The following is a 57671-nucleotide window of genomic DNA, read 5'->3' on the forward strand; positions in this document are numbered from 1 at the left end:
TTTGGCGGCGTGAGAGTGGCGAGAAGGTCAGCTTTTCAGGTACCATTTTGGAAGCGGCTGTTGGTGCTTGATGGATTGGTTAGGTTCTTGAAATCATAGCACTTTCAGCCGCTTTCTTTTATACCCTGTGAGAAATCCGGGTTAGCGCACGCTGCTCTTTGCGGTAATCGCTGCCCGGCCTTTGTGCCGGGCAGCGCTGTTTTGTGCGGCTGCTATCGGTCTTGGCAGCAGATTCCGTTACACTATGCCGCTTTTGGCGGCCTCGTTGGTCTGTTCTGGTTGGTTATGGCTTTTATTGATCGCTTTCTGTTTCTTCGAGGTGTCTTTTGTTCGACGCACTAAATGCCTGGTGGGCTCAACAGCTGGTGCTGTGTGATTGGGCTTTTATACCGCACCCACTGGCGGTGGATGCGGTCGCGGCGGAGCAACGCCTGCTAGAACTGGGTATGACAGATCGTGGCGCGTTGGCAGACCAGCTGTTTTTTGCACTCGGCGCACCGTCAGGCAGCGCCGATCAGCTGTTGGGCGCGCTGGAGTGGGCAGCACTCGCCGGGGCGGCGGGTTGGCTAAGCCAGGCTCAGGCGACGAACTGGGCACACCACTTAACACGGCGCATCACTTCTGACTACAGCGATCAGCGAGCGTGGCTGTCGGATCTACGTCGTGCGCTGGGGGGCAAAGGTTGGGAAACTGGCGCAGATGACCGTTTTATCGACGCCTGCCAAGCACTGGCAGATCTAGAGAGTGAAGGTGAAGGTATCACATGGCAAACCCTGGATACTGAGCTAGCGCAGCGCCCTGCACCGGCTTCGCTATGGCCGCAAGCGCCAGAAGCTCAGCCTTGGCGGTTGGGCGCGCTGTTTCGCCCAGTGGTGAGCTACCCGGCTAGCGCCGCCGACTGGCCCGATGCCAGCGAGTGGTTAGGGCACATCTGGCAAGTGTATGACCGCGAGCAACTATTAGAAGTGATGCTATGGCTAAGCGCCCAGGGTGAGCGCCAGCGCTGGGATATTGAAGCCCGCGAGCTGCTGACCATGGATCGCGCCCAGCGCCAAGAGTGGCAGCGGGGTGCGGTGAAGGATGCTCCCTACGCGCCCGTGCTCACTGCGTTCGTCAATCAGGGCGAGCCGTTGGAGTGGGCCGCCTGGGATTGGCTGCGGTTAGTAGAGCTCGCCTGGGCTGGTGCTTGCTGCGGCTGGCTAAGCCAGGCGGAAGCGGACGACCTAGCGGCCCATGCGGCTGACCTCGTCGGTCGTCGTTACCACGACTGGCACGCAGTACTGAAAGCCTACATGCGCGGGCAAAGCCTGTTCGAGGGCGTTGATCGCCGGGGGATGACACCCAGCGCCCGCCACAAGCTGTTAATGCACGCTGCCCATAGCCCCTGGAAGCACTCGCTGGGTGCGTTACTGGACGAGCCGACTCGCCAAGCCTCGCGTACGCGTATCAAAGCGTGGCGCAACACGCCGCACCATTGGCTGCTCGCCTTGGCTGGCGTACGCGAGCCGGATGTCATGCTGCGTCAGCTCAATCCCTCGGCCCCGATTGCCGAGCAGCGCCGCGCTGATGCCGCCGTCTACCTACAGGATTCACTTGGCCTGCATGCGGATGAAGGCCATCAAGTGCTGGCGCGCTATTGGCTACCCGCCCAGGCGCACCATCTCAACCAGCTGGCTGCGGATGCCGCCCATGGCGTATTGCCACCGTCGCAAACGCGCTTTGGCCAGCCGACGCCTGATGAGCTAAAACAGCGCAATGCGGTGAAAGGGGTGAGCCGCCACGCCGCCACGATTCACATGGCCGAGAAGTTTGCCTTCTACCTGCACATGGCCCTCGATAGCGGCCTATTCGAGCGTGAACCACTGATGCAGCACGCCAGCGCCCTACGGAGCTGCCTATGCCGTTTTTATGCCACGCCCAAGCGCCTGCTAGAAGCCTGGTTTGCCTGGGAGAGCTGCCTTCCGGAGCCAGAGCACGACTCGCTCATTAATGAAATTGCCTGGCATCTGGAAGACCACGGCAGCCTGTTTCACTGGTTAGATTGGCGGCCAGATGCGTGGTGCGAGCCTGGTGAGCGGCCGACGCTGAGCCACTTTACGGCGATGTCACTGGTGGGGCCGCTGAACAGTGCAGTGTGGAGCGAGCCGCAGTTGGAAAGTCCGCGCGAGTGCGCCGACATTCGCGAATGGGTCGAGAGCCACTACCACCTCACCAGCGCCGACGATATGCAAGAGTTTTTAACCTTCATGTTGGAGGCGGGAGATCGGCAGGAGTACCAGATCAACTACGCGCCCTACACGCTGAACCCGGAGCGGTTGGCGGCTGAGATCGCCATATTGGAGTCCGGCGACTGCGGTGAAGAGGAGCGTCACCACTTGTTGCGCCTGCGCCGTGTGAGTACCAATGAAGATGGTTGTAATGACGTGGACATGGCCGCTTGGGACATTGCCCAGCTCGTGGATCTTGCCATTGCGGCACGTCAGCTGGGTTGGCTCGACAAGTCAGCATTCGCGAACGTGCTCGACCGCGCCTATCAGTTGGCGGCGGATCATTACTCGGGTTGGCAGGAGTATGCGGCGGGCATGTACGCAGGGTTTTCGTTTTTCATGGGCGACACCCCGGAACGAGAGAGCTTCTTGGCCGGTTTTCGTCAAGCGCTGGTGGCTTGGTTATGCGGCGCGCCAGTGCTGGCCGGCCCCTGGGCAAGTCTGGATTTTCCGGGTAACAAGCCGCGGCATTTTGCGCCGTTGCATATCGACACGTTGCCGGGTGATCAACGAATCTTACATTAGACTCGCCAAGCATAGGATAACTAGCTTATAGTCCAGGGGTTGTAAAAAATGAGTTTTCTCATGCTTGGGTTTTTTCAATTTCCATTTTGTTACGAGGTTAATCGCATGGTTGCGTCGCCACACCCCGCTGTGACCGCTGTCCGTGTTGTAAGTGTTTGTGTCGTCGTTGCTTTGTTAGCTGGCTGTGCAGGCTCTGCCTCACGCCAGGACATGGAAGCCCCCGAGGATTATTTCTCGATGTCGCTTCCCGGCATGGAGGGAGTCACTCCCCAAATGTCGCCCGTTGATCCTATCAGTGCTCACCTGCGTAACCTGCAGACGCCCCCGCCAACGGTCGTTCGCCAAGCGCTGTTAGAGCAGCATCAGCGGTGGGCAGGAACGCCTTATCGGATTGGGGGGACGACGGATCGAGGGATCGACTGCTCTGCCTTGGTAAGAAACGTTTTCCGCGATACCTTTGACGTTGAGTTACCCCGTTCTACCCAAGATCAAGTGCATGAGGGACGCCCGATCGACCGCCAAGAGCTGCAGGCGGGCGATCTGGTCTTCTTCCGCCCACCCGGACGCTACAACCACGTGGGCATTTACGTCGGCAATGGCTATTTTCTCCATGCGTCCACGTCGAAAGGCGTGATTATTTCCAGCCTGGATAATAGCTACTGGCAGCGCTACTACTGGCAGTCGCGTCGTGCCCTAGAGCCGACCAATCTGGCCCAGCTCAGCAGTCGTTATACGCCGTAAGTGTCGGCCGTGCGCGTCGGTCAACATTGGAAAGGCCATCAATGATTCAAGCAAAAACGCGCGCCTGGTGGCGCGCGACGGCGGCCCTATGTTTAGGGTCGTTTTTGGTGTTTATTAACCTGTATGTGCCGCAACCGTTATTGCCGGGCCTGAAAGAGGCTTACGGGGTTTCCACCTTAGGCGTCAGCCTGCTGATGTCGGTATCTACGCTCTCTTTGGCCTTGGCGCTTCTGGTGTTTGGGCCGCTCTCCGATGCCATTGGCCGCGAAGGGATTATGCGTATCACGCTGCTCCTGGCGGGTGGTTTGTCGCTCGCTTTAGCTTTTGCGCCTACCTTCGAGAGTTTATTGTTTCTGCGCTTGCTGCAAGGCTTCGTGCTCGGCGGCTTGCCCGCCGTGGCGATTGCCTGGATGGGCGACGAGTTCGATAAAACCGCCTTGCTGAGTGCCGTGGGGCTTTATATTGGGGCCAATTCGTTAGGCGGTATTAGCGGGCGTATTGTTGGGGGCGGGGCGGCAGCCATCGGTGGGCCTAGCGCTGCGTTTCTCGCGGTGGGTGCCATGACCGTGGTGGGCTGTATCATTTTTTGGCGGCTACTGCCCAATAGCCAAGCCTTTACGCCTCAGCGCTTTCAATTACGCCAAGCGGTGGGGGACCTGCTCGGCCATTTACGCTCGCCGGTGCTGCTCGCTGCCTACTTCCTTGGCGGTATTAACTTTCTGATTTTTATTAATCAGTACAGCTATATTACTTTCCGTTTGGCGGATGCGCCATATCAACTGGCGGCCAGTGGCCTAGGGCTGATCTTTCTCACCTACCTAGGTGGCACCTTTGGCTCGACAGTGTCGGGCAAGTTGGCGGGGCGCTTTTCCCCCGCCCGCTGCATAAGTGCGGGCATTGTGATTCTCATGTTAGGCACCGCCATCACCCTGGCGGACTCGCTGGCGCTCATCATCCTCGGCTTAACCATTAACGCCTTCGGCTTCTTTATGGCGCACTCATTGGCGTCTAGCTGGGTGGGGCGCTACGCCCAAGGGGCACGGGGCAGCGCCTCGGCGCTCTACCTAGTGTTTTACTACCTCGGTGCCAGCATTGGCGGATTTTGGCTAGAGCCTTTTTGGCGCTGGACACAGTGGCAGGGTGTGGCGATAGGCTCGTGGCTGTTGCTGTGCGTGACGTTGGCCATTGGTGTTGGCTTATGGCGCTTTGAGCGCCGTGCTGCTAATACGTAAGCTGCCACCTGCCAGATGCCACTGTTGATGGCACAGCCGGTTGAGTAGTGCTGTGTCGTGACTAATCACGATGACGCCAAGCTGATGGTGTTCAGCGTGCGCTTTAAGCGCCTGCCACAGCGACAGCTGAGTGATGGGGTCCAGCATGGTGGAGATCTCATCGGCCACCACATAGCGGACGCCGGGGGCGAGGGCGCGCAGCACGCACACCCGTTGTAGCTCGCCGCCGGAGAGTGCGCTGGGAAAGCGCTTTAGCCATTCATCTTCAATGCCAAACGCCGCCATCAGCGTATCTGGCGGTGTCCACGCTTCCCTCAATATCTTTCCTACCCGCCAGCGCGGGTTCACCGCGAGCTCCGGCGACTGGGGCAGCCACTGCACTGGCCGCAGCCCGCGTGTGGGCAGCGGCGAACCATCTACCTGAACACTGCCTTGGGAAGGCGTTAGCTGGCCTGACAATAGCTTGCCAAGCGTTGATTTCCCCGATCCAGAGTCACCGCTGATTCCTAACCACTCACCGGGCGCAAGGCGTAGGGAGATATCCGCCAACAGCGGCGTGCCTGCCGCAAAGTGGAACGATAGCTGGTGGGTTTCAAGCAAGCGCTGGCTCCTGATGCGTCGGATGGAAGGGGTGTGTGCTGAACGCGTTATCCGGTAGCGCCTGCCACAAGTCTCGCGCATAGCAACTCATAAGCTGCTCGCCCTGGCCTTGGAAAGCCTGGGCCGGTGCGGTTTCCAGCGCTTGGCCCTGGCGAATCACGGAAACCCTGTCGGCAATGGTAAGAGCATGGCGCAGATCGTGGGTAATCAGCATCACCGCTTTGCCCTCTAGGGCGATAGCTTTTAGTGCTGCCAGCACACGGTCGCGCTGGTTGGGGTCAAGGCCTACGCTGGGCTCATCGGCAATCACCAGACGTGCGTTGCTCACCTGGGCCATAGCGATGAGCACCCGCCGCGCCATGCCGCCTGACAGCTCGTGAGGGTAGTGGGTAGACGCGTGGCTAAGCTGATAGCGGCTCAATAGCTCATCGGCGCGCTGATGGGCGGCTGAGCGACCAAATCCTGCCCGTTGGGCCGCCCAGCGTACCTGATGCTGGCTGCGGGCGAGCGGGTCAAGAGCATTCAACGATTGAGGAATGAGCGCCAACTGATGCCCCCTCAGCTGCCGCTGGCGCGCTGGTGTTAAGTCCTCCCCCTGGAAGCGCAGCTCTCCTGCGACCCGCGCCGCTTGGGGCAGTAGCCCCATAATGGCGTAGGCCAGCAGGCTTTTACCTGCGCCTGACGCACCCACCACAGCATGCACTTCGCCCGGCTGAAGGTGCAGCGAGAGCGACTCGATACAGGTGGTCCACTCCCGTCGCCACCAGCGGGGGTAGTAGGGGAGTTGCAGGGTTAGCCGGTCAATGGTCAGCATGGCAAGCTCCTTGTTAAACATCGCGATCTTTACAGCGCTTTGCGCAGCATCGAGGCGAAGCGTTCAATCGCCAGTACCATCAGCAGTAAACCCAGCCCAGGAAACACCCCTAGCCACCAGTAGCCGCCGGTAAGGTAGCGCATGGCGTCGGCCAGTAATACGCCGATGGCGGGCTGGGTAGGGTCTAAGCCAACGCCTAAAAAGGTCAGGGCCGCTTCATGCAAAATGGCGTGGGGAAACAGCAGCAGTGCGCCGACCAAGCAGTGAGGCAGCACATGGGGCAGCAAGTGGTACCAAACAATAAATCCTTGGCGTTTGCCAAACCCTTTCGAAATCGCCACATAAGGGGAGTTTCGCAAGCTGAGTAGTTCGGCTCTGAGCAAGCGGGCAAGGCTTGGCCAGTGGGTCAGCGCAACAGCGATAATGACAGCCTGGGTGCCGCCGCCCAGGGCAAAGGCGATCAGCAATAGTAAAATCAGGTGTGGCACGCTCAGCAGCGTATCAATCAGTAAGCTCACCAGCGCATCCAGTATGGGCGAGAGCATGGCGAGACTCGCCAAGCTTAAAGCAATCAGCGTGCCCAACAGTGCCGCGCTCAGCCCTACCCCAAAACTCAAGGCAAGCCCCGCCAGCGTGCGGGCCCAAAGCTCACGCCCTAGGGCATCGGTGCCCAGCCAGTGCTCGGCGCTGGGAGGCATGAGGCGGGCCTCGAACTGCATGTGCAGTGGGCTATCTCCCAGCCATAGAGAACTGCTGAGCAACAGTAATACCAGCAGGCCAAACACACCTGCATAGCCTGCTGCGACCAGGCGCGGCTGGCTATTCATTAGTGCGGTCCCGTGCGATACGTGGGTCGGCCCACTGGTAAAGGCCATCGGCGATGAGGTTGCCAACACTCACAAATAGCGCGGTAAATAGCGCTATGGCGAGCAGTAGCGGCACATCGCTTCGCAAGCCAGCGGCGACGGTCGCCTGCCCAAGTCCTGGGTAAGCAAAGACTTGCTCAACCAGAAGGGAGCCGCCAAATAGCTCGCCGAGAGAGGCAAACGCCAAAGTGACCGCTGGCAGGCTGGCGTGGCGCAGACCGTGGCGCCAGGCGATATCGAAACGGCTGGCGCCTTGGGCAAAGGCGTGCAACGCGGTATCCGAGCGCATAAACGCCGCCATCTTGGCCCGGGTATGTAGCGTGATGGTGGCAACGCCTAACAGGGCGAGGGTGAGAGTAGGTAAAAGAAGATGGTGCAGCTGCGTGAGCAGCGTTACTTCTTGGCTCAGCACGCCCGTGGGCCCTGCGCAGCAGGTGGGGGTCCAGCCCAAGGTGACGGAGAAAAGTAGCAACGCCAGCATGGCGAGCCAAAACGTGGGCGTCGAAGCAGTGATATAAGCATAGCCGCTGATCAAGCGGTCCAGCAGGGAGCCCTCTTTGCTTCCTGCGGCGATGCCGAGTACTACGCCAAGTATCAGCGAGAGCAGCCAAGCGCTCAACAGCAGAAAAAACGAGCGCTGGAAGCGCTGGTTAATGACGTCGCTCACCGGCTGGTTGTAGATATGGCTCCAGCCAAGCTCTCCGCTAAGCAACTGTTGCAGCCAGTGGTGAAACTGCACACTGGCCGGGGCGTTAAACCCCCAGCGTTCGGCAATCAGCGTGCGCTGCTCAGGGCTGACCTGGGCCATTTGCGGGCCAAGATAGGCATCCACCGGGTCGATGGGAGATAGCATCATTAGCCCAAAAGAGACCGCTGCGACACTCAGCAGTACCAGCAACAGCCGAAGTAGGCGGCTCGCTAGCCAAGCCGTTAATCGCACGTCCAGCGCCACTCAAGCAAGTTGGCGGTGACCGGCCAGCCGTGGCCGTGAGGGGCAACGCCCAGTTCGCCCAGGTCGAGGCAGCGGTTGGTGGCATACACGTGGGCAAGGTTGACCATCCAGGCCCAGCTGGTGTCTCCCTGTACCCCATAGCCGGTATCGCCGTCCCATTGGGCGGCTTGCCAATGCTGATTGGCTTCTTCGGTGTTAGCCGCCGCTTGGGCGGCATCCAGGTGTTGGTCGACCGCCTCGTTGGCGTAGTAACCACTGTTGTAAAAACCGAACCCAGCATGCTCGCTATGAAAGAGGTAGAACACTTCCTGCGGGCTATGGCTACCAAAACCAAACACAATGGCATCTTGATGGAGGGCTTCCCGCTGAATCTCGTCCCAGTGGCGGCCAGTGGGCTGCATCTCAATGCCGAGCGGCCGCACCATCTCGGCACTCACTTGGGCTAGCTGTTGGCGCGTGGCGTCGCTGGAGGGGTACGTGAGACGAAAGCGTGCGGGCTGGTCGCCTTTATAGCGCAGTCCGTCCTCCTCTTGGCGCTCCCAGCCTGCCTCCTTTAGAAGCGTATTCGCACGGGCTAAATTCGGCGCTGCCACTTTCTCGCCTTCTTGGCTCCACGGAAGGCCGTCCGCTGGCCCAAAGGCCGGGCGTCCAAAGCCGTTGAGTGCTACGTCCACCAACGTTTCTCGGTCTAAGGCTAGATTCACCGCTTGGCGAATAGCGAGATCAGCCGTGACGTTATTCCCGATGGGCGCGCCGTTGGCCGCTTGCTCGCCTTCATCAGGCTGCATGGGAAACAGAATGCCGCGGTTGTCCACACTGTTCATAATGACCCGCTGCATCTGCTCAGGGATGTTCTCTGCCAGCGCTGGTGGCACCGCAGCGAGATCCACCTGGCCTGCGTGAGCTGCACTTAGAGTGGCGGCTTCATCGGTAAACAGAAACACCAGACGCTCGAAGACCGGCGCGGGGCCGTAAAAGTAGGGGTTCCGCTCAACAATCAGCTGCTCACCCTCTTGCCACTCCACTAACCGGTAAGGGCCTGACCCCAGCGGCTGCCTGCCATACTCGTCGCCATAGCCGTTTTCTCGCTCGGCGTTGGGCACGATACCCAGTGTCATCAACTGGTCGATAAAAGTGATGCGCGGTGTTTTGAGGGTGAATTCGACGGTGTTGCCGTCGACCGCACGGGCACTCGCTAATGCGCTGAGATCCGCTCTACCGCCTGCCTCGGCGGCGGCGGTGAACGTAAAGGCAACGTCTTCTGCGGTTAGCGGGGTGTTGTCTGAAAAGCGCACGTCCGTGCGTAAGGTGAGAGTCCAGGTAAGGCGATCTTCAGAAAGGGACCATGCTGTGGCTAGGCCTGATTGCGGGGTTAAGTCCTGACCACGGGTAAGCAGCGTAGACTGAAATAGAGGGCTGCCGTACTGACCCCAGCCCAATAGCGGATCAAACCCTTGCTCCGGCTCACCACCAATGGCAAGCACTAGCTGGTCTTTGGCCAACGCTGGCGCGCTTAGCGCTACGCATGTGGCTGCGAGAGCCAGTCGACGCATGGGACACCTTTTTCAGTGCTATTAGTATGATGTTTTTACAATAACATCATACTATCGGCGCTGGAAGTTGCGGCAGAGCACTACACCGGATAGGCGAAGGAGAGAGTATGCAGCGGGTAACGGTAACGCTGGATGAGGAGCTGTTAAGCGAGGTCGATGCGCTGATGGCGCTGCGCGGCTATCAAAATCGCTCAGAGGCCATTCGTGACTTGACCCGCAACGGGTTAAAGCAGGTGAAAGAGGAGGTTGCGCCCAATGCGCCGTGTATGGGAGCGCTGGTGTATGTGTATGACCACGCGGCGCGAGATCTCTCTAAGCGCCTGACTCGTCACTCTCATGACCATCACGATTTAACGCTCTCAACGCTGCATGTGCATATCAATCACGATAGCTGCTTGGAAGTCGCACTCTTAAAGGGGCAGGGGAGTGCACTAAAGCAGTTTGCCGATGAGGTGACATCGTCGCGTAGCGTGCGTTATGGCCAACTTGTGTTGATTCCAGAAGAGTCAGCATCACATAGCGGCCATTAAAATAAAAAGGGCGGCCCATTGGAGGCCGTGTGAAAACAGCCTCCAATGGCCGCCCTTTGTGGCATGCAAGAGCTTAGTGCTCTACGCCGCCTTCGCCGTGAACGTGGCCGTGCTCGGCTTCTTCCTGGCTTGCTTCGCGTACGGTCGCAATTTCAACGTCAAAGTTGAGGTGCTGACCCGCCAGCGGGTGGTTGCCATCAACCACAACGGTGTCGCCTTCAACTTTCTTGACGGTAACCATGAGCGGGCCGCCTTGGGTTTGCGCTTGGAACTGCATACCTGGCTCAATGCTTTCAACACCTTGGAAGGCATCACGCGGTACTTCTTGCAGCAGCTGCTCTTGAACTTCGCCGTAACCCTCTTCAGGGGAAACTTTAACGTTCAGTTTGTCCCCAGCAACACGACCTTCAAGCTCTTTTTCCAGGCCCGGAATGATGTTGCCAGCGCCGTGGAGATACGTCAGCGGCTCGCGGCCTTCAGAACTGTCTAGCACCTCACCTGCATCGTTGGTCAGGGTGTAGTGGAACGCGACAACCGAGTTTTGCGCAATTTGCATTGAATAACCTTTCGGTGAGTGCATGTCCCAACATGGTAACGCGTGTGGGCCTGCTTGTCAGGGGGTAAGCGGGCTTTTTCCACCTCCACGCCTTTAGCGCTATTGCGCCGGGGGGTGTGCAGGGATACCCTACAGCAATTAATTTTTCTCTTGAAATAACACTCACCGGAGCCTGTTATGACTATCTTCTTAATTTGGGTTATCGCCTTTGTACTGATTGCTTATTTTGCTAATAAGCGTTGGGAAAGCGGCGTTAGCCAGGGGCTAGATAAAATGCTGCCAAGCGTGCTGAAAAGCCATGGCGACAACCGCTATTTGTGGGTGGTTGCGTTGGCCGTATTGGGTGCTACAACTTTGATTCGCCCTGTAGATGTGCTGCTGGTGGCGATTTTGCTCGCGGTGATTGCATTGGTAGTGATGAAACTTGCCAACTGGGCAAGCAGTAAAGTCGCTCACTAAACGCGATTTGTTGCTCCAAACACACAGCCGCCCGGCCAAATTGGCCGGGCGGCTGTGTGTTTGGCAACTGTCATAGTGTCAGCTGCGTAGATAGTGCTTTTACTTAACGAGCTAGACCTTAGTTGGTTGCGATTTAGTACGGCGCTACGCTCAGATTAGCACCACTACCAATTAGGCGAACCCGCTGACCTGCCTGGAACTGACGATCAGCACTTTGCACCACCACTACATCGGTACCATCATCACGACGGATTTCCATTTCCAATGCATTCACACGGTTAGCGCGATCTTCAGCAGCGGTACCCGCCACCGCGCCACCTAGCGCCCCTGCTACGGTGGCGAGCTGACGCCCTGAGCCGCCGCCGATTTGGTTACCTAGCAGGCCGCCAATCACGGCGCCGCCGCCACCACCCAGCAAATTGCCGGTGCGGCTATCGGCCTGAATTTGCACGGGGCGAACGGCCACGATAGTGCCATAGCTGACGCTCTGCCCCGTTTGCGCTTGGTTACCACGGTAGACATCGCCGGAGTAGGGCGCGGTATTGGCGCAGCCAGCCAGTGTCAAAATGCTCAATGCGGCAACGGGTAATAAACGTTTCATTAAAACCTCCAGTGGGTATCAGCATCTATGGCCGTGAATCGGCCGCAAGGCGTTGCGTACAATTTATTTTAGAACAGCGTTCGTTAAAAGATAACGGAATCGTACAGCTTTGACCAGCCATCCAGAAAAAAGGTCATAAAGTAAAGTGTAGGCAGGCATTAAGAAAGCAGTGTGCAAAAATTTTGCACGCGTTTGGGTTAATTGCAAAGTATTAAACGGAAGGCAAAAAAACAGGAGGCCGAAGCCTCCTGGAGGTATTGCGAGTAAGGTTGATTAACCGAACTGATTCATGGTGTTGTCTTTGCCGCCCGCTTTCAGCGCTGCGTCGCCATGGAAGAACTCTTTATGATCGTCACCGATGTTAGAACCTGCCATGTCCTGGTGCTTAACAGTGGCGATACCTTGGCGGATCTCTTGACGCTGCACACCTTCCACATAGGCCAGCATACCTTCGTCGCCAAAGTAGCCCTTAGCCAGGTTGTCGGTAGAGAGCGCTGCGGTGTGGTACGTGGGCAGTGTAATCAGGTGGTGGAAGATACCTGCTTCGCGAGAGCTATCGCGCTGGAAGTTACGCGTCCACTCGTCGGCCAATTGACCAAGTTCGGTGTTGTCATACTCCACGCTCATCAGCTTGTCGCGCTGGTAAGCCGAGACATCCTTGCCCTCTTTCTCCCAGGCATCGAAGACCTGCTGACGGAAGTTGAGCGTCCAGTTGAAGGAGGGCGAGTTGTTGTAGACCAGCTTGGCATCCGGCACCACCTCGCGGATACGGTTCACCATGCTAGCAATTTGGCCAACGTGGGGCTTTTCGGTCTCGATCCACAGCAGGTCGGCACCGTTTTGCAGGCTGGTGATGCAGTCCAGTACTACGCGATCTTCCCCCGTGCCCGGCTTGAACTGGTAGAGACCCGAGGCTAAACGCTTGGGCTTGACCAGCTTGCCGTTTTGCTTGATGACGACGTCACCGTTGTTGATGTCTGCCGCGTTCTCGATGACGTCCCCATCCAAGAAGCTGTTGTACTGGTCGCCCAGGTCGCCCGGCTCGTTGGTGACGGCGATCTTCTGGGTCAGGCCAGCGCCCAGAGAGTCGGTGCGGGCTACAATCACGCCATCTTCTACGCCCAGCTCCAAGAAGGCATAGCGCACGGCGTTGATCTTCGCCAGGAAGTCTTCGTGGGGAACGGTGACCTTGCCATCCTGGTGGCCGCACTGCTTCTCGTCGGAGACCTGGTTTTCGAGCTGGATACAGCAAGCGCCCGCTTGAATGAATTTTTTGGCCAGTAGGTAGGTGGCTTCGGCGTTACCGAAACCGGCGTCGATATCGGCAATAATCGGCACGATATGCGTTTCGTAGTTGTCGATCTTGCTGATCAGCTCTTGCTCTTTAGCGCTATCGCCTGCCGCCTTGGCGTCGTCCAGGGCGCGGAACAGGTGGTTGAGTTCCCAGGCATCCGCTTGCTTCAAGAAGGTATAGAGCTCTTCGATCAGGTGCGAGACCGAGGTTTTCTCGTGCATGGATTGGTCGGGAAGCGGGCCGAACTCGGAGCGCAGGGCTGCCACCATCCATCCAGAGAGGTAGAGGTAGCGGCGTTTGGTGGTGCCGAAGTGTTTCTTGATCGAGATGAGCTTTTGCTGACCGATGAAACCGTGCCAGCAGCCCAACGACTGAGTGTACTGGGAGGTGTCGGCATCGTAGGCGGCCATGTCGTCGCGCATGATCTTGGCCGTGTAGCGAGCGATGTCCAAACCGGTATGGAAACGGTTTTGAGCGCGCATACGGGCAGCATATTCAGGTTTGATGGCTGACCACTTGCCGCCTTGGGCTTCGCGAAGGTGGGCCATGGCTTTGATATCGTCGAGCAGTCCTGTCATGAGCTGATTCCTCCAGAGTTATCGTCGTTCGCACGTTAGCTTGTTCTTATGCTGCACCTGCGAGATAGATTCCAGCATTATTCAAATTCGCGACGCTGTCTCTACACCCATCGTCTCTTAATAAAACGTCGCGGTGTGGCGCTTTGCGTTTCACAGTGTCGGTGTCTCCAAAGAGGAGAGTCCTTAACGCTGCAGTGCAATAACTATCGACTAGGCAAGGAGATCCAACAATTGTCACTTGGGGGCATGCGGCGTTGTAGTCCGACGACAGCGACTACGCCAAACGCCCTGTTTGTGTAGTCGTTTTTCGTCATGGCTTTGACTACGAACACAAAAAAAGCGCCACACGGGGTGGCGCTTGGCGACATTGGCACTGAATCACTACAAAAACAGCGTCATCTCACGATGGGGAATGCCTGCATCCATAAACACGTCGCCGTGGGCAACAAACCCCAGGCGTTCATAGAAAGCGAGGGCATGTAACTGGGCGCTAAGCGCTGCATGAGGGTGGCCGGCCTCGCGGGCGGCTTTAATGGCCGCCTCCATTAGCTGGTAGCCAATGCCCGTGCCTCGGGCGCTGCTAAGTACCGCAACGCGGCCAATGTGGCCATCGGGCAGCAGTCGCGCGGTGCCTACCGGCTCGCCATTGAGAGTGGCTAAAAAGTGCAGGCACTCCGTATCGAGACCATCCCACTCCTCTTCTTGAGGAACTTGCTGCTCGTCGATAAAGACGATTCGGCGAATCAGCGAGGCTGGCTCACCCAGTAATGCCCAACTACCACTTTTTACCGTTACCGCTTCCACGTCTTACTCCTCGTCGTCTCCTTCGCCCATAAAACCAAGGCTGCCGCTGTTGATGAGCTGTGTAATCAGCGCTTTAGCGCCGTCAATTTCCAGCACCTCTTCGTACATCGGCGTTGGGTCAGCGAGGCGTTTTGCCAGAGTCTCTGAGCAGCTATGCCCGTCGCCATCGACAAATAGCGTGGTGCCTGACGCATCGCTACGCCATGCAAAGCGAGAACCCGGCATATGGAACAGTGGCTCACCGTCTTGTAGTTGAGCAACAAGGTCGGCTTCGCTCATCGGCTCTTCGAGGGGAACGACTTGATCGATATATTTGGGCTGGGTCATCACGCGGCCAAACCACTGAGCAACCTGTTCAGGATTATCCAGGGTGGAGAGAATAAACTGGCGCATGCGTTCGACGGCGGCATCGTCGAGCTCGCCTACCTCCTCGGCAGGGGCCATGCCCGCATCGCTATAACGCTGGGAGTCCGACATTTGTTCGCCGACATAATCGGCATACGAGGTGATGGCTTCGTCGGCCGAGGGCGCCCGGAAACCCACCGAAATCGTCATGCAGTCGTCGGTTTGGCTGACGCCGTGGTGTGCCCAGCCGGGGGGCAAATACAACATGTCGCCGGGTGCCAGGGTCCAGTCGGAATCTGCTTCAATCTCGAAAGACTGCAGAATGCGCAAGTCAATGCCCTGAATGATGGGAGCATTACCTGGCTGCTTGCCGCCAAGCTGCCAACGACGGTGGCCGCTTGCCTGCAGTAAAAACACATCATACTGGTCGATATGCGGGCCAACACTGCCGCCGGGCGGTGCATAGCTCACCATGATGTCGTCCAGCCGCCAGCGGGGTAGGAAATCAAACTCATCCATCAGCGCAGCGATAGAGGGCACATAGTGGTCGACCGCTTGTACTAGCAGGCTCCAGTGACCTTCCGACAGCCGCTCGAAAGTGGCGTCGTCGAACGGCCCGTGCGAGACCTGCCAGGGGCCGTCGGGGCCGTTCTCTTCGACCAGCCGCGCTTCGACGCCCGGTTCGCAGGCAAGACCTGCCAGCTCGTCGGGGTCGATGGGGCTGACGAAATCAGGGATAGCGCCACGAATCAGCAGTGGCTTCTGTTGCCAGTAGTTGGCCAAGAAGTCTGCGGGCGTTAAATCGCCCAGCAGGGTGAGTGGCTTATCGTGATGACTCATGGCGTTATCCTAGTTCAAGTGAGCGCTACGTTAGTGTCGCAGGGCGTCGTTTAGAGTGCAGCAAGCCGCTGGTTGAGTGCTTCGGCCTGGGCCTTCGCATTACCAATATAGCTGGCGGGCGAGAGCGCCTTCAGCTCATTTTTCACCGTCTCGGGCAGCTCAAGGGTATCAATAAAGGCCGCAAAGCCCGCTTGGTCAATACGCTTGCCGCGAGTAAGTTCTTTGAGCTTCTCGTAGGGCTTTTCAATGCCGTAGCGACGCATCACGGTTTGGATCGGCTCGGCCAGTACTTCCCAGCTGTTATCCAGGTCTTCTGCCAAGCGCGACGGGTTAGCTTCCAGCTTGCTGATGCCCTTAAGGCTAGCGTGGTAGCCAATCAGGCCATAGGCCAAGCCAACGCCTAGGTTACGCAGTACGGTGGAGTCGGTCAGGTCGCGCTGCCAGCGAGAAATCGGTAGTTTCTGTGCTAGGTGGCTCATCACCGCGTTGGCGAGGCCCAGGTTGCCTTCTGAGTTTTCAAAGTCAATCGGGTTGACCTTGTGCGGCATGGTGGAAGAGCCAATTTCGCCCTCTACGGTGCGCTGCTTGAAGTAGCCCAGGGAAATATAGCCCCATACGTCGCGGTCAAAGTCGATCAGGATCGTGTTGTAGCGGCAGATCGCATCGAACAGTTCGGCAATGTAGTCGTGGGGTTCGATTTGCGTGGTATAGGGGTTAAAGCTTAAGCCCAAGCCTTCAACAAAGGTGCGCGCGTTGGCTTCCCAGTCGATATCTGGGTAGGTGGTCAGGTGGGCGTTGTAGTTGCCGACCGCACCGTTGATTTTGCCCAGAATCTCCACGCTTTCGATCTGCTTGAGCTGGCGCTTGAGGCGATACGCCACGTTAGCCATCTCTTTACCTAGCGTGGTGGGGCTAGCCGTTTGGCCATGGGTGCGTGACAGCATCGGCTGGCCTGCATGGGCAATCGCCAGCTTGGCAATCTCATCGGCGACTTCGTGCATTGTCGGCAGCATAGCTTTTAGGCCATCTGCCAGCATCACGCCGTAAGAGAGGTTGTTGATGTCTTCACTGGTGCAGGCGAAGTGGATAAATTCGGTAACGGCGTTTAGCTCGGCTTGGCCTGCAATCTTCTCTTTTAGGAAGTACTCCACCGCTTTAACGTCGTGATTGGTGGTGCGCTCAATCTCTTTGATACGCTCCGCGTCATCGACTGAGAAGTCACGAATAAGCTGCTCTAGAAACGCGGTGGCTTCTGCGGAAAGCGGCGGGACTTCGACAATCTGGCCGTGCTCAGCAAGGCGCTGCAGCCAGCGCACTTCCACGATCACGCGCGCACGGATCAGGCCGAATTCGCTGAAGTGTTCACGTAGCGCGGCGGCTTTGGCGCCGTAGCGGCCGTCAACGGGAGAAAGGGCGGTCAGAGCAGAGAGTTGCATGGCTTGGTTTCCAGAGTGGTCAAAGTCGGAGGTCGAAAGTAAGGTATCTTGGCGGCTAGCTAAAGTTATCCAGCGCTCGGCGTAGCGCCTTGCGTTGAAACACCAGCTTCCAGCGGCGGCCGCCCTGCTGATGCCACAACAGCGCAAAGCGAATACCGGCCATTAAGCAAGCGCGTACTCGTTCCGGCATCATGCGGGTTTGCAGTAGCGAGGGGTCGCCCTGCACCACAATGCGCGTTTTAAACGTCGAAATGGTCTCTTGGTAAGTTTCACCAAGGCTGGCAATGACGTTTTCGTGAGTCGTTCCAAAGTGGTCTGCTTGCCCTTGAACATGGGTCAGCTTTTGGCCTAACACGTCCATCATCTGGCGGTCGGTGCGCAGCTTATTCATTAGCAGCAGCAGCGAAAATCCGTAGCGCAATACCACCGGGTTGGCCTGCTTACGGCCAACGAGTGCTTCCAGCGTATCCAGCCCGCGGCGCAGGTTGTTGGGGTGGCCGCCGTAGATGGCTTCAAAACTTTCCGGGTTGGTGTCTACCGTCGCGTTGATCAGCGTTTCCCACGCGCGTGTATCAACTTGTCCTGTACGGGCGAGTTCATCGACGAGGCTTGCTGCTTGAAAGACCCCCGCTAGCGCGAGGGCTTGACGGGCAGCGGGGGTATCGGGCGCGCGGTGAATAGGGGTTGCGCTCATGCAGCGGTCTCCGAGGCATTCCAGGTGGCGCGAATAACGCCGCCGCCTAAGCAGATGTCGTTATCGTAAAGCACCAGCGACTGGCCGGGCGTGACCGCCCACTGCGGGTCGTTAAAAATTACTTCAACGCTGCCATCAGCCTGGGCGACAATTTCGCAGGGGCAGTCGCTTTGGCGGTAGCGGGTTTTGGCGGTAAAGCGGCCTTGCTGAACCGGCGGCTTTCCGGCGACCCAGTCCATCGCCTCGGTGGCGAGTGCATTGGTGTAAAGCAGCGGATGATGCTTGCCTTGCACCACGATCAGCACGTTGCGCTCGAGATCTTTTGCCGCCACGTACCAGGGGTCTTCGGAGTAGTTGGCCAAACCGCCAATACCTAACCCTTGACGCTGCCCCAGGGTGTAGTACATCAAGCCCATGTGCTGGCCAATTTCATCGCCTTCAGGGGTCTCGATGGTGCCCGGCTGGGCGGGCAGGTACTGCTGCAGGAAGTCGCGGAAACGACGCTCACCGATAAAGCAGATACCAGTGGAGTCCTTTTTCTTCGCGGTGACGAGGTCGTGCTGCTCCGCCAGCGCGCGCACTTCAGGTTTTTCAAGCTCACCGACCGGGAACAGCGTGCGGGCAATCGCCGCTTCTGGCACCGCGTGCAGGAAGTAGCTTTGGTCTTTATTGCCATCCAGGCCTTTCAGCAGGCGCGGGTGACCGTCGCGGATGCCTTGGCGCACGTAGTGACCGGTGGCGATTTTATCGGCACCCAGCATCTCGGCATACTCCAAGAAGACCTTGAACTTGATCTCCCGGTTACAAAGGATGTCAGGATTAGGCGTACGGCCTGCTTTGTACTCTGCCAAGAAGTGCTCGAATACGTTGTCCCAATACTCGGCAGCGAAGTTAGCCGTGTGCAGCTTGATGCCCAGTTTGGCGCACACGGCTTCCGCATCGGCCAGATCCTCCTTCGCCGTGCAGTATTCGGTGCCGTCGTCTTCATCCCAGTTTTTCATAAACAGGCCCTCGACCTCGTACCCCTGTTGGAGCAGAAGGAGAGCAGAAACGGAGGAGTCGACGCCGCCGGACATGCCGACAATCACTTTGCCGGTGGCAGCGGTGTGGGTGTCTGACGCGTCCTGGGTGGCTGTGCCATCGGTGGATGTCATTGGCATCCTCAGTTGAAGTGGTGTGCAATTGGGCGGCGATTATACACGATGGGGGCTCGATGCTTCGAGTGCTTCACTCTTGGATCACCGAAAGCGGGAAGTGACGGTGGTTCAGGGCATCGTCAATGCGTTTCAGCACCAGCGGGCTTCTTAACCGCTGCGCGGCCGCGAGTGCGACGATCTCATCGCGTGTTAACCAATGGGTAGCCACAATGGCTGGGTCAATCGCCGTGGTGAGCGGCTGTTCAGGGACGCCGGTAAATCCGTGGCTATGAAACGTTTCTCCCTCTGGGGTGTGAAAAACGTACAGCCCTAAATAGCCGGTGAGCGTTACCTGCCACGCCGTTTCCTCTTGCACCTCGCGCTGTATGGCGGCTACCGGCCCTTCACCAAGTTCCACATGCCCGGCTGGCTGATTAAAGAGCGTGTGGGCACCACCTTTATCCTCTTCCACCATTAAAAAATGCTCGCCCTGCTGAATCACGCAGGCCACCGTGCTGCGAATGGTTGGCCGAACAGTAGGAGAAGGCGTATTCATTTTTTAGGGCCTCTGGATTTGGCGCTTCGTTTGGGAGCTGCTTTTGCGGCACGCGCTTTATTGGTATCTGAGCCTTTTGGTAAGGCGCTTTTCGGCTTGGCGTTTTTTGGCTTAGCCTTTTTTGGCACAGCGCGAGGCTGCTTGGCATTGTCGGGGCGCGGTGCGTGCAGGGTTTCTTTACGCCATTCTCCAGGTGCCAGGTCGCCCAGTTGCCAGGGGCCAATGGCCGCACGAATCAGGCGCAACGTGGGAAAACCCACGTGGGCAGTCATGCGGCGCACCTGGCGGTTGCGGCCTTCGCTAATAGTGAGTTCCAGCCAACTGGTAAGAGGGTGGCGCTTAGGGTCGATCGGCGGGTCACGTTCAGCGATAGCAGGCGGCGCTATACGGCGCGCTTTGGCGGGTAGGGTCGGGCCATCTTTTAACGTAATGCCTGCTTTGAGCGCACGGATGGCCTCATCGGTGATGTGGCCTTCAAGCTGCACCCAATAGGTTTTTGGCTGCTTGTGTTTGGGGTGGGCAATGCGGTGAATAAGGCCCCCGTCATCACTCAGTAGCAGCAGGCCTTCAGAATCAAAATCAAGGCGGCCAGCGGCGTACACCCCTGGGGTGCGAATCACTTCTGCCAAGGTGGCTCTGCCCTGGCTATCGGTAAACTGGGAGAGCATACGGTAGGGTTTGTGCAGTAAATATAAGGTGCTCATCGTCTCACAAGCTGTCCCAAGAACTAGAGGTGGAGGATTTGTCGACAATCGCTCATGCGGTTAAAGTGCAGCGCTGGTATAATCTGGCGCAGCTGTTTGAGATGAACCGTTGGCATCGTGATGACCACCGTTTTCATCTGTCGTCATCGTTACCGCAATAACCACCGAGTGACCAGTAGTACCACCGACTGACCAAAGGGGCAGCGCATACAGGATGCTCCACCCGCTTCGCGGCATGGCTAATCGTTGAATGAGCCGCGTAGCTCAGGATTTTTTATAATCACAGCGACCGAAAAAAAGAGGTTAACGCAAAAATGTCTAAAACGCCGAAGATCATTTATACGCTCACCGATGAAGCTCCTGCGCTCGCTACCTACTCTTTGTTACCCATCATTGATGCCTTTACCGACTCTGCCGGTGTCGAAGTAGAGACCCGCGATATTTCTCTTGCTGCCCGCGTATTGGCACAATTCCCGGATATTCTGAGCGACGAGCAGCGCGTGAGCGATGACTTGGCGGAGCTTGGTCAGCTGGCGAAGACGCCTGAAGCCAATATTATCAAACTACCTAATATCAGCGCCTCTGGCCCGCAGCTAAAAGCAACCATCAAAGAGCTGCAAAGCCAAGGTTACCCGCTGCCTGACTACCCGGAAGAGCCGAAAAACGACGAAGAAGCCTCCGTTAAAGCGCGTTACGACAAAGTCAAGGGCAGTGCGGTAAACCCGGTGCTGCGCGAAGGTAACTCCGACCGCCGCGCGCCGAAATCGGTCAAAAACTACGCTCGCAAATACCCGCACCGCATGGGTGAGTGGAGCGCTGAGTCTAAGTCCCATGTGGCTCATATGAGCGAAGGCGACTTCTACGGCAGCGAACAGTCGGCGGTGATGGAAAAAGCCGGCACGCTGAAGATTGAGCTGCAGCAAAAAGATGGCACCAACGTGGTGCTAAAAGAGGGTCTTGCGGTACAAGCAGGCGAAGTCATTGACGCCGCCAGCATGAGTAGCCGCCGTCTGCGCAGCTTTATTGACAGCCAAATCAGCGATGCCAAAGAGAGCGGCGTGCTGTTCTCGCTGCACTTGAAAGCCACCATGATGAAGGTCTCCGACCCAATCATGTTCGGTATCGTGGTAGAAGAGTTCTATAAAGAGGTGCTGGAGAAGCACGCTGACGTGCTGAAGAGTGCTGGCTTCAACCCGAACAGCGGTATCGGCGACCTTTACAGCGCTATTGAGAAGCTGCCCAGCGACCAGCAAGAGGCGATCAAAGGCGATGTAGAGGCCCTTTATCAAACTCGCCCGGCCATGGCGATGGTGAACTCCCATAAAGGCATCACCAACCTGCATGTGCCCAGCGACGTGATCATCGATGCCTCTATGCCGGCGATGATTCGTGATTCCGGCAAGATGTGGAACGCGAATGACGAGCTGCAAGATGCGAAGGCTGTTATCCCTGACCGCTGCTACGCCACCATTTACCAGGCGGTGATCGAAGACTGCAAGCAGCACGGCGCGTTCGATCCGACCACCATGGGCAGCGTACCTAACGTGGGCCTGATGGCGCAGAAAGCCGAAGAGTACGGCTCTCACGATAAAACCTTCCAAATGCCTGCCGACGGGACTGTCGTGGTCACCGACGATTCAGGCCAAACTGTGTTTAGCCACACGGTAGAAGCAGGCGATATCTGGCGTATGTGCCAGACCAAAGACGCGCCGATTCAAGACTGGGTGAAGCTGGCCGTTACCCGTGCCCGCGACAGTGGTGCCCCGGCACTGTTCTGGCTCGACGCTAACCGTGCCCACGACGCGCAACTGATCAAGAAGGTCGAGACGTACCTGAAAGATCACGACACCGCTGGCCTGGATATCCGAATTCTCGCGCCGGTCGATGCAATGAAGGTTTCTTTGGAGCGTATCCGTAAAGGCGAAGACACCATCTCCGTCACTGGTAACGTGCTGCGCGATTACCTCACCGACCTGTTCCCGATCATGGAACTGGGCACCAGCGCCAAGATGCTCTCTATCGTACCGCTGATGAACGGTGGTGGCCTGTTTGAAACCGGCGCTGGCGGTTCTGCACCTAAGCACGTTCAGCAGTTCCTGGAAGAGAACCACCTGCGTTGGGATTCGCTGGGTGAGTTCCTGGCCCTGGCGGCGTCGCTTGAGCACCTGGGCAGCACCTTCGGTAACGCCCGCGCGACGCTGTTGGCAAAAGCGCTGGATGAAGCCAATGGCAAATTCCTCGACAGCAACAAGTCGCCATCGCGTAAAGTCGGCGAGCTGGATAACCGTGGCAGCCACTTCTACCTAGCAATGTACTGGGCAGAAGCACTGGCCGCTCAGGGCCAGGACGCCGAACTGAAATCCCTGTTTGGTCGTCTGGCAGAGACGCTGCAAGCCAACGAGAGCACCATCGTTGATGAGCTGAACAGCGTGCAGGGGCAGCCGGTGGATATCCAGGGATACTTCCACCCCAACCGTGAGCTGGCCAGCCAGGCCATGCGCCCGAGCAAGACCCTCAACGACGCGCTGGCCATGGTGTCCAAAGGCTGATCATCCGCTGAGCCGTCGCGCTTCAACGGCTGATCGATCCCTCGCCCGCCTTGCGGGCGAGGGATTTTTATTCTCTCCTGTGTGATAATTTTTTACCTTTCATGAACCCTTGTTGATGGCAGGCGTCTTATACATAGGTGTACAGTCTGTAGAAGCCTGGACTGTAAAAGCCTCGTCTTTGAATTGATCCAAGGCCCTGACTGTCAGCAGCAAGAAGATGATGCACGTGACTTATGCCTAATACATACCCTCTGGACGTGATCGCGACTCTGCAGGCAGGCATGACGCGTCCAGGCATGCCAGAACACGATGATGACTTAGCGGTGCAGTCGGCCGAGCCCGCGCTGGCACAGCCGCCTTTATATAAAGTGGTGTTGCATAACGACGACTACACCCCCATGGAGTTTGTCGTTGAAGTGCTGCAAAGCTTTTTTAATATGGATAGCGAAAAAGCCGTGCAGGTGATGTTGGCGGTGCACACCCAGGGGAAAGCCACCTGCGGCATTTTTACCCGGGATATTGCTGAAACTAAAAGTTATCAAGTGAATGAGTATGCCCGTGAATGTGAGCACCCGCTAATGAGTGACATCGAAGCTGCTGATTAAGCCTATTTAAAATGAGTAGCGTTGAAAAAAAGTAGCGCAGGGGCTTGCAACCACGCCATTTGTACCCGATGTTGAAAGTGCCGGTCGATTAAACTGATCCGACGCAAGCCCTAGGTGTCGATATACCCTAGGTAGTAGCGAAAAGGGGACTGCCATGCTGAGCAAAGAACTTGAACTGACCCTGAACACGGCCTTCACCGTGGCTCGCTCAAAGCGCCACGAATTCATGACTGTAGAGCACCTGCTTCTGGCGCTGCTAGACAATGCCTCTGCGGTGGATGTGCTGAAGGCGTGTGGGGCAAACCTCGACAAGCTGCGGTCCGATCTGCAGGATTTCATTAACTCGACCACACCGCTGATCCCAGAAGGTCAGGGTGACCGTGAAACTCAGCCAACGCTTGGTTTCCAGCGCGTGCTGCAACGTGCTGTATTCCATGTTCAATCTTCCGGTAAAAGCGAAGTGACTGGCGCTAATGTGCTGGTGGCCATCTTTTCCGAGCAAGAGAGTCAAGCGGTTTACTTCCTTAAACAACAAAGCGTGGCGCGGGTAGACGCGGTGAACTACATCGCCCACGGAATTTCTAAAGTCTCTGGTCATGGCCCGTCGCCATCACCTTCCTCTCAAGAGAGTGACGACGCAGAAGAGGGGAGCGCTGAAGGCGCTGCTCATCCGCTGACCGGCTACGCCACCAACCTCAATGAGCAGGCACGTCAGGGTAAAATCGACCCTCTGATTGGCCGCGACCATGAGCTTGAGCGCGTTGTGCAAATTCTGGCCCGCCGTCGTAAAAATAACCCACTTCTGGTGGGTGAAGCGGGTGTGGGCAAAACCGCTATTGCCGAAGGCTTAGCCAAGCGCATCGTCGAAGAAGACGTGCCGGAAGTCATTGCCGACGCGGTGGTTTACTCACTGGATATGGGCGCACTGCTGGCAGGCACCAAGTACCGTGGCGATTTCGAAAAGCGCCTCAAGAGTCTGTTAAGCGAGCTGCGTAAACAGCCCAATGCCATCTTGTTCATCGATGAGATTCACACGGTCATTGGCGCGGGCGCTGCCTCGGGCGGCGTGATGGACGCTTCCAATCTGTTGAAACCGCTGCTCTCTTCAGGCGAGCTGCGCTGCATTGGTTCGACCACGTTCCAGGAGTTCCGCGGAATTTTCGAGAAAGACCGCGCCTTGGCACGCCGCTTCCAAAAGGTCGACGTGCTGGCACCGTCCGTTGAGGACACCATCAAGATTCTCAAAGGGCTGCGTTCGCGCTTCGAAGAGCACCACGAACTGAAATACACCGATGGTGCGTTGGAAAGTGCGGCCCGGTTGGCGGATCGCTACATCAACGATCGCTTCCTGCCCGATAAAGCGATCGACGTGATCGACGAAGCGGGTGCGCATCAGCGGATGCTACCCCCTGAGGTACGTGCTACGACGATCGATGTGGAGCAGGTCGAAGCCGTGGTGGCCTCCATTGCGCGCATTCCACCGAAGAGCGTCTCGAGTTCGGATCGTAAACAGCTCGAGAAGTTGGACCGCGACCTGAAAATGTTGGTGTTTGGTCAAGATGAAGCGATCGATTCACTGTCGGCGGCCATCAAGCTCTCCCGTGCGGGCCTGAAATCTCCCGATAAGCCCGTGGGCAGTTTCCTGTTTGCAGGCCCAACGGGCGTAGGTAAAACGGAAGTCGCTAAACAACTGGCACATATCATGGGCATTGAGCTTGTCCGCTTTGATATGTCCGAGTACATGGAGCGCCATACCGTATCGCGCTTAATTGGTGCGCCTCCTGGCTATGTAGGGTACGACCAAGGCGGTTTGTTAACAGAGGCGGTGACCAAGCAGCCGCACTGTGTGCTTCTGCTCGATGAAATCGAGAAGGCTCACCCGGAAGTCTTTAACCTGCTGCTGCAGGTCATGGATCATGGCCGCCTGACGGATAACAACGGCCGCGAAGCGGACTTCCGCCATGTGATCCTGATTATGACCTCTAACGCTGGGGCAGAGCAGGCATCACGCCGCTCCATCGGCTTCCAACACCAGGATCACTCCACCGATGCAATGGAAGTGATTCGCCGTACCTTCTCTCCAGAGTTCCGCAACCGCTTGGACGGCATTATCCAGTTCCATGCGTTGCCCACTACGGTGGTGCGTAACGTCGTCGATAAGTTCTTGATCGAGCTACAGGCGCAGCTAGACGAGAAGCGTGTACAGCTTGATGTAGACGATACGGCGCGGGATTGGCTAGCAGAGAAAGGCTACGACCCGGATATGGGTGCAAGGCCAATGGCTCGCTTGATTCAGGAGAAACTCAAGAAGCCGCTTGCCGAGATGATTCTGTTTGGCGAGCTGTCAGAGCACGGTGGGATTGTGCATGTCAGCCTGGAAGACGGAGAGCTACATCTATCAACAGAGTCGGAGATGGCAGATGCGCCCTGAAAAGGGCGCTAAGATGACCGACAAGCATTAATTGAAGTACCCGCTTAACGAGCTAACGCACAGCGCCCTGTCTTCGACGGGGCGTTGTCGTTTCCAGGGAGCGGCGCCGTAATTACGCGATACTAAAAGCAGCCATTAGGCGTTTCTGCACTCGCAGGATCGCTTGCGCAGAACATTGCTTGAGGGCGATATCAAGGCTTAGCGCGAGCGGTAAACAATACGGCCTTTTGAAAGATCGTAAGGTGTCAGCTCTACTTTTACCTTATCGCCGGTCAGAATGCGGATGTAGTTTTTACGCATTTTGCCAGAGATATGAGCAGTCACAACGTGGCCGTTTTCCAGCTCAACCCGGAACATGGTGTTGGGAAGGGTGTCAACGATAACGCCTTCCATTTCAATATGATCTTCGCGTGCCATATAGGCAGATCCTCACTTATTTTACATCGTGGATAGTCGAATGATTGCCTCAATAAGCGCTGGCACAAACCTGCACGCCTAAGAAACAGCGCTATATTGTGCCGTAAGCCTGCCGTCAAGGCAAAAAAGCTGACCAGATTAGCGAATTAAAGGTCGCCAATGCCGCCCGTCCAGCAGCTCGATGGGTGAAAAAGACTGCTTGTAGCGCATCTTACGACACTCTTCAATCCAGTAGCCAAGATAAAGATGAGGCAGCTGTTTTTCTTGGCAGAGCGCAATCAACTTTAAAATGGCAAAGGTGCCGAGTGAGCGCTTATCCAGCGCTTCATCGACTTTAAAAAACGTGTAAATAGCTGACAGACCGTGCTCTAGCTGGTCAAACGCTGCCACGGCCACCAGCTCACCTTCTAGGTACATCTCCATGAGGTGCGCATAGGGTTCTTCAAGCGTCAGAAAGGTACGGTACTGCTCGCGGCTGGGTGGATACATGTCGCCGTCTGCATGGCGTTGGCGAATGTAGTCAGCATATAGAGCGTAGTGGTTGGCATCGAAGCGCGCGGCGATGACGCGGGTCTCAATATCGTGATTGCGTTGCCAAACTTTTCGCTGAGTACGGTTGGCGCTAAATTCGTCCACCGGGATGCGGACTGAGCGGCAGGCATTGCAACCTTCGCAGTGAGGGCGGTATAAGTGGCGTCCGCTGCGTCGAAAGCCAAGCAGAGACAGCGAGTCGTACACCCCAGGCACCGGCGACTCCTGAGGATCCAGAAACAGTGTTGTTGCCTCTTTGCCAGGAAGATAGCTGCAGGCATGAGGAACGGTTAGGAAGAAGCGCAAATCCCGCACAGGGCGGCGAGGAGCGTTACTACTCACGGCTTGCCTCCTTGGTGAAAAACGGCGCGGTCACTCTGCTTCAGCGCCTGAGGGTATCGCCGCCAGCCATGGTGAGGCAGGCACGGATGGCGTCTGATGGGCAGGTGGTAAGCGAAAAGCCTTTTCTGGCAACCATTGTTCAAGGTAGTTGATGAACGTGCTACGGGCGACTGTTGTCGCACCCAGGCTGGCTAAATGCGGCGTGTGCATTTGGCAGTCGATGAGTTCACCACCATGGCGTTGCATGGCGCCTGCCAAGTAGGCCAGCGCAATTTTGGAAGCGTCGGGTTGACGTGAAAACATCGACTCACCAAAGAACACTGGCCCCATGGCCAGCCCATACAGCCCGCCGACCAGCTCGCCGTCACGGTGTACCTCAATGCTGTGGGCGATGCCAAGTTCGTGAAGGCGCTGATAGGCACGACGCATATCCGGGTTAATCCAAGTGCCCGGTTCATTTTTACGGGGAGCAGCACATGCCTCAACGACCTGGATGAACTGTTGATCTAGTGTCACGCTAAAGCCACCATGTCGCAGCCGTTTAGCTAGACTGCGGCGTCGTTTAAACTGAGCAGGCAGCAGTATCATGCGCGGGTCAGGGCTCCACCATAAAATGGGGTCCTCGTCGCTATACCAAGGAAATATCCCTTTCCGGTAAGCGTCTACCAGCCAGGCTGGTGTAAGCTCTCCACCGGCGGCTAGGAGGCCGTTGGGAGACTCTAATGCCTGTTCGGTAGATGGAAATGAAGGGTGTGGCGATGAGAGCCAAGGTAGCATCGCTTGCTCCTGTTGCTGATAGCTTCTATAGAAGCGCTGTGACGGCGGAAGGATGCTCGGTATGATGCAAACTCGCAAGTGGATTAAAGACACCGTGTGGTGTAAAGGGAGAATCGCTTGAAAGTAAATAAGGCGGTAGACAAGCGAACGCAGCGACAGTCGCGTCAGTCACCATCTAGTTCTAATTCATCGACGCGGGTGAATGCCGCAAAGGATAAGGCGCACCGGTTTGGCTTGCGCCTGCAAGGATCCGCCCGTGAAGGGGTGGTGGTTGTGATGCTGGCGCTCTGCGTCTTTTTGCTATTGGCGCTGTTTAGCTACCATCCAGCCGACCCCGGCTGGTCGTACCAAGGGCCTGAAACCGATGTGCGTAACTGGATGGGCCCGGTTGGTGCATGGCTGGCCGACGTGCTCTATTCACTGCTCGGGGCCAGTGCCCTGTGGTGGCCGGGAATGTTTGGTTACGCCGCTTGGTGGCTGATGCGCTCACGCCAGGTGCGTTTCGAGCTGGATCCGGTGGCCATTGCCGTGCGCGCAGGCGGTTTGGTGTTGCTAATGTTCGGTACGACCATGCTGGGCGCACTGCACTTTTATCATCCAGATAGCATTCTGCCCTATGCCTCAGGCGGTATTTTAGGCGAAGGGCTCGTCGGTACGCTGAAACCGTTGGTGAGTAGCGGCGGTGTGGGCTTGATTGCCGCCGCGCTAATTCTGATTGGCTTCCCGTTATTCAGCGGCATGTCGTGGTTACAGGTGGCCGATGAAGTTGGACGCAAGCTGTGCCGTATCGGCGGATGGTTTAGCGCTCGCCGTGCTAAAGGTCGCGAAAAGCGTGCTGAGCGCGCTGCCGTGCGTGCGGCTGCTAAAGCGGCGTCTAAAAAAGTGAAGCAGCGCTCCTGGGCAGAGCCTAGCGATACCAGTACGGACGCGGTAGATGAGAAAGAAGAGACGCCAGCCGTCAATGCTGCACCTCGCGCCAGTGAATCGCCTGCGCCGCAGGAGCGCCCTGCCGTTAGTGAGCGTTCACCATCAAGTCGTCGCGAGCGGCGTGAGCCAAGCTTCTCAGCACCTGCAGAAGAGACGCAAGAAGAGACATCTGCTGCGGATACCTCCATTCCTTGGGAGGCAGCCACTGTACTGAGCGAACGCCATGGAGCGAAGCCGCAAAGCACCTCAGAGCCTCGGACGGCCGCGCCAGAAGCGACTCCGCCAGCGCCTGCCAAGACGCAGGAGCCAGAAGCGCCCAGTGAACCACTAATGTCGTTATCCGCTAAAGAACCGGAGCCAACGCAACAGCCTGAGTCTGCAGTTGAAAAAGTTCCAGCGCCTAAGCCTGAAACACCTGCGCCAACTGAAACACCCGAGCCGGTACCTACCCATGAATTGGGTAGCAATAAACCGCTGCGGGTTGAAGATGAGCAGGAGCGTGAGCTCTATGCAGCTTCTGTACCGCTGCGTGCAACGCGCGATGAGTGGGAACCGGAAGCTACTGAGCCATCAGCATCCACCGCGTTTACGAGCCGCCCAGAGCCGGAGTCAGAGCACCCCGAACCAGTCACGCTGCGCAGTGAAGACAGCCAGCCAGCCTACCAAGCCCCCTCCATAGCGGCTGAACCGCGCCGGGAGCGAGTGCCGGAAGTAGTGCCAGAGCCAGTGTGGGATGACGAAGATGACGATGAGTTATCCGTCAGGCCTGTCGCATCTACTACTGCCAGCTCGCGCCATGAGCCAACCTTCTCTACCGAGCAAGTTGAGGAGGAAGCGGATAACGGCCCCACGCTGTGGACGGTGGAGCATCTGCAGAGCCAGCGCCCAGCGTTTGAAACGCTTCCAGAGCCCGAGGGCGAGGTGCCCAGCCTACAGCTGCTCACACCGCCGGAGCCGCATCAGCCGAACTACACGGATGAGCAGCTGGCCGATATGGCGGAACTCCTGGAAGTCAGGTTACGTGAATACGGTGTAAAAGCTGAAGTGGTCGATACGTGGCCGGGGCCGGTCATTACACGTTTCGAGATCAAGCCTGCTGCCGGGGTGAAGGTTTCCAAAATCAGCAATTTGGCGAAAGACCTTGCTCGTTCGCTGATGGTGAAAAGCGTTCGCGTAGTAGAGGTCATTCCCGGTCGGCCAACGGTGGGGATCGAAATTCCTAACCCGCACCGCGCGATGATTCGCCTGCGTGAAGTGATCGACTCTGACCGCTATCAGCAGGAGAGCTCACCGCTAACGATGGCGCTGGGCCAAGATATTGGCGGTGGGCCGGTGGTCGCGAACCTAGGCAAAATGCCCCACCTGCTGGTGGCCGGTACGACCGGTTCGGGTAAATCGGTGGGGGTCAACGCGATGCTGATCTCCATGCTGCTCAAGGCTAAACCCGATGAGCTCAAGCTGATCATGGTCGACCCCAAGATGCTGGAGCTATCGGTGTATGACGGTATTCCGCACCTGCTGGCGCCGGTGGTCACCGATATGAAAGAGGCGGCCAACAGCCTGCGCTGGTGCGTGGCGGAAATGGAGCGTCGCTATAAGCTGATGGCGGCGATGGGCGTACGTAATATTGCCGGCTTTAACGCCCGCCTAGACGAAGCCGAGCGTGCCGGCGCCCAGGTGGCCGACCCATTATGGGAGCCGCAGCCCTGGGAGATGCACCAAACGCCGCCGGTGCTGGAGAAGCTGCCCTACATCGTGGTGGTCATCGATGAGTTTGCCGATATGTTTATGATCGTCGGCAAAAAGGTTGAAGAGCTAATCGCACGTCTGGCACAAAAAGCGCGGGCTGCCGGTATTCACCTGATTCTTGCCACCCAGCGTCCATCGGTGGATGTGGTGACTGGTTTGATCAAGGCGAACATTCCTTCGCGAATGGCCTTCCAGGTCTCCTCGCGAATCGATTCGCGTACCATTCTGGATCAAGGTGGGGCAGAGAGCCTGCTGGGACATGGGGATATGCTCTACCTGCCCGCCGGTTCCGGGCCGCCTAATCGGGTTCACGGTGCCTTCGTGGACGACGATGAAGTCCATCGGGTGGTCGATGATTGGAAGCGTCGCGGCGAGCCTGAGTACATTGAGGAGATTCTTTCCGGCGGTGTTTCTGCGGATGCACTAACTGGGCTTGAAGCGGAAGGGATTGATGGCGACGATGCCGAGCAGGATGCGCTTTACGATGAAGCGGTGCAGTTTGTGACCGAGACCCGTAAGGCCTCGATTTCTGCCGTGCAGCGGCGATTTAAAATTGGCTATAACCGAGCGGCACGCTTAGTTGAAGCCATGGAGGGCGCAGGCGTTGTCTCCTCTATGAGCACCAACGGTGCTCGCGAAGTGCTGGCACCGCCGCCGGTTGGTCACTAAGCGTGGCCTCACCAATCATGCAATAAGCGTGAAAGTCGCGCCGCAGGCGAAACCCTGCGGCGCTTTTTACGTCTGAGAGGCATACGGAACGTCTTATCGCTCCTTGCCTCGTCCGCTATTCGGCAATGAATGCCTAGGGAGAAAGAACATGCGCGAACCCTCTAACCGTCGCTCACCTGCGTTGGTGCTTGCCGCCAGTGCGCTCGGGTTAACCTTTGCTGCACCGATGACAGCGTGGGCCAATGAGGCCGCAGAGCGGCTTACCGAGCGCCTGGATCCTCTGGAAAACTACCACGCGACTTTTGAACAGCAGATTCTGGATGGTGGCGGTGAGCGTCTTCAGAGTGCCCGTGGGGAAATGTGGTTATCGCGCCCGGGTATGCTGCGTTGGGAAGTTGAAGCTCCGTACTCGCAAACCGTGGTCTCTGATGGTGAAGATGTCTACCTTTACGATCCAGATCTTGAGCAAGTGACCGTGCAAGCGATGGATGACCGTGTTACCCACACGCCCGCGCTATTGCTGTCAGGTAGCGCCGATGAGCTAACCGCCAGCTACGATGTGTTTTACGAGCAGCAGGACGGCGATGACGTGTTTACGCTGATTCCTACGCTGGCAGACACGCTATTTGAAGAGCTGAGCATGGTCTTTGAAGGTCAGATCCTGACCGAGCTGTGGATGATGGACAGCACTGGCCAGCGCACCGCCATCACCTTCAGCGACATTACTCGCAATGGCAGCATTGATCGTGGCCTATTTGATTTCCAGATTCCTGAAGGCACCGACGTTATCCGCGAAGAGCTTTAAATCTCTGGCGGTTACTTCACCGTGCTAACACAGTTTATCAGGCACTTTAGGGTGCCTGATCTGCTTCCTGATCCCGCTGCTCCCGCCACGCCATGATTTCCCCAAACCGCTTCTCCTGGCCAAACGGACTCGGCTCGTAAAAGCGTGTTTTCGGCACGCCTTCCGGCCAACAGTCGTGAGCGCTGCCCGCTGGATAGCCATCCGCTTCGTTATGAGCATATCGGTAGCCCTCGCCATGGCCTAGCTGCTCCATCAGTTTGGTAGGTGCGTTGCGCAGGTAGGTGGGTACTTCCACCTGGGACTGCTGCTGGACAAACTGCTGGGCGCTTTTCCAGGCCCGGTCAATGCGGTTACTTTTAGGTGCCACTGCCAGATGAATCGCTGCATGGGCAATCGCCCGTTGGCCCTCATAATCGCCCAGGCGCAAATAGGCATCCCAGGCGGCGATGACGAGCGGTAGGGCGCGCGGGTCGGCATTGCCTACGTCTTCCGAGGCAATGGCGGTTAAGCGCCGCACGATATCCAATGGGTCGCCGCCGCCCTGGATAAAGCGCGCCATGTACAAAAGTGCGGCATCAGGGCGCGACGATCGGATCGATTTATGGATGGCGGATAGCAGGTCATAGTAAGCATCGCCTTGCTTATCAAACGCGCTGGACTGATGGCCGACTACATCCGCCAGTACCGCTTTGCGTAGCACCTCGCGACCATCTTGCTGTTCGGTAAAATCACAAGCCGTTTCCAGTAGCCCTAAGGCTCTCCGGGCATCCCCCGCGCTAGCATGGGCGAGGGCTTCCAGTACGCCAGGCTCTATGTCAATTGGTCGCTTGCCCAGGCCGCGCTGGTCATGTGCCAATGCTTGCTGCATCACCTGAATGAGCTCTTGCTGGGTTAGTGGCTTTAGCACATAAACACGCGCGCGTGAGAGCAGCGCTGAGTTCACCTCGAAGGAGGGGTTTTCAGTGGTGGCGCCAATCAGCGTTAACAGGCCGGACTCCACATGAGGCAGCAGTGCATCCTGCTGGCTCTTGTTCAAACGGTGAATCTCATCTAAAAAGAGAAGCGTGGGAGAAGTGCGCTGTCGGGCGCGCTCCACTACCGAACGGATCTCTTTTACGCCAGCCATCACTGCGCTTAGCTGCTCAAGATGGGTCTCCGATGCGCGAGCCAGTAGCTCTGCCAAGGTGGTTTTGCCTACCCCTGGCGGCCCCCACAAAATCATTGAGCGCACCACGCCCGACTCCGCCATGCGGCGCAGTGGCTTATCCGGTCCTACCAGTGCCTGTTGGCCAATATACTCATCCAGCGTTAACGGGCGCATACGAAAGGCCAGTGGGGCGTCTTCACCTGGAGTGGCTTCAAAAAGATCCATATAAACTTCCGTTGTAAATCGGGGCGTTGGACAACTAACGCTTAATAAGTGTCTGTGGTAAATAGGGTAACGTCAGACTACCTTGTGGCATAACGATAAGAAGCGCCCACCAGCGTTAGTCATCATAGAGGCGCAAGGCAAGGATTAACGCTAGTGTAGTAGAACCCAGCTCATGATTGTGTGCCTAATGCTCTGTAGGGAGAGCGGCAGGCATGACACTTACGAAGGAGACGGCACGATGTTAAACCAACTGCGTCTAGATCATGCCAACATGGCGCGAATGCTCCATGTGCTGCAGCTAAAGCATAAAACCTTGGCTAACGGCGAGCGGCCCGACTTTCAACTGATGCGTGAGGTGGTCGATTACATTTTGTCCTACATGGATGGTTTTGCTACGCCCCTTGAGCGCATCTGCGTTGAACGGCTCAAAACCCAGGCGCCGGAGCATCTTCCGCTGATGGAGCAAATGGCGAGCGACTATCGTGAGCTAAAGCCGCGCTTAATGCGCCTGTCCCAGGATATCGACATGATCCTGATGGATAACATCCTGCCCATGGATCGTTTCGCGGATGATTTAAAAGCATACCTGGAAGCCCACCGAGGCTATCTGCGCCACGAGCGGGAGGGGCTTTTCCCGCTGATCGACCAGCATTTCAACGAAGAGGATATGGAGGAGCTGCGCCAAGCGCTGCCCGAAGGCGCTGAAAAAGAGCTGGAGCGTCTGCAACTCGCCTACCCAGAGCTTTACGCTGAACTATGCGGTGCGGAAGTTCCAGCACTGTAACTCCTGTCAAATGTGAATCCTTCAGAGCCGAACGGGGCGTGTTAAACTGGCGCCCCGTTTTTATTGGGCGGCTGAAAAGCTGAGTCATTGCGTGGTGGCCGTTGCCAGTAGCGCCACTATTAATGGGGTGGGTTTCAACATAGCGGACTGTGCAGGTGAAGGGTGATGTCAGGGCCTATACTGATTTTTGATTCCGGCGTGGGCGGGCTTTCCGTTGCCCGTGCGCTGCGCCAGCACTATCCATCGGCTGCCCTGTGCTACGCCTGCGACAACGCTTGGCTACCTTACGGCCTGCGCGACGATGCGACCCTCGCTAAGCGGATTGTGATGGTTTGCCAGGCGGCAGTCCAAGCGTGCCAAGCCAGCGTGCTGGTGGTTGCCTGTAATACTGCCAGCACCCTTGCCCTAGAAGGGCTGCGCCAAACGCTCTCAATTCCTGTCATTGGTACCGTGCCCGCGATTAAACCGGCAGCGCTGATGAGCACATCGCGCCATATTGGCCTGTTGGCCACGACGGCTACGGTGAATCGCCCCTATACCCAGGGGCTAATCGACAGCTTTGCCAGCGACTGCGTGGTGACCAAAATAGCGGCAGATGCCCTGGTTACCGAAGCTGAAGCGTGGCTAGCCGGAACGCCGCTCAACGCACCGCGCATTCAGCAAGCGCTAGCGCCGCTATGGCAAGCCACCCAAGAGAGCCCCGCGCTAGATACTGTCGTGCTTGGCTGCACCCACTTTCCGTTGCTGCAACCACTATTAGTCACGCTGGCACCAGCGCCTATCACATGGGTAGACTCCGGTGATGCCATTGCCCGCCGGGTGGGGCAGGTGGCCACTACCCTGGTGAGCAGTGCACACGATGGCCGTTGCTTCACCACGGCGCCTGCTCAGGCGCTTACCGATGGCTTCGCCCGCTACGGCTTTCATGAACCACGGCCGCTCGTACTGCCCGGCGCCCGCTAGGCGGCGGTGAATAAACGTCTTTTTTCCTATTTTAATATTTAGTGATGAGGAGCCACCTTGGCGATCCCTACAGTAGATCCAGCACGCTACGACGAACAGCTGGCTGAGAAGCAAGCCTATGTGGAAAGCACGTTTGCTGCGTTTGATACGCCTGCGCTCGAGGTGTACCCCTCGCCACCCAGCCATTATCGCCAGCGTTGCGAGTTTCGCATTTGGCATGAAGAGGACGACCTCTTTTACGCTATGTTCGAGGTCGACCCGGAAAACCCCAAAAACAAACGAGTGGTTCGGTTAGATCAGTTCCCTGTGGCCAGCGCTCAGATCAACGAGCTGATGCCCAAGCTGCGGGAGGCCTTTCTCGCCAGCGATGAGCTGCGCCGCCGCCTGTTCCAGGTGGAGTTTTTAACCACGCTCTCCGGGGAAGCGCTGGTCACGCTGATTTATCACCGCCCGTTGGGCGATGCCTGGGAAGCCGAAGCCCGTGCTTTGGAAAGTGCCCTGGGCATCATGATTATTGGCCGCTCCCGCAAGCAGCGCCTGGTGCTTACCCGCGATCACGTGTGGGAGCGTTTAACGGTGGATGGCCGCACGCTGCACTACCAGCAGGTAGAAAACAGCTTTACCCAACCCAACGCCCACATTTGCCAAACCATGCTGGGATGGGCCAAAGAGGCCACACAAGGCCGCCAGGCAGAGGATCTCGTAGAGCTGTACTGCGGTAACGGCAACTTTACCATTGCGCTGGCTGAGAACTTCCGTCGCGTGCTGGCCACCGAGATTTCACGTACCTCCGTCGCTAGCGCCAACGTCAACCTTGAAGCCAATGGCGTGACCAATGCCCACGTGGCCCGCATGTCGGCGGAAGAGTTTGCACTGGCACTGAAAGGGGAAAAAGAGGGCCGCCGCGTGGCCGAGATGGCGCTGGACGAGTATGACTTTTCAACCGTGTTAGTCGACCCGCCCAGGGCCGGGCTAGATGAGCAAAGCTGCCAACAAATCAGCGAATACGCTCAAATCGTCTATATTTCATGCAACCCGGCCACGCTTGCCGAAAACTTAACGCTACTGACTAAGACCCACGATATTGAGCGTTTTGCGCTATTTGACCAGTTCCCGTTTACCCACCACTGTGAGTGTGGTGTGTTGCTGACCCGTCGGCAGCCACAAGTGGCCTCACAAAGCTGATACGCTGAACTTGTCAATAGTGCTTATGATGCACAAGCGGCATACTCCATGAATAACCTGTCAGTTGGTTAGGGTGGCGGTCCTGGGTAGCGTAAGCTAACAGGTAGAGTGGCCTAAAGGCCTATTGTCCTTCGTTTTTTTGGCCTATGTAGTGGCCCCAGGCAGTCGAGGTGATGGATGCATTACGTTGCGATTGAAGAGAGTCGGCGGGATCTTTTAAAGCAGCTACAAGAGCGATTGGAAGCGCGACTGGAGCCAGCACGGGCGGCCGCCATCGAAGCCTTTGCGCGCCACTTTTACGCCACGGTGCCAGTGGAAGACCTGGTAGACCGTCGGTTGGATGACCTTTACGGCGCGACGCTCTCCATCTGGCAGTTTTTACAGCACCATGACCCGCAAAGCCCCAAAGTGCGTATTTTTAACCCGGACTTTGAAGAGCATGGCTGGCAGTCGACCCACACCTTTGTGGCGGTGCTCCATGAAGATATGCCGTTTTTGGTCGACTCCGTACGCATTGAACTCAACCGTCGCGGCCTAACGGTACACGCCATTCAAAATGCTGTGTTCGCCGTGGCGCGTGATAGCCAGCATCAATTGAAGGCGCTGACCTCTCCCAAAGATGAGAATGCACCGGACGCCCGTGAATCGCTGATTGTGATCGAAGTCGATCGCCACACCGACGCCGAGTCCCTGGCGAAAATTGAGCGCAATCTGCATGAAGTGCTGCGCGATGTACGCACCGCCGTGAGCGATTTCGATGCCATGTGCGGTCAGATTACTTCCGCCATTCAAGAGCTGGAAAAGAACTGCCCACCGCAAATTGACCCGGATGACCACGAAGAAGCCATTGCCTTTCTAGAGTGGCTGTTGAAGGATAACTTCACCTTCCTAGGCTACGACGAGTACCTGCTGGACGGTAACGAGCTGCAGCGCGATCCTAACAGCGTGCTGGGCGTATTCCGCCTAGATCAGCCGCGCTACCGTGAGCGTATCCGCACCGAAGAGGGCATCGACGAGCACGACGACTACGTGCTGGTGCCGCAACTGCTCTCGTTCGCCAAAAGCGCGCACCACTCCCGCGTGCATCGCCCCACTTATCCAGACTACATCACCGTCGACCGCTACGACGATGACGGCAATGTAATCGGCGAGCGTCGTTTCTTTGGCTTGTTCACCGCCACGGTATACAACGAGTCGCCGCGCAATATTCCGCTGCTGCGCCGCAAGCTCAAGGCCGTGATGGATATCGCTGGCTTCAATCCCCAGGGCCACAACGGCAAGCAGCTGCTGCAGGTATTGGAAGTCTACCCCCGCGATGACCTGTTCCAGATCAGCACGGAATCCCTGGCCAGCACCGCGTTGGGTATTCTCAATATTCGTGAACGCCGCCAAGTGCGCCTGTTTATCCGCGCCGATGTCAGCGGTAAGTTCTACTCCTGCCTGGTGTTTGTACCACGGGACGTGTTCTCTACCGACCTGCGCCAGCGTATTCAGGGCATGCTGTGTGATGAGTTGGATGCCCACTTTGGCGACTTCAATACCTACTTATCCGAGTCGGTGCTGGCGCGTATCCAGCTCATTCTACGTTTTAACGGCGACGCCCCCAGCCAGTACGACCTGAAGCGTTTGGAGAGCAAAGTCGCCCGCTTGGCGCGCAGCTGGCGCGACGAGCTGCAGGCAGCCATGGTCGAAGGTTTTGGTGAAGAGCGTGCTAACCATCTGATCGATCAGTTCCACGATGCGTTCTCCGCTAGTTACCGGGAAGACTTCAATGCCCGCACGGCGGTATTTGACGTTCACCACCTGTTAACCTTGGATAGTGGCAATGACCTGTCGCTATCGCTCTACCGCCCGCTGGAAGAGCAGGCAGGCGGCATGAACCTGAAACTGTTCCACCGCGAATCGCAAATTCCGCTCTCTGATGTGTTGCCGATGATGGAAAATCTCGGCCTGCGCGTGATTGGCGAGCGCCCCTACGATATCAATGCGCCGCAGCAGCGCTATTGGATTCACGACTTTGAGCTGGAACATAGCCGCGAAGGCGTCAACCTGAGCGAAATGCGCGACACCTTCAGCGAAGCGTTCAAGCGCATTTGGGCAGGCGAGGCCGATAATGACGCCTTTAACCGTCTGATTATCAGTGCTGGCCTGGACTGGCGTGAAGTGGCTATGCTGCGCGGCTATGCCCGCTATTTGAAACAGATCCGCTTCGGCATGTCCCAGGACTACATCGCTGCAACGCTGGCCAACTATCCGGCCATCACCCAAACCCTGGTTGAGCTGTTCCGCTTACGTTTCGACCCGGCCCAACAGCCCAGTAACCTAGACGACTGCTTAGCACACCTTAACGAGCACCTGGAAGGCGTTGCCAGCCTCAATGACGACCAGCTGCTGCGCCGCTTTATGGAGCTGATCCAGGCCACGCTGCGCACCAACTATTACCAGAAAACTGACGATGGCCGCTTTAAGGATTACATTGCCTACAAGCTGGAACCGTCAAAAGTGACCGGTATGCCCAAGCCACGTCCGGCCTACGAGATTTTCGTCTGCTCGCCGCGTGTCGAAGGCGTTCACCTGCGCGGTGGCAAAGTGGCGCGTGGCGGCCTGCGTTGGTCGGACCGTCTTGAAGATTTCCGTACCGAAGTGCTGGGCCTCGTTAAAGCGCAGCAGGTGAAAAACGCGGTAATCGTGCCCGTTGGTGCGAAAGGCGGCTTTGTGTGCAAACGCATGCCGGAAAACGCCGACCGCGAAACCCAGCAGAAAGAAGGCATCGCGTGCTACCAAACCTTCATTCGCGCGCTGCTGGATGTCACCGATAATCTCGTGGGTGGCGAGGTGGTACCGCCGCAAAACGTGGTGCGTCACGATGAAGATGACACCTACTTAGTGGTTGCCGCAGATAAAGGCACCGCTACTTTCTCGGACATCGCCAACGCAATTTCCATCGAGTATGGCCACTGGTTGGGTGACGCATTTGCTTCCGGCGGTGCCAACGGCTACGACCATAAGAAGATGGCGATTACGGCCCGCGGCGCATGGGAATCCGTAAAGCGTCACTTCAAGAACCTGGGCGTCAATACCCAGGAAGACCTGTTTACCGTGGTGGGTATCGGTGACATGGCGGGGGACGTGTTCGGTAACGGTATGCTCCTTTCCGATAAGATCCAATTGGTGGGCGCCTTCAACCACCTGCACATCTTCGTCGACCCGAACCCGGATGCCGCAGCGGCCTTTGCCGAGCGCAAGCGCCTGTTCAATCTGCCGCGCTCCAGCTGGGAAGATTACAGCAGCGAACTGATCTCCCAGGGGGGTGGGGTGTTCAGCCGCAGCACCAAGTCGATCACCATCACGCCGGAAATGCAGCAGGTGTTTGGTATCGAAGAAACGCGCTTGTCTCCTAACGATCTGATTCGCGCCATGCTCAAGGCGAAGGTGGATCTGATTTGGAACGGCGGTATTGGCACCTATGTGAAAAGCTCAGAAGAGACCGATGCGGACGTGGGTGATAAAGCCAACGACGCGCTGCGCATCAACGGTAAAGAGCTGAACTGCCGTGTGGTCGGCGAGGGCGGTAACCTGGGCCTGACCCAGCGTGGCCGGATGGAAGCCGCCGCCAACGGCGTGCGGGTTTACACCGACTTCATCGACAATGCCGGGGGCGTCAACTGCTCCGACCATGAGGTCAATATCAAGATATTGATCGACGAAGTGGTCAAGCGTGGCGATATGACCAACAAGCAGCGTAACCAGCTGCTGGCTGACATGACCGAAGAGGTCGCCGACCTAGTGATTCTGGATAACTACCGCCAGACCCAGGCACTGGACCTGTCGGAGATCTTGTCTCACCAGGGCATGGGGCCGTACCGTCGCTTCATTAGCGAGCTGGAGTCCGCCGGTCAAATAGACCGCGAGCTTGAATTCCTGCCTGCCGATGACGTTCTGAAAGAGCGTGCCAGCAACAACCAGGGCATGCGCCTGCCGGAGCTGTCGGTACTAATCTCCTACGCCAAGAGCACCCTGAAGGGCGACTTGATCAACTCTGACGTGCCGGACGATCTCTATATTCACCGTCATCTGGAGCGCTTGTTCCCCGCCGTGCTCACCGAACGCTATCAAGCCGAGATGTACGACCACCGCCTGAAGCGGGAAATCGTGGCAACGCAGGTGGCTAACGACCTCGTTGATCACATGGGCATTGTGTTCGTACGCCGCTTGATGGATTCGACCGGTGCTGGCCGAGCCGACATTGCCCGCGCCTACGTCGTCGCCCGGGATGCCTTCAACCTGACCGATTTGTGGGCGCAGATTGAAGCACTGGATAACCAAGTGCCCAGCTGTGTGCAGTACTCCATGATGCTGGACCTGATGCGCATGATTCGCCGTGCAACACGCTGGTTCCTGCGTCAGCACCTGGGGCTTTCGACCCAGGACACCATTGAGTACTTCGGTCCGCGCTTAGCGCAGCTGCAGGAGAGCATTGGCGAGTTGCTGAGCGGTGAAGAGCAGGCCGCATGGCGCAAGCGCTGCGACGAGCTGCAAGCCGCTGGTGTGCCAGAAGCATTGGCTGCTACCGTGGCAGCGGCACCGAGCCTCTACGCTGGCCTGGGCATTATTCAAGCGGCCCGCATCACCAACGAGAAACCCCAGCGGGTAGCCGAGGTGTTCTATGAAATCGGCAGCCGCCTGGAGCTACCCTGGATGATTCAGCAGGTCACGCACCTTGAGGTGCGCGACTCCTGGCAGGCTCAGGCGCGGGAAACCTTCCGCGATGATATCGACCGCCAGCAGCTAGCGCTGACGACAAGCGTCTTGAAGCTGGAGGCGGGCAGCCGCGACACCCAGGAGCGGGTGGCCCAGTGGTTGGAGCAGCACGCCGAGCTACACCGCCGCTGGTGCCGCTTGATCGACGAAGTGCGTGGCGGAAGCGAAGGCGGATTCGCGCTGTTTGCCGTCGCGGTTCGTGAGTTGGTGGATTTAGCCGAGAGCGATAGCAAAGCATAAGCCCTTACGGGTTCTATGAGAAAAGCTACGTTCTAACGAAAAGCCGCGCCCTGGGAGACCAGGACGCGGCTTTTTTCATTCTGCGAAGAGGGGGCGATGTGCGTTATACTGCGCCCGCCCCGCACTTCGCCCACCGCTCAGGAGAGTCTTGCTGATGTACCCAATTGCCCGCTCGCTGCTATTCCGCCTGGACCCCGAAACTACCCATAGCATGGCGCTGAACGCGCTTGACGCGCTGCATAAGGTGGGCGGCATTAAGCGTGTGTATGGCGAGCCGGTGAGTGATCCTGTCGAACTCATGGGGCTGCGCTTTCCTAACCGGGTCGGGCTTGCCGCCGGGCTGGACAAAAACGCCGACCACCTTGATGCGCTGGGCGAGCTGGGGTTTGGCTTTGTAGAAGTGGGCACCGTGACCCCTAAAGCACAGCCGGGTAACCCCAAACCGCGCCTGTTTCGGCTAGTTGGGCATGAGGCGATCATCAACCGCTTTGGGTTCAACAACAAAGGGGTGGAGCATCTTGTTGCCCAGGTTAAAAAGCGTCACTACAACGGCATTGTGGGTATCAATATCGGTAAGAACTTAACCACCTCGGTTGAGCATGCGCTGGATGATTATCTGGCCTGCCTCAACGCGGTGCACGGCTCGGCGGACTACATTGCGGTGAATATCTCATCACCCAATACGCCGGGGCTGCGTACGCTGCAGTTTGGTGAACAGTTAGATGCTCTTTTGGGACCCATTCGCGCTAAAAGCCGCGAGCTGGATGCCCAAGCAGGCCGCAACGTACCGTTGCTGGTGAAAATTGCCCCGGACATGAGCGAAGAGGAAGTGGCATTAGTGGCAGGCAGCATTGCCCGTAACGAGCTAGATGGCGTGATTGCCACCAATACCACCGTTTCCCGGGACGCGGTCAGTGATGACCCACAGGCTCAAGAGGCGGGTGGGCTTTCCGGTAAGCCGGTGTTTGAGGCGTCCAACACGGTGATTCGTCTGCTGCGCGCCCATCTCCCCACGCTGCCAATTATTGGGGTGGGCGGTATTGATAGCGGTGAAGCGGCAAAGGCGAAAATAGCCGCTGGTGCGGACTTAGTACAGCTCTATTCAGGCTTGATTTACCAAGGCCCAGCGCTGGTACAGCAGTGTGCGAAAGCGCTCAAGCAGGGTGAATGAAGCGGCTACCGCTGGGGCACTAAAAAGCCCGCTTGGCAGCGGGCTCCGTTCTCCAAATGTATGTATAAAAGGTAAATAAACTAGGTCATAACCATGGGGTTTTTATGAATACCGGAAACGCCGGTCATTCCATCCCACTGGTCGCCGCGACCTTCACGCCAACCACTCATCCAATACTCGCGTAAATTGACATCTTGACTGGGACAATCATCACGGGAGCGACCCGTAATACCCGCTTTATAGCCGTGAACATAAGCCCGCTGGAAGCGATCACGTTTTTGTCGTTTCATTGGCTAACCTCTTTGCATGAAAGCCTTTGATAAGAAGTAGGTCACAAGGCAACGTAGTAACAGCAGGCCCATAGGCGTGCTTTACCCAGATTGCCAGCACCACTTCGAGAAGTGACTTCAAGTTCAAGAGTGAGCTGCTGCCTCAGTGCGAATGCCTAGCACTCACGTGCTGAACGGAAGAAGCGGCAAACTCAAACAAGCCATGGGTCGTTACTGGTGTTATGAAACATGCACAATAATGACCCTGACAAGCAACACATGCGTTTTTAGTAGCTACCCTCTTATTGTTAGACCATGATGGGGTCACTTGTCGACCATCAAATTGTCATAAGACATACATTCATTTGCCATATACAGGAATATCGCGCGGTTACGCGCGGCGATCACCATGACCGAGCTGAGCCAAACTGCCCCTCTAAACCTCCTAGCGACCTGCCCTAAAGGCATTGAAGGCCTGCTGGCGGACGAACTCACGGCCCTGGGCGCTGAACCGGGTAAAACCACCGTGGCAGGGGTCTATTTTTCTGCCGACCAAGCCACCGCCTATCGGGTATGTTTGTGGTCTCGCTTAGCAAACCGCGTGATTTTGCTACTGGCGCGTGAAGCGATGATAGAGACCGCAGAGCAGGTACGCGATGTGGTTGCACGCATCGCCTGGAGTCAGCATCTTGCCCCCGGCAAGACCTTGGCGGTGGATTTTCATGGCCGCAGCGACCATATTCGCCACACGCGCTTCGGCGCACAGACGGTGAAAGATGGCGTGGTGGACGCGCTGCAGTTAGGCGGTCGAGAGCGGCCCAATGTGGACACCAAAGCGCCTGACCTACGCATTTACGCCCACCTGCACCGAGCCAACCTGAGCCTGGGAATTGATCTCTCTGGCGAGAGCCTGCATCGTCGTGGCTACCGCCGCGATGTGGGTCACGCGCCGCTTAAAGAGAACCTAGCGGCAGCACTGCTGGTGCGCGCAGGCTGGCCGGAGCGGGCCAAAGCCGGCGAGCCACTGATCGACCCGCTGTGCGGTGCCGGTACGCTGCTGATTGAAGCCGCGCTGATGGCGGCTGACCAAGCCCCTAACCTGAACCGCGAGCGGTTTGGCTTTCACGGCTGGGCAGGCCATCAAGACGTGGTGTGGAGTGAATTAAAACGCGAAGCTGAAGCACGCGCCTCGATTGGCCGCAAACGCTGCAAAACGGAACTGATGGGCTTTGATCAAAGCCCGGCAGCGCTGACCGCCGCGAAATCTAACGCCATGCGGGCGGGCATTCCTGCGCTGATAACGCTCCACGGCCAGAGCCTTGCTCAACTAACCCGGCCAGAGACCCTGACCGCCGAGCAGGGGCTATTGATCACCAACCCGCCCTACGGCGAGCGCTTGGGCGAGCTGCCTGAGCTGGTGCAGCTTTACGCCCAGCTCGGTGAAAAAGCTAAGGCGCTGTTCCCCGGTTGGACGCTAGCGATGTTTACTGGCAACCCGGATCTTGGCCACCGCTTAGGCCTGCGTGCCCATAAACAGTACGCGCTAAAAAACGGCGCGCTGGATGCCAAACTGCTGTTAATGGAGATTGGCAGTGTTCGTCCTGCGCCTCAGCAAAGCGGTGAGCCGTCAGAAGCGGGCGTAGCACCTCAGGCAAGCAGTACTGCAAAACCGGCGGTGTCGGAAAATGCGCAGATGTTTGCCAATCGTCTAGCGAAAAACCAGAAACGCCTGAAAAAGTGGCTGAAGCAGAGCGGTGAGACCTGCTACCGCATTTACGATGCCGATATGCCTGAATACGCGCTGGCAGTGGACCGTTACGGCGACCGCGTGCATGTGCAGGAGTACGCCGCGCCCAGCTCTATTAACCCGGTGCAGGCGCAAAAACGGCTGTTTGATGCCCTGGAAGTGCTGCCCGAGGCGTTGGGTGTCGACCCTAGTAAGATTTATGTCAAACGCCGCGAGCGGCAAACCGGTGCGGCCCAGTACCAAAAGCGCGAAGCCAGCGGCGAGCGTTTTGAAGTGCAGGAGGGCAGCGCTCGGCTATGGGTCAACCTGCGCGATTATCTGGATACTGGCCTGTTTCTGGACCACCGTCCGGTACGTCGGATGCTCGGCGAGATGGCCAGCGGCAAGCGCTTTCTCAACCTGTTCTGCTATACCGCGACGGCCACTGTGCAAGCCGCGCTGGGCGGGGCCAGCGACAGCGTTAGCGTGGATATGTCCAACACCTACCTGGAGTGGGCGCGGGACAACTTTGCGCTCAACAAGCTCGACCCAAGGCTGCACCGCGTGGTGCGTGATGACTGCTTCCGCTGGCTGGAAACCGCCAACGCGCAGTTTGATCTGATCTTTATGGACCCGCCGACCTTCTCAAACTCGAAGAAGATGCGCGACACGCTGGATGTGCAGCGCGACCACCCGCGCTTAGTGGAACTGGCCATGGCACGCCTAGCCCCTGGCGGTACGCTGGTGTTCTCCAACAACCAGCGGCGCTTTAAGCTGGATGAAGCGCTGAGCGAGCGCTACGCGGTAGAGGAGATCACCACGCGCACCTTCGATCCAGATTTCCAGCGGCGCACCAATCTGCATCACGTGTTTTTGCTGCGCCACTCGTCATGATCCACTCCTCCTGAGCCGATAAAGAGCAAGGGCGATGATTGAACTATCGATTTACACGACGCTGGGGTGCCATTTGTGCGCCCAGCTAGAGGCGCTGGTGGCCACACTGGCCAACCAAGAGGTGAGGTTGCACCACATCGAGATCAGCGACGACGACGCGCTGGTGGAGCAATACGGCACACGAATTCCGGTGTTGGTGGATGCCAACGGCGTTGAGCTGGATCGCGGCTTCGATGTGGCGCGTTTAAGCCACTGGTTGAACGAGCGGGGCTGGTTGGATGAGGCGGCACTTGCCGCGCTCACCACGCCGCCGGAACAAGCGCCCCCCGTGGGGGTGCATCAGCGCAATGGGCGGCGCTTCTTAGGTTAACGAAACGGGCGAATCTGGCTAACAGGTGATGCGTCAGAGTGCGTCTAATAGCGACAGCTGGCGCATCGCTTCCTGGCCTGCCGGTGTGTGGTCGGCGGCTTCCAGCACCTTGCGGAATCCGCGGGAGGATTGAATCGTTGCTTCATCCTCCAGCCACATCTGTGCTTGCTCCAGGCTATCCGCTAACTGGTGCTTCAATCCGCCAAACTGGGTGCCGATTTGTCCCCAGGCGCGGCTGAAAATCCAGTCGCCGAACATATCCTGGTGAATATGCACCAACACATAGTCATGGTCGGTTTCCCAGCGTACGATCACACCCATCTCCTTAACGACTTCTTGATCATGCCTGCACAGCAAGCCATTGCGGACGTATTGTAAAGCCCGGATACTAAAACGCCTATGAAACTTGTTATCGACGCTAATATCCCCGCCGCCGACGCCTGTTTTGGGGGCGTGGGTACGTTGCACCGCTTGCCGGGCCGCGAGATCCGAGCGGCTGACCTGCAAAATGCCGATGCGCTGATCGTGCGCTCCATCACTCAAGTGAATCGCGCGTTACTTACCGATAGCCCGGTGCGCTTTGTGGGCACCTGCACCATTGGCACCGACCACATTGATCTCGATTATCTCAAAGAGCGCAATATTGGCTTTGCCAGCGCGCCGGGGTGCAATGCGGAGGCGGTGGTCGATTATGTGCTCAGCAGCCTGCTGACGGTGAGCGAGCGAGAAGGCTGGCCGCTGCTGGAGCGAACCGTGGGGATTGTTGGGGCAGGCAATGTGGGTAGCCGCTTGCAGCGCCGCCTACAGGCGCTCGGCGTTGCGGTACGGGTGTGTGACCCTCCCAGGGCGGAACAAGAGGGCGCAAGCGGCTTTGTGTCACTCGATAAACTGATTGGTGAGAGCGACGTGATTTGCCTGCACACCCCGCTGGTGAAGGCTGGCCCTCACGCCACTTATCAACTGCTGAACGCCCAACGCATCAACGAGCTGGCCCCTGGTACGCTGCTGCTAAACGCTGGGCGTGGCGACTGCATTGATGGCCTGGCGCTGCGCAGCCGTTTGGCAGGGAAGGGTGATATCACCGCCGTGTTAGACGTTTGGGAAGACGAGCCGGGCATTGATGCAGGGCTGCGTGATTTGGTCGCTTTAGCAACGCCACATATTGCCGGACATAGTCTGGATGGCAAGCTGCGCGGCACCTGGATGATTCAGAAAGCGTTGGCAGCGCAGTTAAACCAGCCCAGCGGTATGCCGTTTAGCGAGCTCTGCCCGCCGCCAGCCCTGGCCACGCTAACGTTGCAGAGCGCACTGCCGGTGGAAGAGGCACTTCGGCTGTGTGTTCGGGCCGTGTATGACGTGCGCCGTGACCACGATGCCTTGCAGCGTCAGGTGACGCACCAGGGGATTGCCAAGGGCTTTGATAGCTGCCGCGCCAACTACCCGCTGCGCCGCGAGTTCGCCACGCTCACCGTCTTTCTGGAAAACGACGCTGTGTCATTGCAGCCGTCGCTTCAGGCGGCAGGCTTTCAGGTGCGCTGCGGCTAACACGCATCATTGGTTTACCTAAACGCACAAGGCCCGCATTGGCGGGCCTTGGCGTATCTTATTGAGCGTTCACAGCTTACTGACGGTAAGCGGCTTCTTTTAGGGCGCGAATACGGTCATCCAGCGGCGGGTGGCTGGCGAACAGCTGCTCGACCAGCGAGCGGGTCTGGCCTTTGGTGATGGCCATCGCACGCAGGGTGTCCGGCATTTGGTCGGGCATCTCGGTTTCGGCCTTCAAACGTGCCAGGGCGTTGACCATCGCACCGGTGCCTGCCAAGCGGGCACCCGCTTCATCAGCCCGGTACTCGCGGTAGCGAGAGAACCAAGCCACAATCGCGGAAGCGACGATGCCAAAGACGATTTCTGCCACCATCACCACTGCAAAATAGCCCATGAAGCCCAGGCCACCTTCGCCGTCGCTGCGGCTTTTCAGGAAGCTATCGACCAAGTGGGCGACAATGCGGGCGAAGAACATAACGAAGGTGTTCACTACGCCCTGAATCAGCGCCAGCGTCACCATGTCGCCGTTAGCCACGTGGCCAATCTCATGGGCCAGTACCGCGCGGACTTCTTCAGGACGCATGCGGTTGAGCAAGCCCGCCGATACCGCTACCAGGGCATCGTTCTTATTCCAGCCGGTGGCGAAAGCGTTGGACTGCTGGGCGGGGAAGATGCCTACTTCCGGAGTTTTAATGCCCGCTTCCCGAGACAGTTCGGCCACGGTATCCACCAGCCACTGCTCTGTGGAGTTCGACGGGTTTTCGATAATCACCGTGCCGGTTGAGCGCTTCGCCATCCATTTAGAGATAAACAGCGATACCAGCGAACCCGCCATGCCAAACACAAAGCTGAAGATCAGCAGGCTGGTGAAGTTAATACCCTGGCTGTTGAGATAGCTCTCAACGCCAAACAGCCGCAGCGTAATGCTGGCGACCAGCAACACCGCTAAGTTAGTGGCTAAAAACAGCACGATTCGCATCATGGATGAAGATCTCCCTCAAGGTCATAACAAGTGTTAATGGAATGATGGCTTAGATACGTGCATTTCATGTCAGTTTCAAGTCGCTGGTTGAGTGTCGATAGCTGCTGCCGATAACTACTGGCGATAGCGAGACAAGAAATTGGCAAAGCGGTCCAGCGCGTCGCCGAGCTGGTCGGCCCAGGGCAGCGTGACAATGCGCACGTGATCGGGTTCTGGCCAGTTAAAGGCGGTGCCCTGTACCAGCAGAATTTTTTCCTGCAAGAGCAAGTCCAGCACCAACTGCTGGTCATCTTTAATATTGAACACTTTGGGGTCTAAACGCGGGAACGCGTAGAGCGCGCCTTTGGGCGTTACGCAGGAGACCCCAGGAATTGCGTTGAGTTTCTCAACGGTAATGTCGCGCTGGGCCAGCAAACGCCCGCCCGGCAGAATTAAATCGTTGATCGACTGATAACCGCCTAGCGCCGTTTGAATGGCGTGCTGGGCAGGAACGTTGGCGCATAGTCGCATCGAGGCCAGCATGGTCAGGCCCTGAATAAAGTCCTTCGCCCGCTGTTTCGCTAGCGTGCCGGAAATCGTCATCCAGCCAGAGCGAAAGCCCGCGCAGCGGTAGCTTTTAGACAGCCCGTTCATGGTGATCACCAATTGATCATCGTCGGCCAGCGCGCCGGTAGCGGTGTGTTTAACCCCGTCGTAGAGAATCTTGTCGTAGATCTCATCGGAGAACACCACTAGATTGTGCTCTTGGGCGATATCCAGCACTTCCCGCACCACTTCCGGCGGGTAGACCGCACCGGTGGGGTTATTGGGGTTGATGATCACAATGGCGCGGGTACGGCTGGTGACTTTGGCACGAATATCGGCCATATCCGGTGCCCAGTCGGCCTGCTCGTCGCACAGGTAGTGCACGCCGTGGCCGCCAGAAAGGTGGGCGGCTGCGGTCCAGAGCGGGTAATCCGGCGCGGGGATTAGCACTTCGTCGCCGTCGTTTAACAGCGCCTGCATGGCCATGACGATCAACTCGGAAACGCCATTACCAATATAGATATCTTCGATACCCACCCCAGGAATCTGCTTACGCTGGCACTCCTGCATAATCGCCTTGCGGGCGGAGTAGAGGCCTTTGGAATCACAGTAGCCCTGGGCGGTGGGCAGGTTGCGCATCACGTCCTGCAAAATCTCTTCCGGCGCTTCGAAGCCAAACGGTGCTGGGTTGCCAATGTTGAGCTTCAAGATTCGCTGGCCTTCCTCTTCCAGGCGCTTGGCGTGGTCGAGTACCGGGCCGCGAATGTCGTAGCAAACGTTGTGCAGTTTGTGTGATTTTTTCAGCGTGTGTGATTCTCTAGGCTGCGGGGTGTCCATGGGGTGCGTTATCCAAAAGTGTCCAGTGCCGTGGAAGTGTTTGACGTGTGGCTCATTATGCGTCGGATGAGGCCGGGCTGTCTTGGTCGTTTTGCGCTGGCGGCGGCGGAATATCTGCCGGGGTTTCCAGCGTGACGCGGCCAAGCCTGCCATCGCGTAACTCATGCAGCAGTACTTCCGCGCCGCGGTGCAGGTCTACTTCGCCGCCAGGGCGCAGGCCGCCGCGCTTTCCGGCGATTTCTTTGAGAATGGCGTGGCCGTCAAACCCGGCAATAGCAAGAAAATCAGGCTTTTTCGGGCCGTCGGCGTCGACTTCCTCCACCACGGGGGCTTCGTAGGTGGGCAGCGCTTTTAGCTTATAGCGGGCGGTTAGCTCGGCGGGGTAGCGTTTGGCAAGCTCCGCGCTGGCAACAATGGCCACATCGGTATACTCAATGGCGGTATCGCGAATCGCGCCGCTGGCCGCCAAGCGGTAGGCGCTGGCTTGGTCTTCGATTTTGGGCCAGAGCACCCCAGGGGTGTCGATGAGCGCTACTCGACCATCAATGCGTACTTTTTGCTGGCGCTTGGTGACCGCCGGCTCGTTGCCGGTTTTGGCAATTTTGCGCCCGGCTAGGCCGTTAATCAGCGTCGATTTGCCTACGTTAGGGATGCCCATCACCATCACGCGCACGTCGCGGTCGGCACGCACCGCTCCCGCCAGTTCGTGGCAGAGCTTGGGGATCTTCTTAAGCTCGCGGGTATTGGTGGTGGTAATCGCCAGGGCGCGAGTGTCTGCCTGGGCGTCAAAAAAGGCCACCCACTCGTCGGTACGAACGGGGTCGGCCAAGTCGGCGCGGGAAAGAATTTTCAGCACCGGCTTATGGCGGGTCAGCTCGGCCAGCATGGGATTTGCGCTGGAGTAGGGCAGGCGCGCATCGAGCACCTCGATGACCACATCGATTTCTGGCAGCGCGTCCTTGATCTGGCGGCGGGCCTTATTCATATGTCCGGGGAACCAGCCGAGCATGGGTTTCTCCTACAAGCACAAAAATACAAGCATAAAAAAGCGGGCGACCATTCTAGCAGATGGTGCCCGCCTTGCCGTGCTTCCTTTCAGGGGTTACTCGTCAGGGTGAAACTCTAACGAGACGGAGTTGATGCAGTAGCGCAAGCCGGTGGTCTCGGGCGGCCCATCGGGAAATACGTGGCCTAGGTGGGCATCGCAGTGAGAGCAGACCACTTCGGTGCGAATCATGCCGTGGGAGGTGTCGCGGTGCTCCTCGACGCAGCGCGTTCCTAGCGGCCGGTCAAAGCTTGGCCAGCCGCAGCCCGCATCGAATTTGTGCTCGTTTTCAAATAGCGGTGCATGGCAGCAAACACAGTGATAGATACCTTGGGCATCGCTCACTTGGTAGTCACCGGTAAACGGCCGTTCGGTGCCTTTCTCCCGTGCGACCCGGTACTGCTCTGGGGTGAGCTGCTTGCGCCATTCGTCGGGGGATTTTTCTATTTTCGCCATGGGGGTCTCCTCTCCCTCTGGTTACCGTTAATCAGAGGCTTACTTGGCAGACTAGCCTATCACCGTTAGGCCTTCTTATGGCTAATGACAATAGGCTGCCTGCCCAAGTTCAGCATGTGCGAAAGTGGCAAAATCCGCCAGTGGGCTTTATACGCTTGCAGCGCCGCCGTTACTACGTGGGTCGTGAGCACTCTCGATCAGCCCGTCTGGGTGGCGCACGATGCCGCCCGCGTGGCCCATGGTGTCGCTGAAGGCGTCGGGCAAAACCTCGACATCGTGGCCCGCCGTGGCCAGCGCCGCGACCAGCTCATCATCGAAGCGTTTTTCCAGCTTGAGATTGGTACTCGATTCGCCCCAGGTGCGGCCTAGCAACCAACGCGGTGCGGTAACTGCCTGCTGCAGCGGCATGCCATGCAGCGCGTAGCGTGAGAACACCGCTGCCTGGGTTTGCGGCTGGCCTTCGCCGCCCATGGTGCCGTACACCATGGTGCGTCCATCGTTAAACAGCGCCAGCGCCGGGTTAAGCGTATGGAAGGGTTTGCGACCAGGGGCTAAGCCGCGTAAATCGTCTGGGTTGAGAGAAAAGCTAATGCCTCGGTTTTGCCACAGCACGCCGCTTTCAGGCAGCACCACGCCGCTACCAAACTCCCAGTAGATGCTCTGAATAAAGCTCACCGAGCGGCCTTCGCTGTCGACGGTGCCCATCCAAATAGTATCGCCGGGCGCGGGTTCATAGGGCCAAGGCAGCGCCTGGGCAGGGTTAATTTCGGCGGCTTCTGCACCAATACGCTCTTCGCTGAGCAGCTCCTGTAGCGGCGTGGGCACTCGGTATGGGTCGGTGACATAACGGTCGCGCAGCATAAAGGCGCGTTTGGTGGCTTCAATTAGCCCGTGCAGGTGGTCAAAGCCGTTGGGTTCGGCGGCTTTAATACGCTCGTAAATGCCCAAAATCATCAGCGACGCCATGCCTTGCGTCGGTGCGGGCAGGTTATACAGCGTAGCGTCATTGAGTTGTACGTGCAGCGGTGTGACTTGCTGAGCGCGGTAAGCGTGAAAATCGTCTAGGCGCAGGGGGCTGCCTAGCGCCTCTAAATCCTTCGCCATGCTGGCGGCAAGCTCGCCACGGTAGAAATCATCCAGCCCGGCACTGGCCAAGCGCTTTAACGTATTGGCCAAGCGCGGCTGGCGCAGGCGCTCGCCTTCACGGGGAACTTGGCCGCTAAGCAGCAGCGCATCGCTAAAGCCGGGGCTTTGGCTCAGGCGTTCTAGGTGTTTTGCAGTGAGCGTTTCCTGGCTTTGAGAAACAGCAATGCCCTCATCGGCATGGCGAATGGCATCGGCCAGCAGCGTGGGCAACGGTAGCGCGCTTCCCCAGCCCGCCGCTACGTTGAGCGCTTCCTGCCAGCCGCTAATAGTGCCCGCCATGGTCAGCGTGGCTTTTGGCCCACGTTCCGGGATCTGCGACTCACCTGAATAAAAATCACGGTTGGCGAGCTGTGCGGCGGGCCCGCAGGCATCAATGGCCACCGGCGCTTTGCCCGGCTCGTGAATCAGCCAAAAGCCATCGCCCCCCAAGGCATTCATATGCGGGTAGACCACGGCGATGGCTGCCGCCGCGGCGACCATGGCTTCGACGGCATTGCCGCCTTGCTTTAATACATCGCGACCGGCGCTCGCGGCAAGATGATGCGGCGCGACACAGCTGCCGCCGTAACTACGTTGGGTATGGAGCATTGAAAAGTCCTTTGTTATTGGTTGTGGTTACCAGCCAATGGCGTTAGGCAGCCACGTGGCAATGCTTGGAAAGATAAACACCAGCGCCACGGCTAAAAACTGTAGCCCGATAAACGGCAGCGCCCCTTTGTAGATATCTAGGGTGGAGACTTCTTTAGGCGCCACGCCTTTCAAGAAAAACAGCGACCAGCCAAACGGTGGAGTAAGAAACGACGTTTGTAGCACCAGCCCCACCAAAATGCCCAGCCACACCATATCCACGCCCATCTGCACGAAGAAGGGTAAAAAGAGCGGCAGGGCGATATAGCTAATCTCAATCCACTCTAAGAAAAAGCCAAGTACAAACATCAGCAGCAGCATGAATAGCAGGGCGCTGACTTCTCCACCGGGCACCCACTCAAACATCCGTGCGACCAAGTGCTCGCCACCCAAGCCCCGGAACGCGAGCCCGAACACTTGAGCGCTGATCAAAATAAAGAACACCATGGCGGAGATCACCAAGGTGGCTTTGGCCACTTCGCTTAACAGCGATACGGTTAAGCGGCCCGAGCAGGCAACAAACACCAGCGCCCCTAGCGCGCCCATCGCCGCAGCTTCGGTTGGGGCGGCAATACCGCCAATGATGGAGCCCAAGACCGCAAATACTAGTCCTACCGGTGGGCCGACCACGGTGACCACTTTATACAGCAGCCGTTTCTTGCTGAGCTGGGCCCGCTCTTCAGCGGGAATGGGCGGCATCATGCCAGGGTAGAGTTGGGCTACCACTAAAATTGCCACGATGTAGATGCCTGCCAGCGCCAAGCCAGGCACCATCGCGGCGGCAAACATAGTACCAACAGATTCGCCGAGGATTTCTGCTAAGAGAATCAGTACCAAACTAGGTGGGATAATTTGCCCAAGCGTACCTGATGCGCAGATCATGCCGGTGGCCAAGGTTTTGGGATAGCCGCGGCGCAGCAGGGTGGGCAGGGTGAGCAGGCCAAGTGTGACAATGGTGGCGCCCACGATACCGGTGGCCGCGCCTAACAGTACACCCACGAAAATAATCGCCACGCCCATACCGCCGGAAATCCCGCCGAACAGGTGGCCAATCACATCGATCAATTCTTCGGCCAGTTTCGACTTCTCTAGCATGACCCCCATAAATACGAATAGCGGTATCGCCATAAAGGTGTAGTTCGTCACTACCCCATAAATGCGTGACGGCAACAGGTTGAACAGCATTGGGCCAAAGCCCAAATAGCCAAACACAAAGGCGGTGACGGCAATGCTGATGGCCACCGGTATACCAATGATAAGCAGCACAAAAAAGGCGGCGATCATACCGATCGCGAGCCACTCATTAGGAGACATGCGTTATTCACCTCGGCTTGATAGGGCAAACCCTTGGCGCAGCGCGTGGGCGAGGCCCTGCATTGCCAATAAGAGAAAGCCAAAGGGGATCAGAGCTTTGAGCACCCAACGAAGTGGCAGGCCGCCAGGGTTGGGAGAAGCTTCGTTACGTAGGTAGGACTGTTCCACCCAGGGCAGAGTGAGCCAAGCGATATACAGCCCCATGGCGAGCAGCAGCAGGCCGCCAATCACTTCAATTACCCGCTGTAGCGCCACTGGGAAGCGCTCATAAAACACGTCGACCCGCACTTGTTCGCCCATAAACAGCAGATACGACATACCAAACAGAGCAATGGGGGAGATTAAGTGCCACTGCAGCTCTTGAAGCCATACGGCGCCAATGCTGAAAAAGTAGCGCATCACCACATCGCCCGCGACCAGGGCCACTAGTACCACGCAGGTCCAAGCGGCGATCCAGCCAAACAGCCGGACCACCGCCTCGATCCCGTGGACAACACGTTCCACGGCTTGCATATCACACCCCAATAATGTCGTTTAACCAGGCACGTTCGCTGGCGCCTGCCCAGCGGTCATGGTTGGCCTTAAAGGCCATGTAGCTATCATGTACTTTGCGCACTAGTGGGTCGGCGTTGGCTTCGGTGGCGAGCGTATCCATAGTGGCTTCGCGCAGGGCGTTCACTACGGGTTCCGGAAGCATGCTGGCGGTCACGCCGTGGTTATCAACAAGGTCGGTCATCGCTTCGCCGTTCACCGCTTCTGACCACGTCACGCTTTCCAGACACGCCGCCATGCAGGCACTTTTCACGATCATCTTGAGGTCGTCGGGCAGGGCATCCCAATGCTGTTTGGAAATCAGCAGCTCACCGGTAGTGGCAGGCTCGTGCCAGCCGGTGGTGTGATAAAACTTCGCGGCATTCTGCAGCCCCATGCGGCGATCCTGGTAAGGACCCACGAACTCTGCTGCATCGATGACGCCACGCTCCAGCGCCGGGAAGATTTCACCGCCGGGCAGTACACGGGCATCCACCCCCAGCGCGGCATAGACTTTCCCGGCCAAGCCCGGAATACGCATGCGCAGTCCGTTCAACTGGTCAATGTCCTCGATGGGCTCACGGAACCAGCCGGTCATCTGCACGCCGGTGTTGTTGAGCGGCAGGGCGATCATGCCGTAGGGCGCATAGACCTCTTCCCACAGCTCTAAACCGCCGCCGTGGTATAGCCAAGCCATGTGGCCCATAAAGCTCATGCCAAAGGGCACGGTGGTGAAGTACTGGGCAGCGAACGTGGTGCCCGACCAGAAGTAGCTGTTAGCCGCGTTCATTTGAATGGTGCCGCTTTGTACGGCTTCAAAGCCTTCCAGTGCAGGAATCAGTTCACCCGCTGAAAAATGCTGGATGTTTAAACGCCCGCCAGACATGGCGTTAATTTTGGCAATCACATCGGTGGGGCTGCCAGGGCCTTCTACATAGAAAGGTGAGCCGGGGCTGTAGGCGTTAGTCATGCGCCAGTTAAATCGTTCGGAAGACTGTGCTTTTGCAATAGAGGGCGCGCCCAGCACCAAGCCGGCGGTGGAGGTGAGCGCAGCGGTAGTGAGGAATTTGCGACGAGTAAAAGACATAAGGCACCTCAAGCAGTCAGGAGTAAGCATGGGTTGGTAGATGAGTCACGCCGTTTGATCACCAATGAAGTTGCAAGGGGTGTGCCAAAAAATCGATTTTATTTTAAATGAAAGATTTTTGGCGGTTTGTCGTTGCTTTTCAGACCTGCGGTGAGGCCTTAACAGCGTGCCGATGAGGTATATAAGGAGCGCGATAGGGGAGCGTTATAGGAAAGAAGTGCCTGAGACGCGGGCAGAGTAGCCATGCGTGCACCGCGATGAGGCGATAATTAGCCTAAAAGGCGTGCTCTGGCACTAAGTTTGCGCATCGCCTAGACGCATCGCTAGAGTAGGGGCGTATTCTGCAGGCGGCACCTGGGTGTTGCCACGCAGACAAGGGGGCAATAAACGTTTCTATATCAGAGTGCTTGACAGCTAGATGAGGTCTGGGTAACATACGCGCCACCTCGACGAGGCAATGAAACGTCCCATTCGTCTAGTGGTCTAGGACACCGCCCTTTCACGGCGGTAACAAGGGTTCGAACCCCTTATGGGACGCCATCCCGATGGTGAGTAGTTTGTAGAGTGATAGCTTGTTAAGCGGGAATAGCTCAGTGGTAGAGCATCGCCTTGCCAAGGCGAGGGTCGAGAGTTCGAATCTCTTTTCCCGCTCCAGCACGTCCCATTCGTCTAGTGGTCTAGGACACCGCCCTTTCACGGCGGTAACAAGGGTTCGAACCCCTTATGGGACGCCACTCACTTTATAAAACATCGCTGTATTGTTTGCGTTGCGGGAATAGCTCAGTGGTAGAGCATCGCCTTGCCAAGGCGAGGGTCGAGAGTTCGAATCTCTTTTCCCGCTCCATGCAAACCCCCTTTCTAAAGTTCTGCTTGATCCCCAGTCTAGTTATTGCCATTCACCGCTGATCAAGCGGCGTTTTTGCGTGCGTGCCGCGGCGCTAATGATAGCGCCCAGGCGCAAGGCCTGAGCGCTGTAGGGTTAATCCACCAGCGTGAAGTGGCCTACCACGCTGTTAAGCGACCGTGAGCGCTGCTTAAGGTCTTGGGCGGCGGTGGCGGTTTGCTGCACCATTGAGGCGTTGTCTTGGGTCGCCTGATCCAGCTGGGCGATGGCCACGTTAATTTGCTCAATGCCACGGGTTTGCTCGTGGGTGGCGGCGGTAATGTCTGAGAACAGGTCGTTTACGCGCTGAATTCGCTGATCAATATCCTGCATACGCTGCTTGGCGGTATCTACCAAGGCGGCACCATTGCTGACCTGCGCAAAAGCCACTGCCGGTTTGCTGCGTATTATCCAGAATGGTTTGGAAGATCAGCGTCCCTATCGGTTAGGCTCGCTTATATGGTCAGCATGTTCCCTTGAAGTGCCGCTGCCTGGGCAGGCGGGCGCTAGGCTAATGCTAAAGTATTAATCGAGGCGCTATCGCAGCAATAGCGTGGCAAAGTATCACCTAATGTAGTGCTAAATAGAGAAAAATCAGGGGCATGGAAGTGGTGGTTCAGAGGTTATAAGCCGCAAACTTGAAAAAATATATGCATGCCCTGATATCCTCCCTTCTAGCTCTTTTTGCTCCCCACTTGCTGACAGGACATATTCATGGCCGAACCGGCATTGTCGATCCGTGGCCTTACCAAGGTGTATGGCAACGGCTTCCAAGCGTTAAAAGGTATCGATTTAGACGTCCAGCAGGGCGATTTTTTTGCGCTGTTGGGCCCCAACGGCGCAGGAAAGTCCACCACCCTTGGCGTCGTTTGCTCGCTAGTGCAGAAAACGGCGGGTAAGGTGTCGATTTTTGGAATCGACATTGATAAAGACTTCGCCAAAGCGAAATATCAGCTCGGCGTGGTGCCGCAGGAATTCAACTTCAACCAGTTTGAGAAAGTGCTGGATATCGTGCTGGCCCAGGCAGGTTACTACGGCATGAAGCGCAGCGAAGCGTTGCCTCGCGCCAAGCA

Annotated in this window: 49 protein-coding genes and 4 tRNA genes (1 of these 53 running past the window's edge); 23 read left to right on the plus strand and 30 right to left on the minus strand. The window is 57.5% G+C overall.

The genetic code is table 11. The annotated features are described in order from the left end of the window. The first annotated feature begins 326 nt into the window (after positions 1 to 326). The 3 genes from AC13CY_RS03155 (at position 327) to AC13CY_RS03165 (ending at position 4765) form a co-directional block, all read left to right on the plus strand. Positions 327 to 2792 carry a DUF1266 domain-containing protein gene (locus AC13CY_RS03155; RefSeq protein WP_483052282.1) on the plus strand — a complete coding sequence of 822 codons (2466 nt, stop codon included), beginning with the start codon at positions 327 to 329 and terminating at the stop codon, positions 2790 to 2792. Positions 2793 to 2897: 105 nt separating this feature from the next. Further along, complete coding sequence (locus AC13CY_RS03160; protein WP_084354485.1) at positions 2898 to 3533, plus strand: C40 family peptidase; 636 nt, start codon at positions 2898 to 2900, stop codon at positions 3531 to 3533. Between the two features lie 41 nt (positions 3534 to 3574). After that, positions 3575 to 4765: an MFS transporter gene (locus tag AC13CY_RS03165; RefSeq protein WP_483052283.1), complete on the plus strand. Its 1191-nt coding sequence runs from the start codon at positions 3575 to 3577 to the stop codon at positions 4763 to 4765. On the opposite strand, the gene AC13CY_RS03170 is transcribed toward AC13CY_RS03165, so the two are convergent. Genes AC13CY_RS03170 through AC13CY_RS03190 form a run of 5 tightly spaced genes read right to left on the minus strand, consistent with a single transcriptional unit; the run spans position 4730 to position 9550 of the window. Beyond that, positions 4730 to 5365, minus strand: coding sequence for an ABC transporter ATP-binding protein (locus AC13CY_RS03170; RefSeq protein ID WP_044627816.1), 636 nt, complete (start codon positions 5363 to 5365; stop codon positions 4730 to 4732). The two genes, AC13CY_RS03165 and AC13CY_RS03170, sit on opposite strands and share 36 nt — an antisense overlap. Beyond that, the gene (locus AC13CY_RS03175) at positions 5358 to 6179 is read right to left on the minus strand and encodes an ATP-binding cassette domain-containing protein (RefSeq protein WP_058576921.1); all 822 of its coding nucleotides are present in this window, start codon (positions 6177 to 6179) and stop codon (positions 5358 to 5360) included. Before AC13CY_RS03175 ends, AC13CY_RS03170 begins: the two co-directional genes overlap by 8 nt. Before the next feature lie 29 nt (positions 6180 to 6208). Then, entirely contained in the window at positions 6209 to 7006 is a 798-nt protein-coding gene (locus AC13CY_RS03180; protein ID WP_058576920.1) for an ABC transporter permease, read from the minus strand. After that, positions 6999 to 7985, minus strand: coding sequence for an ABC transporter permease (locus AC13CY_RS03185; RefSeq protein WP_058576919.1), 987 nt, complete (start codon positions 7983 to 7985; stop codon positions 6999 to 7001). The genes AC13CY_RS03180 and AC13CY_RS03185 overlap by 8 nt, the downstream gene beginning before the upstream one ends. After that, positions 7976 to 9550, minus strand: a complete 1575-nt coding sequence (locus tag AC13CY_RS03190; RefSeq protein WP_483052284.1) for an ABC transporter substrate-binding protein — start codon at positions 9548 to 9550, stop codon at positions 7976 to 7978. The genes AC13CY_RS03185 and AC13CY_RS03190 overlap by 10 nt, the downstream gene beginning before the upstream one ends. 107 nt (positions 9551 to 9657) lie before the next feature. On the opposite strand from AC13CY_RS03190, the gene nikR reads away from it, so the two are divergent. Further along, positions 9658 to 10080, plus strand: coding sequence for a nickel-responsive transcriptional regulator NikR (gene nikR, locus AC13CY_RS03195; RefSeq protein ID WP_044627811.1), 423 nt, complete (start codon positions 9658 to 9660; stop codon positions 10078 to 10080). 73 nt (positions 10081 to 10153) lie between these two features. Here nikR and AC13CY_RS03200 read toward each other — a convergent pair whose 3' ends face one another. Beyond that, complete coding sequence (locus tag AC13CY_RS03200) at positions 10154 to 10636, minus strand: FKBP-type peptidyl-prolyl cis-trans isomerase (protein WP_044627810.1); 483 nt, start codon at positions 10634 to 10636, stop codon at positions 10154 to 10156. 177 nt (positions 10637 to 10813) lie between these two features. Between AC13CY_RS03200 and AC13CY_RS03205 the strand changes: the two genes are divergently transcribed. Continuing rightward, complete coding sequence (locus tag AC13CY_RS03205; protein WP_062373619.1) at positions 10814 to 11095, plus strand: hypothetical protein; 282 nt, start codon at positions 10814 to 10816, stop codon at positions 11093 to 11095. Between the two features lie 133 nt (positions 11096 to 11228). On the opposite strand, the gene AC13CY_RS03210 is transcribed toward AC13CY_RS03205, so the two are convergent. The 9 genes from AC13CY_RS03210 to AC13CY_RS03250 form a co-directional block, all read right to left on the minus strand. After that, the gene (locus tag AC13CY_RS03210) at positions 11229 to 11696 is read right to left on the minus strand and encodes an outer membrane lipoprotein (RefSeq protein ID WP_463004670.1); all 468 of its coding nucleotides are present in this window, start codon (positions 11694 to 11696) and stop codon (positions 11229 to 11231) included. A 273-nt stretch (positions 11697 to 11969) separates the two neighbouring features. Continuing rightward, a complete protein-coding gene (locus tag AC13CY_RS03215; protein ID WP_044627807.1) occupies positions 11970 to 13568 on the minus strand; it encodes an isocitrate lyase in 1599 nt (532 codons plus the stop codon). Positions 13569 to 13949: 381 nt separating this feature from the next. Next, on the minus strand, positions 13950 to 14372 hold the full coding sequence (locus AC13CY_RS03220; RefSeq protein ID WP_054641191.1) for a GNAT family N-acetyltransferase: 423 nt from the start codon (positions 14370 to 14372) through the stop codon (positions 13950 to 13952). 3 nt (positions 14373 to 14375) lie between these two features. Continuing rightward, complete coding sequence (locus tag AC13CY_RS03225; RefSeq protein WP_062359291.1) at positions 14376 to 15557, minus strand: cupin domain-containing protein; 1182 nt, start codon at positions 15555 to 15557, stop codon at positions 14376 to 14378. A gap of 50 nt (positions 15558 to 15607) precedes the next feature. Then, positions 15608 to 16993 carry an adenylosuccinate lyase gene (gene purB, locus AC13CY_RS03230; protein WP_044627804.1) on the minus strand — a complete coding sequence of 462 codons (1386 nt, stop codon included), beginning with the start codon at positions 16991 to 16993 and terminating at the stop codon, positions 15608 to 15610. Between the two features lie 55 nt (positions 16994 to 17048). After that, entirely contained in the window at positions 17049 to 17687 is a 639-nt protein-coding gene (hflD, locus tag AC13CY_RS03235) for a high frequency lysogenization protein HflD (protein ID WP_044627803.1), read from the minus strand. Next, positions 17684 to 18841 (minus strand): tRNA 2-thiouridine(34) synthase MnmA, encoded by a 1158-nt coding sequence (gene mnmA / locus AC13CY_RS03240; protein ID WP_044627802.1) that lies wholly within the window; start codon positions 18839 to 18841, stop codon positions 17684 to 17686. Before mnmA ends, hflD begins: the two co-directional genes overlap by 4 nt. Positions 18842 to 18914: 73 nt before the next feature. Next, complete coding sequence (locus AC13CY_RS03245; protein ID WP_044627801.1) at positions 18915 to 19379, minus strand: NUDIX hydrolase; 465 nt, start codon at positions 19377 to 19379, stop codon at positions 18915 to 18917. Next, complete coding sequence (locus AC13CY_RS03250) at positions 19376 to 20083, minus strand: pseudouridine synthase (protein WP_483052285.1); 708 nt, start codon at positions 20081 to 20083, stop codon at positions 19376 to 19378. Before AC13CY_RS03250 ends, AC13CY_RS03245 begins: the two co-directional genes overlap by 4 nt. A 314-nt stretch (positions 20084 to 20397) precedes the next feature. Between AC13CY_RS03250 and AC13CY_RS03255 the strand changes: the two genes are divergently transcribed. The 3 genes from AC13CY_RS03255 to clpA all read left to right on the plus strand — a co-directional run bounded on the left by AC13CY_RS03255 (position 20398) and on the right by clpA (position 25668). Further along, complete coding sequence (locus tag AC13CY_RS03255) at positions 20398 to 22632, plus strand: NADP-dependent isocitrate dehydrogenase (RefSeq protein ID WP_287147978.1); 2235 nt, start codon at positions 20398 to 20400, stop codon at positions 22630 to 22632. 296 nt (positions 22633 to 22928) lie between these two features. Beyond that, a complete protein-coding gene (gene clpS, locus AC13CY_RS03260) occupies positions 22929 to 23237 on the plus strand; it encodes an ATP-dependent Clp protease adapter ClpS (protein ID WP_089675197.1) in 309 nt (102 codons plus the stop codon). Between the two features lie 154 nt (positions 23238 to 23391). Continuing rightward, positions 23392 to 25668 (plus strand): ATP-dependent Clp protease ATP-binding subunit ClpA, encoded by a 2277-nt coding sequence (clpA, locus tag AC13CY_RS03265; RefSeq protein WP_483052286.1) that lies wholly within the window; start codon positions 23392 to 23394, stop codon positions 25666 to 25668. Positions 25669 to 25866: 198 nt separating this feature from the next. Here clpA and infA read toward each other — a convergent pair whose 3' ends face one another. From infA to aat, 3 genes are all read right to left on the minus strand, one after another. Beyond that, entirely contained in the window at positions 25867 to 26085 is a 219-nt protein-coding gene (infA, locus tag AC13CY_RS03270; protein WP_007111068.1) for a translation initiation factor IF-1, read from the minus strand. A gap of 138 nt (positions 26086 to 26223) precedes the next feature. Next, positions 26224 to 26958, minus strand: a complete 735-nt coding sequence (locus AC13CY_RS03275) for an arginyltransferase (protein WP_062359288.1) — start codon at positions 26956 to 26958, stop codon at positions 26224 to 26226. 30 nt (positions 26959 to 26988) lie between these two features. Then, positions 26989 to 27735 (minus strand): leucyl/phenylalanyl-tRNA--protein transferase, encoded by a 747-nt coding sequence (gene aat / locus AC13CY_RS03280; protein ID WP_273423188.1) that lies wholly within the window; start codon positions 27733 to 27735, stop codon positions 26989 to 26991. A 117-nt stretch (positions 27736 to 27852) separates the two neighbouring features. On the opposite strand from aat, the gene AC13CY_RS03285 reads away from it, so the two are divergent. Continuing rightward, the gene (locus AC13CY_RS03285; protein ID WP_172515607.1) at positions 27853 to 31080 is read left to right on the plus strand and encodes a DNA translocase FtsK; all 3228 of its coding nucleotides are present in this window, start codon (positions 27853 to 27855) and stop codon (positions 31078 to 31080) included. Between the two features lie 148 nt (positions 31081 to 31228). Next, the gene (lolA, locus tag AC13CY_RS03290; RefSeq protein ID WP_044627795.1) at positions 31229 to 31885 is read left to right on the plus strand and encodes an outer membrane lipoprotein periplasmic chaperone LolA; all 657 of its coding nucleotides are present in this window, start codon (positions 31229 to 31231) and stop codon (positions 31883 to 31885) included. Between the two features lie 46 nt (positions 31886 to 31931). Here lolA and AC13CY_RS03295 read toward each other — a convergent pair whose 3' ends face one another. Then, on the minus strand, positions 31932 to 33257 hold the full coding sequence (locus AC13CY_RS03295) for a replication-associated recombination protein A (protein WP_483052287.1): 1326 nt from the start codon (positions 33255 to 33257) through the stop codon (positions 31932 to 31934). A gap of 238 nt (positions 33258 to 33495) precedes the next feature. Here AC13CY_RS03295 and AC13CY_RS03300 point away from each other — a divergent pair, with 238 nt between their 5' ends. The 5 genes from AC13CY_RS03300 to AC13CY_RS03320 all read left to right on the plus strand — a co-directional run bounded on the left by AC13CY_RS03300 (position 33496) and on the right by AC13CY_RS03320 (position 42361). Next, the gene (locus AC13CY_RS03300; RefSeq protein WP_172515608.1) at positions 33496 to 34041 is read left to right on the plus strand and encodes a hemerythrin domain-containing protein; all 546 of its coding nucleotides are present in this window, start codon (positions 33496 to 33498) and stop codon (positions 34039 to 34041) included. A gap of 165 nt (positions 34042 to 34206) precedes the next feature. Continuing rightward, on the plus strand, positions 34207 to 35004 hold the full coding sequence (murI, locus tag AC13CY_RS03305) for a glutamate racemase (RefSeq protein WP_172515609.1): 798 nt from the start codon (positions 34207 to 34209) through the stop codon (positions 35002 to 35004). Positions 35005 to 35061: 57 nt separating this feature from the next. After that, positions 35062 to 36189 carry a tRNA (uridine(54)-C5)-methyltransferase TrmA gene (trmA, locus tag AC13CY_RS03310; protein ID WP_172515610.1) on the plus strand — a complete coding sequence of 376 codons (1128 nt, stop codon included), beginning with the start codon at positions 35062 to 35064 and terminating at the stop codon, positions 36187 to 36189. A 177-nt stretch (positions 36190 to 36366) separates the two neighbouring features. Next, the gene (locus AC13CY_RS03315) at positions 36367 to 41190 is read left to right on the plus strand and encodes an NAD-glutamate dehydrogenase (RefSeq protein WP_172515611.1); all 4824 of its coding nucleotides are present in this window, start codon (positions 36367 to 36369) and stop codon (positions 41188 to 41190) included. Between the two features lie 154 nt (positions 41191 to 41344). Further along, positions 41345 to 42361: a quinone-dependent dihydroorotate dehydrogenase gene (locus AC13CY_RS03320; protein WP_074210870.1), complete on the plus strand. Its 1017-nt coding sequence runs from the start codon at positions 41345 to 41347 to the stop codon at positions 42359 to 42361. 80 nt (positions 42362 to 42441) lie between these two features. Here the strand turns inward: AC13CY_RS03320 and rmf are convergent, their stop codons facing one another. Continuing rightward, positions 42442 to 42651: a ribosome modulation factor gene (rmf, locus tag AC13CY_RS03325; RefSeq protein ID WP_009722578.1), complete on the minus strand. Its 210-nt coding sequence runs from the start codon at positions 42649 to 42651 to the stop codon at positions 42442 to 42444. 388 nt (positions 42652 to 43039) lie between these two features. Here rmf and rlmKL point away from each other — a divergent pair, with 388 nt between their 5' ends. Together rlmKL and AC13CY_RS03335 are read left to right on the plus strand one after the other, a co-directional pair. Next, on the plus strand, positions 43040 to 45250 hold the full coding sequence (gene rlmKL / locus AC13CY_RS03330) for a bifunctional 23S rRNA (guanine(2069)-N(7))-methyltransferase RlmK/23S rRNA (guanine(2445)-N(2))-methyltransferase RlmL (RefSeq protein ID WP_172515612.1): 2211 nt from the start codon (positions 43040 to 43042) through the stop codon (positions 45248 to 45250). 34 nt (positions 45251 to 45284) lie between these two features. Next, positions 45285 to 45620: a glutaredoxin family protein gene (locus AC13CY_RS03335; protein ID WP_044627787.1), complete on the plus strand. Its 336-nt coding sequence runs from the start codon at positions 45285 to 45287 to the stop codon at positions 45618 to 45620. 33 nt (positions 45621 to 45653) lie between these two features. Here the strand turns inward: AC13CY_RS03335 and AC13CY_RS03340 are convergent, their stop codons facing one another. Then, positions 45654 to 45935, minus strand: a complete 282-nt coding sequence (locus tag AC13CY_RS03340) for a WGR domain-containing protein (protein ID WP_058576952.1) — start codon at positions 45933 to 45935, stop codon at positions 45654 to 45656. Positions 45936 to 46019: 84 nt separating this feature from the next. Between AC13CY_RS03340 and pdxB the strand changes: the two genes are divergently transcribed. Then, positions 46020 to 47165, plus strand: coding sequence for a 4-phosphoerythronate dehydrogenase PdxB (gene pdxB / locus AC13CY_RS03345; protein ID WP_288102517.1), 1146 nt, complete (start codon positions 46020 to 46022; stop codon positions 47163 to 47165). A 76-nt stretch (positions 47166 to 47241) separates the two neighbouring features. Here the strand turns inward: pdxB and htpX are convergent, their stop codons facing one another. The 8 genes from htpX to AC13CY_RS03385 form a co-directional block, all read right to left on the minus strand. Next, complete coding sequence (gene htpX / locus AC13CY_RS03350; RefSeq protein ID WP_172515613.1) at positions 47242 to 48147, minus strand: protease HtpX; 906 nt, start codon at positions 48145 to 48147, stop codon at positions 47242 to 47244. Between the two features lie 114 nt (positions 48148 to 48261). Then, positions 48262 to 49509 (minus strand): pyridoxal phosphate-dependent aminotransferase, encoded by a 1248-nt coding sequence (locus tag AC13CY_RS03355; RefSeq protein WP_074210866.1) that lies wholly within the window; start codon positions 49507 to 49509, stop codon positions 48262 to 48264. A gap of 55 nt (positions 49510 to 49564) precedes the next feature. Further along, positions 49565 to 50518 (minus strand): ribosome biogenesis GTPase YlqF, encoded by a 954-nt coding sequence (ylqF, locus tag AC13CY_RS03360; protein ID WP_054641419.1) that lies wholly within the window; start codon positions 50516 to 50518, stop codon positions 49565 to 49567. A gap of 93 nt (positions 50519 to 50611) precedes the next feature. Beyond that, complete coding sequence (gene msrB / locus AC13CY_RS03365; RefSeq protein ID WP_044627782.1) at positions 50612 to 51010, minus strand: peptide-methionine (R)-S-oxide reductase MsrB; 399 nt, start codon at positions 51008 to 51010, stop codon at positions 50612 to 50614. Positions 51011 to 51157: 147 nt separating this feature from the next. Then, positions 51158 to 52744, minus strand: coding sequence for a gamma-glutamyltransferase family protein (locus AC13CY_RS03370; protein ID WP_062373656.1), 1587 nt, complete (start codon positions 52742 to 52744; stop codon positions 51158 to 51160). 27 nt (positions 52745 to 52771) lie between these two features. After that, entirely contained in the window at positions 52772 to 54097 is a 1326-nt protein-coding gene (locus AC13CY_RS03375; protein ID WP_062373659.1) for a TRAP transporter large permease, read from the minus strand. A gap of 3 nt (positions 54098 to 54100) precedes the next feature. Beyond that, complete coding sequence (locus AC13CY_RS03380) at positions 54101 to 54610, minus strand: TRAP transporter small permease subunit (RefSeq protein ID WP_062363644.1); 510 nt, start codon at positions 54608 to 54610, stop codon at positions 54101 to 54103. A 1-nt stretch (position 54611) separates the two neighbouring features. Beyond that, positions 54612 to 55715 (minus strand): TRAP transporter substrate-binding protein, encoded by a 1104-nt coding sequence (locus tag AC13CY_RS03385; protein WP_074210864.1) that lies wholly within the window; start codon positions 55713 to 55715, stop codon positions 54612 to 54614. 464 nt (positions 55716 to 56179) lie between these two features. On the opposite strand from AC13CY_RS03385, the gene AC13CY_RS03390 reads away from it, so the two are divergent. From AC13CY_RS03390 to AC13CY_RS03405, 4 genes are all read left to right on the plus strand, one after another. Continuing rightward, positions 56180 to 56255, plus strand: a tRNA-Glu gene (locus AC13CY_RS03390). Between the two features lie 39 nt (positions 56256 to 56294). After that, positions 56295 to 56369 (plus strand) — tRNA-Gly (locus AC13CY_RS03395). A 4-nt stretch (positions 56370 to 56373) separates the two neighbouring features. Further along, positions 56374 to 56449, plus strand: a tRNA-Glu gene (locus AC13CY_RS03400). Positions 56450 to 56484: 35 nt separating this feature from the next. Then, positions 56485 to 56559: transfer RNA gene (locus AC13CY_RS03405), tRNA-Gly, on the plus strand. 135 nt (positions 56560 to 56694) lie between these two features. Here the strand turns inward: AC13CY_RS03405 and AC13CY_RS03410 are convergent. After that, positions 56695 to 56988 (minus strand): methyl-accepting chemotaxis protein, encoded by a 294-nt coding sequence (locus AC13CY_RS03410; RefSeq protein ID WP_232068226.1) that lies wholly within the window; start codon positions 56986 to 56988, stop codon positions 56695 to 56697. A gap of 324 nt (positions 56989 to 57312) precedes the next feature. Between AC13CY_RS03410 and AC13CY_RS03415 the strand changes: the two genes are divergently transcribed. Next, positions 57313 to 57671: the start of an ABC transporter ATP-binding protein gene (locus AC13CY_RS03415; RefSeq protein ID WP_062363514.1), read on the plus strand. Its footprint extends 604 nt past the window's final position; only the first 359 of its 963 coding nucleotides appear in the window; its start codon is at positions 57313 to 57315; the stop codon falls past the right edge of the window.

The organism is Vreelandella sp. L-15, assembly GCF_056857635.1.

Excerpts from the sequence above, each read along its gene's own strand:
- AC13CY_RS03160 (WP_084354485.1), top strand. The coding sequence starts at position 2,898 with ATGGTTGCGTCGCCACACCCCGCTGTGACCGCTGTCCGTGTTGTAAGT.
- AC13CY_RS03165 (WP_483052283.1), top strand. The coding sequence starts at position 3,575 with ATGATTCAAGCAAAAACGCGCGCCTGGTGGCGCGCGACGGCGGCCCTA.
- AC13CY_RS03175 (WP_058576921.1), bottom strand. The coding sequence starts at position 6,179 with ATGCTGACCATTGACCGGCTAACCCTGCAACTCCCCTACTACCCCCGC.
- AC13CY_RS03180 (WP_058576920.1), bottom strand. The coding sequence starts at position 7,006 with ATGAATAGCCAGCCGCGCCTGGTCGCAGCAGGCTATGCAGGTGTGTTT.
- AC13CY_RS03190 (WP_483052284.1), bottom strand. The coding sequence starts at position 9,550 with ATGCGTCGACTGGCTCTCGCAGCCACATGCGTAGCGCTAAGCGCGCCA.
- nikR (WP_044627811.1), top strand. The coding sequence starts at position 9,658 with ATGCAGCGGGTAACGGTAACGCTGGATGAGGAGCTGTTAAGCGAGGTC.
- AC13CY_RS03200 (WP_044627810.1), bottom strand. The coding sequence starts at position 10,636 with ATGCAAATTGCGCAAAACTCGGTTGTCGCGTTCCACTACACCCTGACC.
- AC13CY_RS03205 (WP_062373619.1), top strand. The coding sequence starts at position 10,814 with ATGACTATCTTCTTAATTTGGGTTATCGCCTTTGTACTGATTGCTTAT.
- AC13CY_RS03210 (WP_463004670.1), bottom strand. The coding sequence starts at position 11,696 with ATGAAACGTTTATTACCCGTTGCCGCATTGAGCATTTTGACACTGGCT.
- AC13CY_RS03215 (WP_044627807.1), bottom strand. The coding sequence starts at position 13,568 with ATGACAGGACTGCTCGACGATATCAAAGCCATGGCCCACCTTCGCGAA.
- AC13CY_RS03225 (WP_062359291.1), bottom strand. The coding sequence starts at position 15,557 with ATGAGTCATCACGATAAGCCACTCACCCTGCTGGGCGATTTAACGCCC.
- purB (WP_044627804.1), bottom strand. The coding sequence starts at position 16,993 with ATGCAACTCTCTGCTCTGACCGCCCTTTCTCCCGTTGACGGCCGCTAC.
- hflD (WP_044627803.1), bottom strand. The coding sequence starts at position 17,687 with ATGAGCGCAACCCCTATTCACCGCGCGCCCGATACCCCCGCTGCCCGT.
- mnmA (WP_044627802.1), bottom strand. The coding sequence starts at position 18,841 with ATGACATCCACCGATGGCACAGCCACCCAGGACGCGTCAGACACCCAC.
- AC13CY_RS03245 (WP_044627801.1), bottom strand. The coding sequence starts at position 19,379 with ATGAATACGCCTTCTCCTACTGTTCGGCCAACCATTCGCAGCACGGTG.
- AC13CY_RS03250 (WP_483052285.1), bottom strand. The coding sequence starts at position 20,083 with ATGAGCACCTTATATTTACTGCACAAACCCTACCGTATGCTCTCCCAG.
- AC13CY_RS03255 (WP_287147978.1), top strand. The coding sequence starts at position 20,398 with ATGTCTAAAACGCCGAAGATCATTTATACGCTCACCGATGAAGCTCCT.
- clpS (WP_089675197.1), top strand. The coding sequence starts at position 22,929 with ATGCCAGAACACGATGATGACTTAGCGGTGCAGTCGGCCGAGCCCGCG.
- clpA (WP_483052286.1), top strand. The coding sequence starts at position 23,392 with ATGCTGAGCAAAGAACTTGAACTGACCCTGAACACGGCCTTCACCGTG.
- infA (WP_007111068.1), bottom strand. The coding sequence starts at position 26,085 with ATGGCACGCGAAGATCATATTGAAATGGAAGGCGTTATCGTTGACACC.
- aat (WP_273423188.1), bottom strand. The coding sequence starts at position 27,735 with ATGCTACCTTGGCTCTCATCGCCACACCCTTCATTTCCATCTACCGAA.
- lolA (WP_044627795.1), top strand. The coding sequence starts at position 31,229 with ATGCGCGAACCCTCTAACCGTCGCTCACCTGCGTTGGTGCTTGCCGCC.
- AC13CY_RS03295 (WP_483052287.1), bottom strand. The coding sequence starts at position 33,257 with ATGGATCTTTTTGAAGCCACTCCAGGTGAAGACGCCCCACTGGCCTTT.
- AC13CY_RS03300 (WP_172515608.1), top strand. The coding sequence starts at position 33,496 with ATGTTAAACCAACTGCGTCTAGATCATGCCAACATGGCGCGAATGCTC.
- murI (WP_172515609.1), top strand. The coding sequence starts at position 34,207 with ATGTCAGGGCCTATACTGATTTTTGATTCCGGCGTGGGCGGGCTTTCC.
- AC13CY_RS03315 (WP_172515611.1), top strand. The coding sequence starts at position 36,367 with ATGCATTACGTTGCGATTGAAGAGAGTCGGCGGGATCTTTTAAAGCAG.
- AC13CY_RS03320 (WP_074210870.1), top strand. The coding sequence starts at position 41,345 with ATGTACCCAATTGCCCGCTCGCTGCTATTCCGCCTGGACCCCGAAACT.
- rmf (WP_009722578.1), bottom strand. The coding sequence starts at position 42,651 with ATGAAACGACAAAAACGTGATCGCTTCCAGCGGGCTTATGTTCACGGC.
- rlmKL (WP_172515612.1), top strand. The coding sequence starts at position 43,040 with ATGACCGAGCTGAGCCAAACTGCCCCTCTAAACCTCCTAGCGACCTGC.
- AC13CY_RS03335 (WP_044627787.1), top strand. The coding sequence starts at position 45,285 with ATGATTGAACTATCGATTTACACGACGCTGGGGTGCCATTTGTGCGCC.
- pdxB (WP_288102517.1), top strand. The coding sequence starts at position 46,020 with ATGAAACTTGTTATCGACGCTAATATCCCCGCCGCCGACGCCTGTTTT.
- htpX (WP_172515613.1), bottom strand. The coding sequence starts at position 48,147 with ATGATGCGAATCGTGCTGTTTTTAGCCACTAACTTAGCGGTGTTGCTG.
- AC13CY_RS03355 (WP_074210866.1), bottom strand. The coding sequence starts at position 49,509 with ATGGACACCCCGCAGCCTAGAGAATCACACACGCTGAAAAAATCACAC.
- ylqF (WP_054641419.1), bottom strand. The coding sequence starts at position 50,518 with ATGCTCGGCTGGTTCCCCGGACATATGAATAAGGCCCGCCGCCAGATC.
- msrB (WP_044627782.1), bottom strand. The coding sequence starts at position 51,010 with ATGGCGAAAATAGAAAAATCCCCCGACGAATGGCGCAAGCAGCTCACC.
- AC13CY_RS03370 (WP_062373656.1), bottom strand. The coding sequence starts at position 52,744 with ATGCTCCATACCCAACGTAGTTACGGCGGCAGCTGTGTCGCGCCGCAT.
- AC13CY_RS03375 (WP_062373659.1), bottom strand. The coding sequence starts at position 54,097 with ATGTCTCCTAATGAGTGGCTCGCGATCGGTATGATCGCCGCCTTTTTT.
- AC13CY_RS03380 (WP_062363644.1), bottom strand. The coding sequence starts at position 54,610 with ATGCAAGCCGTGGAACGTGTTGTCCACGGGATCGAGGCGGTGGTCCGG.
- AC13CY_RS03385 (WP_074210864.1), bottom strand. The coding sequence starts at position 55,715 with ATGTCTTTTACTCGTCGCAAATTCCTCACTACCGCTGCGCTCACCTCC.